Raw genomic sequence first — 54,518 nt, 5'->3', positions numbered from 1 at the left:
GCCAATCGTGCCCGTGGCGCCTACGATTTATTGAAGGCGTACCTGATGATGGCGCGCCCCGAAAAGGCCGACGCGGCCTTTTTGGCCAATGTATTAGGCAATGCCGAGCCGCTGCGGGCGGGTTTCTCGCCGGGGCTCTGGCAGGGGTTGTCGCCTAACTTATGGCAATTTTATGGGGAGCAACTGGCCGCTCATCCCGAGTGGCGCATCGAGGCCGACCCAGTCTTGGTGGCTCAGGCCCGTCAGGTGCTGCTGGGTCAGTTGGGCCAGCGCAACGCCGAGGCCAATCTGTACCAAAAAGTACTCGACGCAGCGGCTATTCACTACCCCGCAATGAGCTTGCAGCAGATGGTGGGTGACACCGAGGCGCACGCCTTGTTCACCACTGACTATGGCGTGGCGGGCGTCTTTACTCGTCAGGCCTGGGAAGGTCATGTGCGAGAGGCCATCGACGAAATTGCCGAGGCGCGCCGCGAAGAAATCGATTGGGTGCTGAGCGACAAACCCGGCGACATAGAAGCCGATTTGACCCCTGACGTGCTGCGCGAGCGCCTCACCGAGCGCTACTTTCAGGACTACAGCAACGCCTGGCTGGAGTTTCTCAACAGCCTGCGCTGGCAACAGGCTAACAGCCTGGCCGACGTGATCGATCAACTGACCATGATGAGCGATGTGCGTCAGTCCCCGCTGATTGCGCTGATGAACACCTTGGCCTATCAGGGGCAAGCGGGAACGCGTAATCAGGCGTTGGCTGACTCGTTGGTGAAGTCGGCGCAGAAGCTTATGGCTAAAGATAAAGTGCCGCAGATCGAGCAACCCTTGCCAGGGTCGAGCAGTCCGCTGGACAAGACCTTTGGGCCGTTATTGGCGTTGCTGGGCAAAGACCCCGAAGGCAAAGGCGACAATGACGGCTTGAGCCTGCAGGCTTTCCTCAATCGCGTGACACGTGTGCGCCTGAAACTGCAGCACGTGAGCAACGCACCTGACCCGCAGGAAATGACCCAAGCGCTGGCGCAAACCGTGTTTCAGGGCAAAAGCATCGACCTGACCGACACCCAGTCCTATGGCAGCTTGCTCGCCGCGAGCTTGGGCGCCGAATGGGGCGTCGTCGGCCAGACCCTCTTCGTGCAGCCGCTGGAACAGGCTTGGCAGCGGGTGCTGCAACCCTCGGCGGCGGGGCTGAACAAACAGTGGCAGCGCGCAATCGTCAGCGATTGGCAACAGGCATTTGCCAGCCGCTATCCCTTTGCGATCACCGCCAGCGACGCCTCGTTGCCGATGCTGGGGCAGATGATCCGCTCCGACTCGGGGCGCATCGAGCAGTTTTTGCAACGCCAGTTGAGCGGTGTATTGCGTAAGGAAGGCAGCCGTTGGGTGGCCGATCCTCGGTATGGTCAGGGCCTGCGCCTCAACCCGCAATTTCTCGACGCCATCAATCAGCTCAGCCATTTGGCCGATGTGCTCTACACCGATGGCGGCATGGGCCTGAGTTTTGAACTGCAAGGCAAAGCCGCCAGTAATGTGGTGCAGACCACCTTCATCCTTAATGGCGAGAGGCATCACTACTTCAACCAACGAGAAAAGTGGCAACGTTTCAATTGGCCGGGGCGCAGCAACCACCCGGGCGCCAGCTTGAGCTGGACCAGCATCCACACGGGGGAGCGTTTATTCGGGGACTTTCAGGGCACCTGGGGGCTGATCCGCCTGCTGGAAAAATCCCAAATCACCCCGCTGGACGATGCTGACAGCCGCTACCGCATGATTATCAAAGCGCCCGATGGCCTGGACCTGACCTGGTATTTGCGCACCGAACTGGGGGCAGGGCCGATGGCCTTGCTCAAACTGCGGAACTTCACGTTGCCGTCGCAGATATTTCTCTCGAAAGGCATGTAGCTCGAGTCGTCAACGGCCAGATCGAAGGATGAACATCATAATTTATAGGCGGGGCGGCATTGGTGCCTTGTAAAGGGCGCTGTGCTTACCCCGCCAAAATCAGCTGTATCGCCACCGCATACATCATCACGGCGACCAGCATATCCAGAATGCGCCATGTCGAAGGCCTTGCCAGCCAGGGCGCTAACCACGCGGCTCCAATCGCCAGCGTAAAAAACCACAGCAATGACGCACTGGCTGCCCCCACCACATAGGCGCCTGGCACACTTTGTTGTGCGCCCAGCGAGCCAATCAGCAATACCGTATCCAGGTAAACATGGGGGTTGAGCAGTGTGACTGCCAAGGCACTTAACATGACGGCCTTGAGTGAGCGCGCAGTCTGCCCGGCCGACTGTTCAAGGCTCGAACTGGAAAACGCCCGACGCAGGGCCTGCGTGCCGTACCACAGTAAAAAAACCGCTCCCCCCCAGCGCGCGACACTGAGCAAAAGTGGGTTTTGCGCCAGCACGGTGGCAAGGCCAAACACCCCGGCAGCGACCAGCAGGGCATCGCACACCACGCAAAAGGCTGCCACCGGGAGGTGATGTTCCCGACGCAGGCTTTGCGCCAGCACGAATGCATTCTGGGTGCCGATGGCCATGATCAAGCCGAACGCGACCAACAGGCCATTGAGGTAGCTTTGCCACATAACATTTACTCGTCGTACTACAGGTGGGAAGAAGTTTGCTGCTGGCTATTCTCCTGCCCTTGGCTGTATAAGAAAAACCAATACTGCTGATCGCTCATTAGGAAAACTGATGTTCGACTATAAATTGCTTTCTGCGTTGGCCGCTGTTGTAGAACAGGCCGGTTTTGAGCGTGCGGCACAGGTGCTTGGGCTGTCACAATCGGCCGTTTCCCAGCGCATTAAATTGCTTGAAGCCCGGATTGGCCAACCGGTGCTGATTCGCGCAACGCCGCCCAGCCCGACTGAAATAGGGCGACGTTTGCTGAACCATGTTCAGCAAGTGCGTTTGCTTGAGCGCGATTTGCAAAGTGCCGTACCGGCGCTGGATGACGAGGGGTTGCCCGAGCGTCTGCGCATTGCCTTGAATGCGGACAGCCTGGCCACGTGGTGGGCGCCTGCGGTCAGTGATTTTTGTGCCGACCAGCACCTGCTATTGGACTTGGTGGTAGAGGACCAGACGGTGGGGCTAAAACGCATGCGGGCAGGGGAAGTCGCCGCGTGCTTATGTGCCAGCGAACGGCCGGTGGCGGGCGCACGCAGTGTGTTGCTGGGGGCCATGCGTTACCGGGCACTGGCCAGTCCTGCGTTTGTTGCACGGCATTTTCCTGATGGAGTGCGCGCCGATTTACTGCCTAAAACCCCGGCGCTGGTGTTCGGCCCGGATGATTTTCTGCAACACCGCTATTTGGCCGCCCTGGGGGTCGATGGCAGCTTTGAGCATCATTTGTGCCCGTCTTCCGAAGGCTTTATCCGCCTGGCCGAAGCTGGTCTTGGATGGGGGCTTGTGCCGGAATTGCAGGTGCGTGAGCAGCTGGCGAATGGCGTGTTAGTCGAGTTGCTGCCAGATAAACCGATCGACGTGCCACTGTACTGGCATCATTGGCGTAATGGTGGACAATTGCTGGGCCAACTGACCGAACATCTAACGCGTTCGGCGCAGCGCTGGTTAGTGCCTTTGTTGTGAAAAATAGCGTTTAAACAGCAAGCAACAAGAATTACAGCATTGGAGTGATTCATGAAGATTCTGGTCACCGGCGCGAGCGGCTTCATAGGCGGACGCTTTGCGCGCTTTGCCCTGGAGCAGGGCTTTGACGTGCGGGTCAGCGGGCGACGGGCCGAGGGTGTTGAACACCTGGTACGCCGTGGTGCTGAATTTATCCCGGGTGATTTGACCGATGGCCTGTTGGTGCGCGACTTGTGCGTCGATATCGATGCCGTGGTGCACTGTGCGGGCCACCGGGGTGCTTGGGGGCGTTATCAGGACTTCCAGCGCGACAATGTACTGGTCACCGAAAACGTGGTCGAAGCCTGCTTGAAACAGCGCGTGCGGCGGTTGGTGCATCTGTCATCAGCGTCCATGTACTTCGATGGGCGCTCGCATACCGGCTTGACCGAGGATCAGTTGCCGAAACGATTTCGGCACTCCTATGCGGCGACCAAAAATCAGGCGGAACAAAAGGTATTTGGTGCCCAGGAATTCGGTCTCGAAGTGATTGCCTTGCGTGCGCGGTGTGTGACGGGGGCGGGGGATATGAGCTTGTTCCCGCGTTTGTTGACGATGCAGCGCAAAGGCCGCTTGGCAATTGTTGGCAACGGCCTGAACAAGGTGGATTTCACCAGTGTGCAAAACCTCAGTGAAGCGCTGCTGAGCAGCCTGCTGGCGAGCGGGTCAGCTTTGGGCAAAGCCTACAACATCAGCAATGGGGCGCCGGTACCGCTGTGGGATGTGATCAATTACGTGATGCGCCAAATGAACGTGCCGCAGGTCACGCGCTATCGCAGCTTTGGCCTTGCCTACAGCAAGGCGGCATTGAATGAGTTGGCCTGTAAGTTGTGGCCGGGCCAGCCAGAGCCATCGCTGACACGTTTAGGTGTACAGCATATGGACAAGGACTTTACCCTCGACATCAGCCGCGCCCGTCATTATCTCGACTACGACCCAAAAGTGACCTTATGGGCCGCGCTGGATGAGTTCTGCGGTTGGTGGAAAGCCCAGCAATCGCCTTATCGTTAACTGTTTCAAACTATCTTTCAGGATTTAAGGTTTTTAAATGCGCAATGATGCCCGTGATGATTTCGACTCTGTTCCGACCCTGCATGCCATTGAGGAGGATGACGGCGTGCAACCTGCCGGTGCCCGTGAACGCACCACGGTGTACTCGCGCACTGCACCTGTGATTAAGGTGAAAGCTCCGGGTACTGGGCTTTTGTGGGCATTTATCGGCGCGCTGCTGTTGGCTATTGCGGGGTTGGCGTGGTGGAGCTTTCAGCAGATTTCATTGATGGAGCAGCAGTTAGTAGCGACGCAAGAAAGCTTTGCGCGCATCAGTGAAGAAGCCGCAGGGCGATTGCAGGCGATCTCCGGCAAGGTAGTGGCCAGCGAGTCGAGCCTTAACACTGGCAGTGAAGCCTTGAAGCTTCAGATCAAACAGCTTGAAGAGCAATTGCTTGAACAGAGCAAGCGTCAGCAGGTTGCTGTTGAAGGGCAGAAAGTCGAACTGGACGCCCGGTTCGAGAAAATCAATGCGGCGCTGCTGGCGCAGGTGACGGCTGACCAGGAAGCTCAAGTCAAAATTGACGCGCAGATAAAAGGTTTAACGGCCGAGGTTGCGGCCCTTAAAGGCAGCCTTGACCAACAGGCAGTGGATGTCGCGGCCTTGAAGAAGCAAGGTAATCCTGGCGCTGCCATTGAGCGTCTGGAGCAGGATTTGATGGTGCTTAAAAGCGAACTGGAAAACCGTCCGGTACCTGCCAAAGGTGCCAATGCTGCTGAATTTGACGTGTTCCGCGCCCAAGTGACGCGCAACATCAATACCTTGCAAAGTCAGATTCAAAACCTGCAAAAGCAGATTAGTGCCAGGCCTTGACGTCTGCGGTGAGGCTGGCCCTCACCCCAACCCTCTCCCAGAGGGAGAGGGGGCTGATGGGTGGTAGCTTCTGCTTTTAATCCCCTCTCCCTCCGGGAGAGGGTTAGGGTGAGGGGCTTTTGACCTTGTCCCCCCGCCCGCGAAGCACGTGATTGGGCATGGCAATCGCCGCACTCAACCCCAGCAGTGAAACCACCGCACTGACCGTCAACAAATGGCGGAATGTCTGCAACAACTCTAACCGCAAGTCATCCAGCGCTGGACCTTGCACGGCGTTCAATCCGTCCAGCAGCACATTGCCCGAACTGCCTTCCCCCAGCAGTGGCTGACCCGCAACAGGGGCCAGCAATGAGTCATGCAACAGCGCGAGCAACAGGGCCGACATCAACGCCACACCCATAGCGCCACCCAGTGAGCGAAACAGGTTGGTGGTGCTGGTGGCCACGCCAATATCATGCTGTTGCACCGAATTCTGCGCGCCCACCAATGACGTCGGAAACTGCATCCCCGCCGCAATCCCGCTTAACAACATAAACACACCGCTCAACACCTCGGCACTCGGCGGGCTGAAGGCCATACCGGTGATGGCCAAAGGCATCAGTGCCGCACCCGTCAGAATCATCGGTTTATAACGCCCGGTCACTGATGTCATGCGCCCGGCAAAGTAAGCGCCCATCGGTAACCCCATCGCCAGTGGCAGCAGGTGCAAGGCCGCACTGTCCGCCCCGGCCCCGGTGATGCTTTGATAGCGCAAGGGCATCAGCACAATCAGCGATATCGCCTGGAAACTGGTGAAGAACACCGTGCACCAGCACAACACGGCATTGCGATTGGCAAACAGGTGCATGGGCAGCAAAGGCTCGATTGAGCGACGCTCGTGCCACACGAACAGTGCCAGTGCGATTAGCGCTGCCGCCAATAGCCCCAGCACTTGATCGCCGTGCCAGCTATACCCTTGGCCGATAAAGGTAATACCCAGCAGCAATGAGGTCAGGCCGATAATCATCAGCACAGTGCCCAGATAATCAATGATGGGTTTGCGTTGGGGGACGGGTAGCCCGATCAATGTGCGATGGGAAATCCACAACGCCGCCAATCCCAGAGGCAGGTTGATTAAAAAAACCCAGCGCCAGGACAAGAACTCGGTCATGTAGCCGCCCAGTACGGGGCCGGCAACGCTGGCCACGGCGTACATGCTGCTGAAATAGCCCTGATAGCGACCGCGTTCACGGGGCGGCATGATGTCGCCGATAATCGCCTGACTGACAGAGATCATCCCGCCAGCGCCAATGCCTTGAATAATCCTGGCCAGCACCAGCTGTTCCATATTTTGCGCAAGCCCACAAAACAGCGAGGCCAGGGTAAACACGCTCATACCAAACAGCATCAAGCGCCTGCGTCCGTATAAATCTCCCAGCTTGCCGTAAATCGGCACGGCCACTGTCATGGCCACCATGTAGCCGGAAATCACCCACGCCAATTGGCTGACGTCCTTGAATTGAGAGGAAATGGCGGGTATCGAAACGGCGACAATGGTCTGGTCGAGGGCACCCAGAAAAATCGCCAGCATCAGGGCAACCAGAATGCTGCGAATGGCGGGTTTTGGAGAGACGGGCTGGTTCAGGCTGGTCACGAAGAATCCCTGGGGCGCAAATCTGATCAGTCTACTGGATAGACGTGCGTGCGAAAGCCCGGGAGTTTGCGTGGTTCGGGGTTAACTCAAACAGACCAGACTGAGATGATCAGTCCGGCCTGTAGGTATTACCTCAATGCGCTGAACATTGAGTTACAGTGCCCGCCATTGCAACTGACGGTAAATCCGGCTGCTTGACGCGTTTGTTCGGCGCGATAGCACGCGCTGGCAAACAGTGCTGCGGCAGCAAAAACGATAAACAGAGTCATGCATCTGGTTCTTGTTTTAGTGGTCATGGCGTTATCTCTCCTGCTTCAATCGGAGTCAGACCTAGACATCACACCTTTGAGGCTAGCTCAGACCCTGGTTCCTGCCATGTCAGTTGTACGAGTGGTCACGGGCTTGTTCATCCCTCAAATGGACTATATGCAGCAGCTTGCAGGAAGTCGCTGACGAGAGGCGATGCTGCCATTAAGCTGACTCGGTTGTTTACATCGGTCTTCGCCAAGGAATGAGCCATGACACTATTTCACGCCCTCCGCCGTTTCCTCATCAGCGCTGTGATGCTGGGCTTTGCCTCCAACGTCGTCGCCGCGCCACCCCTGACGCTGGATGTTTACAACCCTGGCGCTGCGGCTTCTTTCCCCGTGTCATCGGTGTTGGTCAGCGGCGAAAAGGACGCGATTCTGATTGATGCCCAGTTCGCCAAGGCCCAAGCCAATCAGTTGGTAGAGAAAATCCGCCGCAGCGGCAAGCACCTGACGACGATCTATATCAGTCACGGCGACCCGGATTACTACTTTGGCCTTGAAACGCTGACTCAGGCCTTTCCGGACGCCAAGGTGGTTGCTTCGGGGCCGACCGTCGCGCATATCAATGAAACCAAAGACGCCAAACTGGCTTTTTGGGGGCCACAGATGGGCGCAGATGTGCCGAGTCAGTTAATCGTGCCCGAGGTCATGCAGGGCAATACCTTGAGCCTTGAGGGGCGGGAGCTCGACGTCATGGGGCTCTCCGGCAGGCAGCCGCAGCGCAGCTACGTGTGGATTCCGTCGCTCAAGGCGGTAGTCGGTGGCGTCGTGGTGGCAGATAACCTGCATGTCTGGATGGCCGATACTCAAACGCCACAGTCACATCGGCAGTGGCTGGCGACCCTTAAGCGCATCGAGAGTTTACAGCCCGACATTGTTGTACCCGGCCATTATCTGGGTGAAAACGACCGTTCATTGAAGGCGGTTCACTTCACCCGTGACTACATCAAAGCGTTTGACGAAGAAACCCCCAAAGCCAGAAATTCAGCCGAACTGATTGCAGCAATGAAAAAACGCTATCCGAATCTGGGCGAAGAATCGTCGCTGGAATTGAGCGCCAAAGTCGCCAAAGGCGAAGTGCAGTGGTGAGTCAGCTTGGCCTTTAACGCACAGGTTCCAGTGTTGAGTGAGCCTGATTCAGCAGCCACGTCATCAACGCTTGCAAGGGCGCAGACGGTTCAACACGGGGCGGGCACACCAGGTAATAGCCCGCGCCGGTAGGCACCTTGAAATTAAAGGGCATCGCCAGATGTCCAGCCTTCAGATCGTCACCGATCAATGACCAGTCGCCGATTGCCACGCCATTGCCTTGTGCCGCGACGGTCATGGCAAGGTCCAGCGTGTCGAAATACTGGCTATGTCGGATCACCGACAGATCGCCTCCCGCAGCGTTAAGCCAGTTGTTCCAGTCGCGTTGATCGCGGCTGGGATGCAACAGTGTGTGATGTTCCAGGTCGAGAAGGCTGTTGATCGCAGCGCTGCCTTGCAGCAGGTGCGGTGCGCATACAGGGGTGAGTTGTTCGTCAAACAGGTGCTGGCCTTCGCGTTTTGGGCCCGGTGCCGGGCTGTAAACCACTGCAGCATCAAATGTTTCCCGACGAAAATCGACACCGTGTTGCACGCTACTGGTCAACTCCACGGGCACATCAGGGCGCAATGTTTGCCATTGCATCAGTTTGGGCAGCAGCCAGCGCTGCATGCAGGTAGGCGCCTTGATTTGCAAGGGCGTACGACGGGTGCTGACCTGCTCAATGGCATCGCCAATCAAGTCGAACGCCTGTTCGATACGCGGGTACAACGCCTGCCCTTGCTCGGTGAGGCTCAATCCCCTTGCCTGACGGTGAAACAGCGAATACCCAAGATGCTCTTCAAGCCCGGCAATCTGACGGCTCACTGCCCCTTGAGTGATATGTAACTGCTCACCCGCGCGGGTGAAGTTGCAGCACCGGGCTGTGATCAGAAAAGTGTGCAGCGCGGGGAGCGGCGGTAAGCGTTTCATTGATCGGCAGCCATGAGTTCAGGACATGGCGAGTATGAGCAGGTTTGCGTTGTGCCCGCTACACGCGCTCGCTTCAATATCCGCTTAAATGCAAATAAAAAGGGCAGGACACATGGCGACGTGCGGCGAAGTATTGGTCAAGTTGCTTGAGGCGTATGGGGTTGAACAGGTGTTTGGTATTCCCGGTGTACACACCGTTGAGCTCTATCGCGGGCTTGCCGGCTCGTCAATCAATCACGTTACCCCGCGCCATGAGCAAGGCGCCGGGTTTATGGCCGATGGTTATGCGCGCACCAGCGGTAAACCGGGGGTGTGTTTCATCATCACCGGGCCGGGCATGACCAATATCACCACGGCCATGGGGCAAGCCTACGGCGACTCAATCCCGATGCTGGCGATTTCCAGTGTTCAGTCGCGCAGTCAGCTGGGCGGCGGGCGCGGCAATCTGCATGAGTTGCCCAATCAGAGCGCAATGATGGCGGGCGTTGCCGCGTTTTCCCATACGCTGATGTCTGCGGCAGAATTGCCGAGTGTGCTGGCGCGGGCGTTTGCCCTGTTTCAGGCGGGGCGACCGCGTCCGGTGCACATTGAAATCCCTCTGGACGTGCTGGTGGAAAACGCCGATGCGCTGCTGGCCAGTCAGCCCGTCAATATTGCTCGCCCGGGCGCTGCGCCAGATGCCATCAAGCAGATGAGCCAATGTTTGGCCTCGGCCCGGCGTCCACTGATTCTGGCTGGCGGCGGCGCCATTGAGGCCGCCCCGGCATTGACGCGGTTGGCTGAGCGCCTCGGCGCGCCGGTGGCGCTGACCATCAATGCCAAAGGCATGCTGCCTTCACATCACCCCCTGTTGATCGGCTCGACCCAGTCGTTGGTGGCGACCCGCGCGCTGGTGGCCGAAGCTGACGTGGTACTGGCCATTGGCACCGAACTGGCAGAGACCGACTACGATGTGACCTTTGCGGGTGGCTTCGAGATCCCCGGCACCTTGCTGCGTATCGACATCGACCCCGATCAAACCGTGAGAAATTACCCGCCAACCTTGGCGTTGGTGGCAGACGCCAGGTTGGCGACCGAGGCTTTGCTCGATAACCTCGAACACCTGTCCCCACGCACTGTCGGTTGGGGCGCCTCACGGGCCGAGCAATTGCGCCATGAGCTGGCCAACACCTGGGACGCGCCGACTCGCGCACAGACGTTTTTTTTGCAGACGGTGTTTGAGGTGCTGCCGGACGCGGTGTGTGTCGGCGATTCAACCCAGCCGGTGTACACCGGTAATCTGACCTACAACCCCGAGCAGCCGCGCCGTTGGTTCAACTCATCTACCGGCTACGGCACCCTCGGTTATGCCTTGCCGGCGGCCATCGGTGCCTGGCTGGGGCGCCAAGTGGATCGTCAATCGGGCGGCCCTGTGCTCTGCCTGATCGGTGACGGAGGCCTGCAATTTACTCTGGCTGAATTGGCCAGCGCCGTCGAAGCGCGCACACCGATCATCGTGCTGCTGTGGAACAACCAAGGCTACGGCGAAATCAAAAAATACATGCTTAACCGGGCCATTGAACCGGTAGGCGTTGATATCTATACCCCGGACTTCATTGGCGTCGCCAAAGCCTTGGGGTGTGCGGCGCTGTCGGTTGAAAGCCCTGCGCAGTTGCGAGCTGCGCTGGCTCATGCTGCGCACCTGTGCGGGCCAACACTGATTGAAATCGATGAGCAGCGCTGGCAGCAAGCGCTGGCGCTATAAACTCAGGCGCAGGCGCGCCAGATCCCGCACCGGCGGTGCGCCAAACTGACGGCTGTACTCGCGGCTGAACTGCGAGGGGCTTTCATAACCCACGCGGTAGCCCGCTGCCGAAGCATCAAGCCCTTCACTGAGCATCAGTCGGCGTGCTTCATTGAGGCGTAACTGTTTTTGATACTGCAATGGGCTCATGGCGGTTACGGATTTGAACCGGTGGTGCAGGGTCGACACGCTCAGGTTGGCTTCACGGGCCAGATTGTCGATGCGCAAGGGTTGTTCAAAGTTGCCGTTGAGCCAGGTAATAGCCTGAGTGATGCGGTGTGCCTGGCTGTTTTCGCTGGCGATTTCATACAGGCGATAACCCTGCGGGCTGCGCAATAGCCGGTACAGAATTTCGCGGCGGATCAAGGGGGCCAGCATGGCGATGTCTTTGGGCGTGTCGAGCAAGCGCGTCAGCCGCAACAAGGCATCCAGCATCGGCTGGTCGATGGGCTCAACATACAATCCGCGCCCGGCCGGTTTGGACGGTACGCCCATCGGGCCTGCATCGCTGATCAGTGTGGTTATTTCCATTGGGTCAATGTCCAGACGCAATGCCAGAACGGGGCGCTCAGGGGACACATCCAGCACGCGGCCGCTGATCGGCATCGACACCGAGACCACCAGATAATTAAGCGGGTCATAGGCGAAGTGCTCGTCGGCCAGTCTGACCTCTTTACGGCCTTGAGCCATGATGCACAACGCTGGCTTCGGCAAGCTGGGAGCAAAATCGCTGGTCGCGCTATAGCGCGACACGAATAAGGCTTCGATGTCCGTTGTGAACGAACCATCCTGTGCCGTGTGACGGTGGATCAGGTCGGCCAGTTCCACACGCTGTTTTTCAAGCGCAGGATCGAGCGCGGGGCGCGGCGGTTCCAGCAATGACATACAAAACTTCCTCCTTAGGGTAGGCACAGCTTATGTTTGTGCAAGGAGCAGGGGTAGACGATTTCTGCTGTTGTCTTGCCTGATCCTGTCGGGATCCGTGGTTATTGCTCCGATACAACTGCCGTGAGCACCGAGTATTGCTCGAAATAGGGGAATGCGCTGCTGCCATTGAAGCGGAGCATGTCGATCACCGGCAGCGTGCTTTTGCAGAATTGTGCAAGCCTTGGGCAGGAATTGACTAACGGCGCAGGGGGCTGGGCTTTAAGCTTTGAACCTTGCCACGGTCACTTACAGTGTGGAGGCCACCATGCCCCAGTCCCATTGCGTCAGTCATACCACTCGGGTGCATGCCCGCGCCGGGTACTCGGCTCAAGTACAGGCGTGCCTCAGGCACGTGATTGAACCCACGTTGAAGACGCCCGGCTGCCTGCACTTTGCCTTGCAACAATGCGACAGCGACCCTTTGATGTGGCAAGTCGCAGGCTTTTGGCGGGACGAATGCGCCATGCAGGCCTACTTCAACTCCTCGGTGATGGAGGTTTACAGCGTGCTGCTCAACGAGCAGATGATTGAACGCCTGGACTTCCAGACGTTTACCGAAGAGGTTGCGGTCCCCATGCAGAAACACGCAGGTTAAGCGGGTAGAATGCCGCCTTTAAATGGCCGGAATGTAAACCATGGCACGTAAAGAATTTGCACAGTTTGAAGCGGTAGCGGCGGTTGTCCCGGTTGAACCCGGTGTTTACCACGCCGCCATTGCAGTCAAAGCCCTGTACGAGGGCGGTGCACCGCGCTTTCATAAAATACTGCCTGAGCAGACCTTCAAAACCGCCACTGCTGCTGATGCCGCCGCCACGCAACAGCTTGAAGCTCTGCAAGGCGTCAATGAAGACGCCGAGCTGGTCTGGTAATTAACGCGGGCGGTGCATTTTGAACAATGCCTCGGGGCCGAGCTGGAAATAATCCGCCGGGCCGCCGCCCCGCAAAATAGGCTCGGCCGCTGCCGTGTCGTAAATCCCGTCTTTCAGTAAATGTTTGGCGATATGCACCGCCACCACCTCCCCCAGAATCAGCCAGCTGGGCACGAGCGCTTTGTCTGCCCGTTGCAGCTGAATAATCTGTGTCACCTTGCATTCAAACGACACCGGCGTCTCGGCGACGCGGGGCACACTCACAACGCGTGAGGCAACAGTGGTCAGTCCGGCCAGCTCAAACTCGTTAACCTCGGGTGCCACCATTGCGCAACTTTGGTTCATCGCTTCGGCCAGCGGCCGTGTGGCCAGGTTCCAGACGAATTCGCCGGTCTGCTCGATGTTATTGAGACTGTCTTTGCGGCCCACGCTGCAAAACCCGATGATCGGCGGAATGTAATTGAACGCGTTGAAAAAGCTATAGGGCGCCAGGTTGAGTCGGCCTTGAGCATCCTGCGACGAAATCCAGCCAATGGGGCGCGGCCCGACAATGGCATTGAACGGATCATGGGGCAGGCCGTGGCCCTGAGAAGGTTCGTAGAAATGGATATCGTCAGGCATGGGCTAAGTCCGCAAACGGCGAGATAGAAGGGTGCCTATAGTGCGTGGCAACACGCTGGGTGCCAATACTCTTTGTTGCGGTTTCGTTGCCCCAGAAACAACTAAGCCCGGCCGAGGCCGGGCTACTGAGTCAGCAATAGGGGTTAGCTGAAACGTGCGCCTTGGGTGTTGTCGTAGCCGTCTTCTGCAAAAGCAGCTGAATGGGTGTGATCGTAGCCATCTTCAGCAAACGTCGCGGAGTGAGTACGGTCATAACCGTCAGCAGCAACTGCAGCAGAACCGGTGCGGCTGTAGCCGTCTTCAGCAAAGCTTGAGGAATGGGTGCGATCGTAGCCATCGGCGGCAAAGGTATTGAAGGCCAGAACCGACAGGGCAGCTGCGAGGATCAATTGAGTTTTCATGGTGAGGCTCCTTGTTTCGTGTGGGTGGTATGCAGTGGGTATGGGTTTAAGAGTACGCCGAATAAATTGATTAAAAAGCGCAAAAGATCGCAGATATTAATCAGTTAATTCGATGTGTATGGCCGCTGCTCATCACATCCTGACTGCCTGTGAATCCCTTGGCGGGACATACCCAAATCAGTCGTGAACGGGGAGTGGGTTGAGATTGATAGTGGGCTAATAGTATTAACGGGCCATTAATTTTGAGCATGACCCAAAAGAAAAAACCCGGCCGGAGCCGGGTTATCGAGTCGATGAAACATCCAGTTGCTTAGTCTGTCTCGATGCGCGAGTGCTTGCGGGTGTCTTTCATGGTCGCGTAGACCATCAACGAACAGGCAATGCAGCCAGTGACGTACCAGTAGTAACCGGTTTCCATGCCAGCACTTTTAAACCACAAGGCGATGTATTCCGCTGTGCCGCCGAAGATCGACACCGTCAATGCGTAGGGCAGACCTACACCCAGTGCACGAATTTCGGTAGGGAACAGTTCAGCTTTCACCACCGCGTTGATCGAGGTGTAACCACTGACAATGATCAGTGCCGCCATGATCAGGAAGAACGCGCCCCACCAGGTGGTGATGGTGTGCAGCGTGGTCAGGATCGGATAAGTGAACAGGGTGCCCAAGACCCCAAAGGCAATCAAAATCGGGCGTCGACCAATCTTGTCCGAGAGCCCGCCCACCAGCGGCTGAATGCACATGAACAGGAACAGCGTGGCGGCCGAGATGGTGGTGGAGTCAGAGATGCTCATGCCCACCGTGTTCACCAGGTACTTTTGCATGTACGTGGTGTAGGTGTAGAACGCCAGCGTACCGCCCATGGTCAGGCCAACGACGGTCAACAGTTCTTTTGGATGACGCATCAGGGTGCGCATGGCGCTTTCTTTAGGTTTGGTTTTGACCTTTTTGAAGGATTCGGTCTCTTCCATGCCCCGTCGCAAGTACAAGGCCACCACAGCGCACAGCGCGCCGATCACAAACGGAATACGCCAGCCCCAGCTGTAGAGCTGCTCTTCAGTCAGGGTTTGTTGCAGCACGATCAACACACCCAGCGCGATGAGCTGGCCGGAGATGAGGGTCACGTACTGGAAGCTTGAGAAGAAGCCGCGACGTTCCTTGGTGGCCATCTCGCTGAGGTAAGTGGCCGAGGTGCCGTATTCACCGCCGACGGACAAACCTTGCAGCAAACGGGCGAATACCAGCAGCACCGGCGCCCAGACACCGATGGTTTCGTAACCGGGAGACAGTGCAATCAGCAGCGAGCCGAAGCACATCAGCAGCACCGAAGCCATCAATGCCGCTTTGCGGCCTTTGCGGTCTGCATACAGGCCCATCAACCAGCCGCCAATTGGGCGCATCAAAAAGCCGACGGCGAAGATCGCAGCGGTATTGAGCAATTGGGCGGTGGTGTCGCCTTTGGGGAAAAAGGCCTTGGCGAAGTAAAGCGAGAAAGCGGCGTAGACGTACCAGTCGTACCACTCGACCATGTTGCCAACGGAGCCACTGAAGATGGATTTAATGCGACTGGAGGTGGTTCTTTCTTTCGGGGTTGCAGCGGTAGACCCGGCAGGCAGGGTGCTGGCGTTATCCATTAAATGGATCCTTCTTTTATTTGTTTTGTTATAGCGCGTCGAAACGCGTGCTTGCTGGTCTATAGCAGGAGTTGTGCCAAGGCTCAAAGGCACGGTTTATTGGGGGAATGGTCGATAGATGAGCGGGAATCCGCTGGTTTTGAGGTGGGTGATGAGCGGAAATCCGCCGAGAATCACAACTCCCACCCCAACCCTCTCCCAGAGGGAGAGGGGGCTGATCTGCGGAGTCTGCTGTTGATTTAGTCTCCTCTCCCTCTGAGAGAGGGGGCTGATTCGCGGAGTCTGCTGTTGATTTAGTCCCCTCTCCCTCTGGGAGAGGGCTAGGGTGAGGGTTCTCGTGGCCTACTGGATACTTAAGAACGCCTCACGCACCAACCCATGGCGTTGCATTTTCTCATTCAGGGTGCGACGCGGCAGTTGCAGCTCGTTAAGCACCGCTTTGATGTCACCCTTATGCCGCGTGAGCGCGGCGCGCAGGCACTGCGCTTCAAAAGCTTCCTGCTGGGCGACCAGCGATTGCCCCACGCTGATGCCTTCCTCAATAGGCTCACCCAAGCCCAGCACATCACGCTCTGCAACATTGGCCAGCTCGCGCACGTTGCCCGGCCAATCGTGACTCAACAAACGTGATAACTGCGGCCCGCTTAAAGGCTCCAGGTTTCGGTTCAGCCGTGTGGCGGCGTTACGGGCAAAAAACGCATACAACACGGCAATATCTTCACGGCGCTCACGCAGCGGTGCCAAGCGTAACTCTGCCACTGTCAGGCGGTAGGCCAAATCCTCTCGAAAGCGCCCGGCGCGCGCCTCTTCGAGCAAATCAGGCTTGGTCGCGGCAATCACTCGCAAGTCCACCGTGATGCTCTGGTTCGAACCGAGTCGCTCCAGCTTTTGCTCCTGAAGGACCCGCAGCAATTTGGCTTGTTGAGCCAGCGGCATACTTTCAATTTCGTCCAGAAACAACGTCCCGCCGTCGGCATACTCCAGCTTGCCGATGCGCTTGCCCTGAGCGCCAGTAAACGCACCGCTTTCATGGCCAAACAACTCGGCCTCAAATAGCTGCTCGGGTATGGCGGCACAGTTCAATGCCACAAAAGGTTTGTCGGCCCGCGGACCAAAATCATGCAGGCAACGGGCGACTAGCTCTTTGCCGCTGCCGGTTTCGCCACGAATCAACACATTGACCGGCAAGGGTGCCAAATCCAGCACTTGGCGGCGTAAGGTATGCAAGCTTTGCGAAGCCCCCAACAAGCGCCCATCGATGTGTTCGCGCAACTCAGCCTGTTCTTGCAACCGGCGGTTTTGCAGCACCAAGTGGCGCTTTTCCAGTGCCCGACCCAAGCTGCTCAGCAGCGCATCCGGGCTGAAAGGTTTTTCGAGAAAGTCGTAGGCGCCCTCGCGCATGGCTTCAACCGCCATCGGAACATCGCCGTGCCCGGTCAGCACAATCACCGGTAAATCTGCATCCAGCCCCTGCAAGCGCGCCAGCAGGGCAAGGCCACCCATCCCCGGCATACGCACATCGGTCACCACCACGCCAGGGAAATGCTCCGCAAATTGTTCCAGACACGCTTCGGCACACGTGTACACCTGCACGTTAAAGCCGCTTAGGCTCAGCCATTGTTCAACGGCCGTGCGAATACTGGCTTCATCATCGACCACGATCACGGAGTTGAGCATTTTCAAATGTCCTGTGCGATGGGCAGCGTCAGGGTAAACATCGCACCCTGGGCGTAATTGCTGACGGTCAGTCGACCGCCAAGTTCATGGACGATGGCGTAAGACACCGCGAGCCCAAGCCCCAATCCCGCGCCTACCGGTTTGGTGGTGAAAAACGGGTCAAATACTTTGCCCAGATGTTCTTCACTGATTCCGCCGCCACTGTCGGCAACGGTCAAGTGCCACAATTGCTGGTCCGCCCTGATGCCGATGTCGAGGCGCTTGCAGGGTTTATCGTGCAAGGCGTCCAGCGCATTGCGCAGCACGTTGATCAAGACCTGCTCCAGACGGATCGCATCGCCGCGCACCCACGCCGGACGGGTCAGGTTCAAGTGAAGGTCGATGGGCTGCTCTTTCAAACGCGGCTCCAGCAGTTCCAGTGCATGGTCCACGACACTCGCCAGATCAAGGAGCTCGCGCAACCCGCTGGGGCTCTGTCGAGCGTAGGTTTTAAGGTGGCCGGTGAGGGCGGCCATGCGGGTGAGCATCTGTTCCAGTGGAATCAGCGCTTTATAAGCGTCGTCAACCCGGCCGTGATCCAGCAACAGGCGCAAGGTCGCCAGCTGCATGCGCTGGGCCGTCAGTGGCTGATTGATTTCATGGGCCAATGCTGCGGACATTTGCCCTAACGCGGCGAGCTTGGCGGACTGCACCAGGCCGTCCTGAGCCGTGCGCAAATCACGGGTACGGGCTTCGACCAGTTGCTCAAGTTCTTCACGATTGCGCTGGCGCAATTTTGCCAACCGCCAGCGCTGCAGTAAAAACAGGCCCAGAAACACCAGCGTTAGCCACAGGCCAATCGCCGCTAGCGCGGCATTGCGGGTGTCTTCGGCCGATATGGCGGGGCGGCGCAACAAGTGCAGGGTCCAGCCCTCGGGGTTCAACGCTTGGGTGCCCCACAAATAATCGACCGGGCCATCAGGGCCGTTGACCCGGGTCAAAAAGCTGTTGTCAGCAAAACTCTGCAGGGTGTGTGAAGTCATCAGCGTCAGGGGCTGCTTGTCGTATTGGCGTGTATCGGTAATGTCGTTGCGATCGCTGTCATTCAATTCACGCAGATGGCGATAGCGCCAGCCCGGTTGATTGGCGATAAACACAATGCCGCGCTTATCGCTGACCAGCAGGGTGTCATTGCCCTGGCTCCACTCACGTTCCAGCTCAGGAAACTCCAGCTTCACCACCATGGCCCCGAGGAACCTGCCATCGTCGGCGTGCACCGCGCTGGACATAAAGTAGCCCGGAATTCCACTGGTCACGCCCACCGCATAAAAGCTGCCGGTGCCTTGACTGCGGGTTTGCCTGAAGTAAGGACGAAACCCGTAGTTGTGGCCCACATAACTGTTGGAGGTGTTCCAGTTACTGGCCGCGACGGCCAGGCCTGTGCTGTCGAGTAACTCCAGGGTCGAGGATTGCGCGGCGCCGTTGATGCGTTCCAGTTTGCGATTGAGCTGCGCCTGCACCTGCGCGGTGATGGGCTGCGTCAGTGCGCTAATCAGTTCGGGGTCCAGGGCAAGCACTGCGGGCAATGCGCGATAGCGTTCGATCACCGTGTGCAGCGAATTGGCATACAGGCTCAGTTGCTCAGGACCTCGGCGGGCACTGTCTTCCAGCGCATGCCGGGTCGCCTGGCGCATGGCCCAGTTACCCGCGACAGCCGCACCGATCAGTATCAACACGGTATACAGCGCCAGACGCAATATTCGGGATGTTATCGGCATTGGGTGTAGCGCGCTTGAAAGGGGCGCAAACCATAACATGACATGCTTGAACGGTGGATACGAGGCGCACCTACAGTCTCTACTCGTGTATCACCTGTAATAAGTTTTAGAGACGAGTATTTATCTACGCCATCCCGAGCAGTGTTCCTGATTACCGTGGGTCAATTATCAAGCGGAATCCTGTATATGACGTCAAAATTTTCCCCCGTGCGTCAGCGCGCGCCCTTGCTCTTGTCCAGCACGCAGTGGGCAGCAAAAGAAGCTCTCTCTCACCTTCTGTCTATTGTCAACGACAACTTCTCTGTGCTGACGGATGCGCAAAGAAGACGCTACCCCCAACTTAATCGTGACGCTCAGGCGGCCATCAAGGCTGTGGATGACGAAATCAAGCGAATCAAGGACGCGTTCAAGGCCACTCATATTGCAGAACTGAAACGTGAGTTAAAAGCGATGTTGGGCCGTGAAATCGACCCTGAGCAAGCGCGAATCTATACGCACTATCGTGAACAGGTGGATTCGGATTTTATTGAATATCTGACACGCATCAGTCGTGGCGACAGCGCTCCGAGTGATGAAAGCTTCACCTTTATCCCTGCGCGCGTGTCCCGTGCAGCGGACGAGTCCAGGTTCAAGGAACACATTCGCTCAGTATCGTTGTGGGAAGCTGCCTGCGAGAATTTCAGTTATCGAACGGATTCTGTGTTGCTCAAGCCTTACAGTTACGAGCAAGCCAGTTACATCGATTACAAAACAGACTTGCCGAGGCACCCGGCAGGCCCGTTTATCAAACTTGTGCGCAAACTGGATTTTGGCACTAAGTTGAAAGCACAGCTGGATACGGTTGCCGGCACTCATGGCAGCTTGAGGCAACGTGTGGTCGCATCGGCTAATGCAACGTTTGAATTCGATTTGATGGAGGCTTTTCGAAACAGCTTCAGTACTAAAGTGCTGCGTGATGATTATGATCAACTGCTTCGTATGTTGAAGGGGGAAAGTGTTCCGCACATCTGGCCGTGCTCAATGGGGCTGTACAAGAGGACAATTCTTATCAATCCACTAGTGCCAATGGGTGATAACGGAAGGTTGCTCTTCGAATCTGATGTTGGCGTTGATTTTCATATTAACGAGGTCGGCACAAATGATTTTGCGCTGCCTCTGTTCATTATCAAGGTTGAGAACATCACGGGTGTTTACAGCTATTTTCCTCAACGCTTGGGCGGTGCGCTTTTATGGCACAAAGATGTGACGCACGCGTTTAAACAGTTTACCCAACAAATAAAACGTGATTCGTCTAGCGGGCAACTCGGTTGGTTGCTCAGGCATTTGGCGTTGAAAGACATTGGTCCCTTTACCAAGCTGCTGAACAATGAGCCCAGGCCCCAAGGTATGACATGGCTGGCGGGTGTTTTATATGACGGCTTTCGCGAGGTGTTTCCGGAACCCGATCTCGACAACTTGTACGTCAACGTTGATGTGACGGATAAACCCTCACTTTCCATTGCTCAGACCATCGCCAATCAGCAGCTTAAGCGTTATCGCGCCAATTTGAATATGTTGGCCTCCACCCATTCTGAACTTGACTGGAAGGCCTTCAAGGAAGCTTTGTCCGACCTGGCCAGTGAGGTGTTGGGCTTATTGACCACCCCTTTACCGGGGGGCGTGTTGGGGCTTAATGCCATAATGCAGGCTGCGGTATTTGGCTCTTTGACCTACAGCGCTTTGCAAGGCCTGAGGGAGGCGATTAAAGGCGAGAGCAATACCTTCGCCAGTGCGCTGGCGGATGGCATTGACATGATCATCAGTGCACGGCTGATCGGCGTTGCCGCTCAGTCTCACCGCCAGCGCATGCGCGCCCTGTGGAATACGTTGGGTCAGCCCCGTAAAGTCAACTTGCCAGACGGTACAGTTGAATTGTGGCGCCCGGATCTGAGCGCCTATTCGCACCTCGATATCAGCGTTTTGCAGCGCCTGACACCCACGGCAGAGGGGCTGTATCAGATCAAAGAGAAGGTCTACGCCAAGGTTCAAGAGGGTGATCAAACCCTCGCGGTCGAGGTCATTCTCGACAGGGAGTCTGGCCATTACCTGTTGAAATCGAAGCATGCGCAAACGGTTAATGCGCCTGTAAGGTTCGACCCGGACCGGCAAGTGTGGAGCCTGGCGCTGGATGATATTCAGACTCTGGACGATACGCAGTTGTTTCAGCGGATGTTGCCCACAGTCACGTCTGATGACGCGCATGCGGATATTGCACGGGTACTTCGCATTACCGGCACCACGCGTGAGCAACTGCAACGGGTTTGGCAAGGAGAGCCTGTTACGGGGCCGCTGGCTGATGGTGTCAGGCGGTTCCAGACGGACCAGTTGATTGACCAGATAATCAGTGATTTACCGTTACGCGGTGAAATGCCTGTTAATGCGGACAGTGCGGTGTTTGCAGTGTTAACCCAACTGCCGAATTGGCCGAGCGAAACCTTGCTGGAGGTATTCAATCAACAAGGGCAGTTAATCGAAACCTATGGTAAGGACTACCTGCCGGGTGCATCACTGAGCCGCGTCCAGCTCAAGCGCCGGGATCATGGCGTCTATGTTGCCCGTAACGATGTTTCCCATGGCAGTGCCGAAGTTGAGCAACTTTTCACCTTGATCCTTGATCAACTCCCGGCGGGATCAACACTGGGGCTTGAAGATAATTCCGGCATCAGCAAAACCGGAAGAATTGCAAAACTGCGAGACCAAATTGCCAATCAGGCACGAGAGGACAAGCCACTGCTGTTCAAGGCCCTTACAGGGCTTGAGGGGCATAAACGCAGCGATCCTGTTGCCAGTGCAGATCCGGCCAAAAAGTATTTGCCGCTGCTCTATCCCCCGATCTTGGATACCACAACACCCTTGCTGGCCAAGCTGCATGAACTCAACCCTTCGTTATCAATTGAGTGCCTTGAACAGTTGTTGATCGCTCATCCGTTCACCGCTCACCAGACAGTTCGTGCGCTGGAGCAGAATACGCAGCCGTTGCCGTTCTCCCAGGCTGCTGATCGGCTGAAGATCAAGTTGCGTGTCGATCTGGCGCTGGACGCTATTTATCATCGCAGGGCGTTCAACCCCGACAGTGATCGCTGGGTACGCGAGTTTGCCCGGGGTGTATTGCAAGACACCCTAGACCGAAAGCTGGTCGTCAAGGATGCGGGCAGCCCCGCGCCGGGCGAGGATTCCACGATTACAAAGCCTGACGAAAAGGACGTCATCCTCATACACCACGGTCAGGATACGTATCAGACCATTAGCTCGCGTAGCGGTAATAGCACCACGTTCAGTTTGACTCCCGATAGCTTCTTCATGGCCCTGAGCTGGTATCTCAATTATGAGGAGCGGTCAGCGTTGGGCATGGTAGGAGGCTCTAGCGCTAGCGATACCGCTACCGCCATACGCAAGACGTTGGGCGATGCCATGTTGAGAAACCGTGAATCCAGCGGTTTTGTGAACCTCTGGGATAGGACCACGGCTCAATATGAACGCAAGCTCGCACTCCCCAGTGATGGGCCGCAACGTGAGTTGGGGCTATACGAGATACAAGGTAAACACTACGTGTCGCTGTATGGCGCGGTCTATCAGGTTGAGTTTGATACCACACTCTTTAAATGGCGCATGGTTCATCCGGATAAGGTAGGCGTTAACACGCCCATTCTGGAGCACAACTACGATGGCGCCTGGCGCCAGAAAACCGAGAATCCGCAGCACTGGACCACACTTCAGCTGTTGCGCCGACTGCGTGCAGAGCCGACTTCCTTCAGGGATGAAGTGGGCCAACACATCATGGCGGTAAGCAATACCCGCGAAGGGGTGCTGCTGAACGTTCACATCAACAACCTCACGCCCCCGCCTTTATTAATAGACACCTGGAAGCGTTTCAAGATTCAGGACAGCATTAGCACCTTCGTCAAAAAAATGCAGGCGCACCATACCCTGACTGACGCGCGCACTGATTTTCAATTGTTGCTGATTCAAAGCTTGCCGGGCTGGCCACCCAACAAAGTTTTGAGAGTGGTCGACGCTCTAGGCAATACCTTGAAAGAGTATGGGCGTGACCTGAGCAGTGACTTGGCACGTATTCAGGTTGCTGCCGGTGAAATGGATAAAGGCCGCCTGATACGTACGATTGTGCTGAGTTTGGACGAGGCCGAAACCCGGGTTTTACTGGGCGAATACGACCCGATAGTCGAATCGCGCATGCTGAGCCTAAGCAAAAAGATTGCTGGCCATGCACTCAAGCGGGAATCCAACTTCTTCAAATCGATTTATGAAAGCCTGGAGCGCAGTGTTGAACCGCACGTTCAGTTGGTTCAAGGGTATTACCCCGACTTGCCAAAAAGTGTCATAGAACACCTGCTGGCTCATACGACCGCTCTTGAGCGTGTCAACTTTCTCGATAACAACTTGATTCCTCCACGGCTGGCTGAGCAGATTGGCTGGACGTCTCGGGAAGTGCAGCTGACCCGTGCCTATGAAGGTTTGTATTTGGGCGGTACTGCGAACCCCGACAGCGAAAAGCTTTCGCTGCATATGTTGCAATCACTGCCCGGATGGCCGGCCGCAATACGACTTGAAGTACGGCTCAATGAACCGGGTGGCGAACTGCTCGACAGCATTGGCTCTGCAGACGGTAGTGCGCGGGTCATGGTTAAGCGCGATGACCGTTATCAGGCGTATACGCCAGAGGGGCAGCCTATCAATGGGGCGTCTGTTATAGACAACAATTTGTTGTCTTCCATCTTGCACATGCTGGCACCGAACGAGCATCTGGCCATTGGGGTCAAGGATGACAAGGACACTCAGGTGCTGAGCGAGAAAATAAGAGAGCAGGCGCAAAAGCAGCGCAGCAACGTTAAAAAACTGCTGGGGCTGGAGCCGCCCCTGCCTCCGCGCATTCCCCCGATGAATGTCGATCGATCGTTTATAGCCTATCCGCTGACCGTAAGCCTTGGAGGTTCCAGTCATTCCATTGCCGTGCTCCGTCAAGTTCGGGCGCTCTACCCAGGCTTGAACTACGAAGGGGCGGTTCGATTTCTGGACGATTTGGGGGGGACAGAGGCCACGCAATTAGGTGTGCTGGCGCAAAATGTCATCCAGTTCGATGCAATGGAGGCACAACTTAATGCTTGGGAACAAATCCAGTTGTACCCCACTGGAACCAGCCATATGGGCATGGCATTGCCTGGTCACAGGCGTCGGGTACATGAGCTGATTGTTCGCGCTTGGCGCAGGGAATTGCCGCTCGAACTATCGCCTGATAACAGAGTGGTTGGGCCGACTCTCGATCTTCATGGTCTGGATGTGGGGGATTTGCCAGCCATCGTCGGCGATTTCAGACATGTCCGTGTGCTGAGAATGGATGGCATGAACTTACGTTCCGGGTCCAATGAATTTCTGAGCCAATTTCCCGACATACACATCCTTAGCATGTCGAATAACCGCATGTTCAGGGTTCCCCCCGCGCTTGCGAATATGCCGCATCTGAGATCAATTGAGCTGTCTAATAATCATATTGTGCTGTCAGCCGAAACGGCTGAGCTACTAACCAATAGGCCGCTGCTTGAAGGGCTTTCTTTGGACAATAACTCGATCAGCTTTCCTCTGGATGTCAGTCGAATGGTTGCTTTACGGAATTTGAGTCTGGAACATGCCGACCTGAGAACATTGCCGGTTGGGTTGTGGTCCTTGCCTCATCTTATATTGGCCAATCTGCGAAATAACGAAATTACCACTGTCCCGACAGCGGTTTTTGAAGTGCCAGCGCCCGCCAATGCCAATCGTGCTATCAGGCTTGCGGGTAACGCGATCGCCGATGATAGCCGTGACCGGATTATTGCTTACTGGCGAGAAACCGGAATCAATTTGGGCTATATCCCGGCAGTCGCCCATGCGATTGATCTGGCGCGGGTTTTACGTGGAGCAAAGGATATATCCCCCTGGATACTGACGAATTTGAGCGCCGTACAACAACAGGAAAAATCGCGGAAGTGGGCTTTGTTGGAAGGGTTTGGTGACCAGTCTGAAAAATTCTTCAACATGCTGGGTTTTTTTGTAGCTGATAAATCGAAAGTGACGCAAAAAGCGTGGGAGTTAATAACAGGTCGAGTGTGGGTGCTGATTGATCAAGTACTCGCAGACACCGTGTTGCGCGATTTGTTGTTGAAGTCGGTTTATTACGATCTTCGTACCTGCGGTGATGGGGCGATGATGATATTGGAGAACCTGGAAATTCAGGTGTTAATTCGTCAAGCCGAAATGAGCGTGGGTGAAGAGCAGGTTGAAGGAAGCTTGTTCAAACTGGCCAAGCAACTGTTTCGCCTCAGGCAAGTTGATGACATGGCTAACGCGTTGGTGCGAGAGCAGTTGCAAGCCGGGCACGATCGAGATGTGGCTGAGGTGCAACTGCTGTTTCGTGTAGAGCTGGTTAAGGTGCTTGATTTACCGACGCAGACCCACGAGATGATTTACAGCCCTGTTGTGTCCGATTTAAAACCGAGCACGCTCCAGGCGGGTGTCAGGGTGTTGGCCCTGGACGGTACGCCGACTTTTATGCACAGCATCATGCAAGAAAAGTTTTGGCGTGATTATCTGCAAAATCATTACGCCGAGCGCTTCGCTGCCATCGAAGCCGAGTTTCAGCGCGATTATTTGAAACTCTCTGAAGAAGAGGGTCTTTCGGACGAATTGGAACTGCAGCGCGGTCAAGAGCTCACAGTGAGCCGGGACCAGAAAATCGAAAGCCTCATTGAAACCTTGACGTTACTGGCCTACCAAGCCTCTCAAGCCACGAGTGTGTCGTAGTCTCTTTTAGGTGAGTCAGGCGACAGAGGGCGCAGGCCCTCTGATCGCCACCACACTTAGCAGCTGTTCTTCATACAGGCAAAACTGGGCGTCAAGCAAGCTGCCACAAGGCCACTCCGGGGAAAGATCAGTCAGTAGCCGCAGCTGTACTGACCCTGCCCGCGACCAGCTCAGCACTTCGGCGTGTTCAAAGTAAAAGCGCTTTTGTACCAGCGGGAAAAGCGCCTTGAACAGGCTTTCCTTGACCGAAAACGTCAGCGTTACCAGCAATCCAATGTCTTCAACCGGGCCTGCTGCCATTCGTTGTAACTCATCCGGCGTGAGGATCTCTTTGGCCAGTCGCTGGGCGCGTTCGGCGCTGAGCAAGTTCTCCAGATCCATGCCCACGCCTTGCCATTCACGCTTGAGAGCCACCAACGCGGCGGCCCGGCCATTGCTGTGGGTAATGGCTCCACTGATGTGCTCAGGCCAAACCGGTGCGCGGTCTTGCCCTATGGCAAGGGATGCGCAGGTGCCATCCAATTGCAGCAATGCCGCGCGCGCGCACAGACGTCCGGCCAGAAATTCGGCTTGGCGTTTGGCGACCGAGCGTTGAATACTGGCAGGCATGTCCAGAGCGCTGTTGGCGAAATCTTCAGCCTTCAGTTCGGTTGGGTTGAATTCGGTACTGAGCCACACGCTGCCCGGTAACGCTTGCGGCAAGGGCCAGTCAGCGCGAAATGTCGAGCAGCAGGCAGGTAAGGCAGGAAGTCGTTTCATGCCGGGCATTTTGCAGGGGATGAGCCATGCTATGCAATTGTTCAGAGTCCGTTCAGGGCTCAGCCCTTAAGGTATGACACTGGTTCGCATGGGAGAGCGCAATGAAACTGCTGGTGGTAGAGGATGAGGCGTTGTTGCGCCATCACTTGCAAACCCGTCTAAGCGAACGTGGACATGTCGTTGAGTCGGTGGCCAATGCCGAAGAGGCGTTGTATCAAAGCGAACAGTTCAATCACGATTTGGCCATGATCGACCTCGGTTTGCCCGGTATGGGCGGGCTGGACCTGATTCGCCAACTTCGTGCCCGGGGCAAGACCTTTCCGATTCTGATTCTTACAGCTCGTGGTAACTGGCAGGACAAAGTTGAAGGGCTCGCCGCCGGCGCTGACGATTACGTGGTCAAACCGTTTCAGTTTGAAGAACTCGAAGCGCGGCTCAACGCCTTGCTGCGTCGCTCCAGCGGCTTTACTCAGTCGACCATTGTGGCGGGTGAGCTGGTGCTGGACATCAACCGCAAGCAAGCGGTGCTGGAAGGCGAACCGCTGGCGCTGACGGCCTATGAGTACAGAATTCTTGAATACCTGATGCGCCATCATCAGCAAGTGGTGGCCAAGGACCGACTGATGGAACAGCTCTACCCGGATGACGAGGAACGTGATCCGAATGTGATCGAGGTGCTGGTCGGGCGCCTGCGACGCAAGCTTGAGGGGGCAAACGGCTTTAAGCCAATCGACACCGTGCGGGGTTTGGGCTACCTGTTCACTGAGCGCTGCCGGTGATTCGTTCGCTTCGCGTTCGATTGATGCTGGCAGCCACCTTGTTGGCGGTGCTGTTTATGCTGGCCTTATTACCGGCCATGCAAGGGGCGTTCAGTCTGGCGCTCAAGGATGCCATCGAGCAGCGACTGGCATCGGACGTGACCACGCTGATTTCAGCGGCGCGGGTCGAGAAAAACAAATTGAAGATGCCGGCGCTGCTGCCGGATGAACAATTTAACCTGCCGGACAGCCGCCTGCTCGGCTATATCTATGACCGCGAAGGTCATCTGGTGTGGCGCTCACGGGCCACTCAGGAAGAAACCATCAACTACACGCCGCGCTACGACGGGCGCGGCAATGAGTTTGCGAGCATCCGCGAAGGCAACGGGCAGGAATTTTTCGTCTATGACGTGGAGGTCAAGCTGCTGGGCGGCAAAAGCGCGGCCTTCAGCTTTGTCGCGTTGCAACCGATGCGCGAATACAACATGACCCTGGCCGGGCTGCGTGAAAACCTCTACCTGGGGTTTGGCGCCGCTTTGGTTGTTTTGCTGGCACTGTTGTGGATTGGTTTGACCTGGGGGTTACGTGCCTTGCGACGTTTGAGTCAGGAGCTGGACCAGATTGAAAGCGGCGAGCGCGAAAGCCTCAGCGAACAGCATCCGCGCGAGTTATTGCGCCTTACCGGCTCCTTGAACCGTCTGCTGCAAAGCGAGCGTGAGCAGCGCACCCGTTATCGGGACTCACTGGATGATCTGGCCCACAGCTTGAAAACCCCACTGGCAGTGTTGCAAGGGGTCAGCGAAAGCATGGCCCAGCGCCCGCAAGATCGTGAACAAGCATGGGTGCTGCAAACCCAGATTGAACGCATGAACCAGCAAATAAGCTATCAACTGCAACGGGCCAGTTTGCGCAAAAGCGGTTTGGTGCGCCATCAGGTTGAGCTACTGCCGGTGGTTAAAAGCCTGTGCGACACGCTGGGTAAGGTGTACCGCGACAAGCAGGTGAAGGTCAGTTACGACATACCGGAGTTGAGCCACGTCCCGATTGAACAGAATGCGTTGCTGGAGTTGCTCGGCAATTTGCTCGAAAACGCGTATCGCTTGTGCCTTGGCCAAGTGCGCATCAGCTTGCATCGAAATGCCCATGGTATAGAAGTCTGCGTTGAAGACGACGGGCCGGGCGTACCTGCAGATCAGCGGGCGCGTATTCTGCAGCGTGGCGAACGTCTTGATCGCCAGCACGCAGGGCAGGGGATTGGTCTGGCGGTGGTTAAAGACATTATTGAAAGCTACGACGCACAATTGACTCTGGATGACTCCTCATTGGGCGGGGCTGCGTTCCGGATTCATTTTCCTGCTGCGAACTGATACTACAAATCCCCAACCCGTAGTCGCTGCCTAGGTACGAAGGCTGCGATCGTGTGCGCAGCGCTCGCAAATCAAAGCCCCCTCGAGCTATCAGCATGAGTGTGTGATCAGATTTTACAGTCGCTTCGTCCCTCCCTATCGCAGCCTTCGTTCCTCGTCAGCGACTACAAATACCCAGCCGTCAAGGCGGAAACCCGCCATATCATTCTCGCTTCACCCCTCAAAGGGCGGAAACCCGCCAACTTAGGCTTGGGGTATTGTGGTTTTTTTCCTACAAGCCTAGCCGTATCAGCCTTTTGCCCATCTTGGCCCGTCGCTTGCAATAAGCGTGAGAGGTCTGCCGTTAGAGCAGCTCGACACAACAAATCCCTCCAAGTACAGGAGGGTTCGCGCTTTAGGTATCGCCCGTCTCAGATGGAATGATGATGGAGTGATGCACTTGAGGAACTTTGCAATGACGACTCGTCAGCCACTGTACAAATCCCTGTATGTGCAAGTGATCGTAGCTATCGCTATCGGCATTTTGCTCGGCCATTACTACCCGGAAACCGGTGTAGCGCTCAAACCCTTGGGTGATGGCTTTATCAAATTGATCAAAATGGTCATCGCGCCGATCATTTTCTGTACGGTGGTGAGCGGTATCGCCGGTATGCAGAGCATGAAGTCGGTCGGCAAGACCGGTGGTTATGCCTTGCTCTACTTCGAAGTGGTATCGACCATAGCGCTGCTGATCGGCCTGGTGGTCGTCAACGTGGTTCAGCCTGGCGCTGGCATGCACATTGATGTGTCTACCCTGGACGCGAGCAAGATTGCCGGCTACGTGACCGCTGGTGCTGATCAAAGCATTGTCGGCTTTATCCTCAACGTCATTCCGTCGACCATCGTGGGCGCCTTCGCCAATGGCGACATTCTGCAAGTGCTGATGTTCTCGGTGATGTTCGGTTTCGCCCTGCACCGCCTGGGTGCCTACGGCAAGCCGGTACTCGATTTTATCGATCGCTTCGCCCATGTCATGTTCAACATCATCAACATGATCATGAAGCTGGCGCCACTCGGCGCGCTGGGTGCCATGGCCTTTACCATCGGTGCCTACGGTGTGGGTTCGCTGGTGCAGTTGGGCCAGTTGATGATCTGCTTCTACATCACCTGCGTGCTGTTCGTGCTGATCGTGCTGGGCGGTATTGCCCGCGCTCACGGTTTCAGCGTGATCAAGCTGATTCGCTACATCCGTGAAGAACTGCTGATCGTACTGGGCACCTCCTCGTCCGAATCGGCACTGCCGCGCATGCTGGTGAAGATGGAGCGTCTGGGCGCGCAGAAGTCGGTGGTGGGGCTGGTGATTCCAACCGGCTACTCGTTCAACCTCGACGGCACCTCGATCTACCTGACCATGGCGGCTGTGTTTATCGCTCAGGCGACTGACACGCACATGGACATCACCCATCAGATCACCTTGCTGCTGGTGCTGTTGTTGTCGTCCAAAGGCGCTGCAGGCGTGACTGGCAGCGGCTTTATCGTACTGGCTGCAACCCTGTCGGCTGTAGGCCACCTGCCGGTTGCCGGTCTGGCGCTGATTCTGGGTATCGACCGCTTTATGTCTGAAGCCCGCGCCCTGACCAACCTGATCGGTAACGCGGTGGCCACATTGGTGGTTGCCAAGTGGGTCAACGAGCTGGACGAAGATAAGCTGCAAGTCGAGCTGGCCTCCGGTGGCAGCCCGCTGAATGACATGCGTCCGGTGGACGATCTGCAAGTGGCTGAAGGCCCGGCACCGTCGTTGCTCAAGTAAGTCTGGCGCGATAAAAAAACCCATCTTCGGATGGGTTTTTTTTTGCTTGTTTATTCGACCCGGGTTTCGCCGCTGAACACCAGCGTGCTGCGGCAGCGCCGGCACAAATAGCCGCGCCCCTGCCTGACCAGACCGTGACGCTGGGCAGAGAAGGCGAAGTCGCTGTCCGGGCAAGGGCAGCGATAGATATAGCGCGTTGCCGTGCGTCGCTTGATGGCGTAGGTGTGGCAACGATTGGGCGGCAGCTCGTACACCCCGCGCATAATCAACTGCCATTCCTCGCCGTGGGCGCTGATGCGCTCCCCAAAGAGTTGGTGGGCGATCAAGTGGGCGACTTCATGGGCCACCGTCTGCTTGAGGAAATCTTCGCTGTTTTCGCGGTACAGCTGCGGGTTGAAACGCAGCAGGTTTTCGTGCAAGTGGGCGACGCCCGCTTTTTGCCCACGCAGCTTGAAGCTGACCACGGGGCGTTTGAAAGGCCGTTTGAAAAACACTTCAGCCTGTTGAAAGCACTCTTCGACGCGGGTATTTAGCAACTCGGGCATGCGGTTCGGTTCTCCAGAGGCGACGATTATGCCGCAAGCCGCCGGGGTTCCGAACCTGCAAAGTGCCGAGCGGTCAGTTGGTGTACACCGGGCCTACGCCCAATCCCCAGACAATCACGGTTGACGCCATGATCGCGACCAACACCACCAAGCCCACGGCCAGTACAGAGCTGGAGAATAAAAAGCCTTCATCCGGGTCAATGCTCATAAATGTGGGCAGGCCCACGTAGAGTAAATACACGGTATAGCAAATGGCTGCGGTGCCTACGACCATGCCCAGCCATAGATGCGGGTAAAGGGCCGCCACCCCGCCTATGAACAGTGGCGTCGCCGTGTAGGTGGCGAACGCCACGCAGCGTGCCATGCTCGGCTGTGCGTCGTAGGTGCGGGCCATCCAGTGAATAAATGCGGCCATGATGGCGACGCCCGCGAGCATGCAGAGATAGGACATCAGCGTCATCCACAGCGCACTGTCGACGGTGAGCATCACCGGGGCGCGATTGGCAATCACCCAGCCCACCTGAGTAGTTCCGATAAAGGCCGAAACAGGCGGTATGGCGGCAAGAATCAAGGTGTGAGTGAGGTACATATGGCCAATGCTTTCTTCCGCATCGCTGCGTATGTCGCGCCATTCTTGATCTGGATGGGTAAAAAGGCCCACAACATGATGGATCATGGCTATCACTCCTGCAGGGGGCGCATCGTCCCCCGTGGGACGTGCCGGTCGCTTGGCCTGTGATGTGATCAAGGAAGGACATGCGGCCTTGCATTGCAGTATAGAAAAGGTCGTGGCCCGTAAAATCGGTCCTTTAGAGCCAATTGCGCTTTCAGCGCCGGACTTAATTGCGTTGGGCTCTTTAGTCAGTTGCAAGGGGTTCGTGCGTCGCGCAATTTTGGGTAAAATCCCCGGCTTTTGGTCTTAACTCGCGGAATTGAAGCGCTATGGGCAGTCTTTCGGTCTCTCAAATCAAACTCCAGAAACGCCTGCGTCGATTGACCGGTGAGGCGGTGGCTGACTTCAACATGATTGAAGACGGCGATAAGGTGATGGTCTGCCTGTCGGGCGGCAAGATATAAGCGACAAATTTTTTGTAAAGTAAAAAAAGTTAGAAGCCGTCTCTTTAATGCCCGCTGTGTAACATTCATATATTCTTTTCGTTTGACAAAGCTCGTTTCCAGACTAGCCTTTTCTGAACTAGTTATTGGACTAACTATTTTGTCAATCATGAAACTCAGGCGATATCAATTCAATTCGTTACCATTCGTGACCCTAGTGGATGACGCGGATTGCCCTATTGATCCATATGTTTCGTGCTACCTCAATGGTCCGTTGTCCTCTAAGTCGGCTAATACGAGATTTAGATACGCAAATGAACTGTTGTTCGTGCTGCAGTACTTTTCAGAAAAGAGTATCGATTTGCCAGCACAGGTTGCATCGGGAAAGTTTATTTCGCTGAAAGAGTATATGCAGTTTTACGATAGTTGTTGTTTGCACAAAGGCGCATTTGATGCGGCTTCTAATGTGAAGCACTTTATAGTTAATGATAAACATCTAAGAAATATCATAGTCGCCAATCAGAAAGGTATGGCAAAGGTATCTAGCGAGACATTGCAAGGTCGCGTCAGGCGTCTTAGGTGTTTTCTTGATTGGCTATTTGAACAGTTTCACGAAGTGCACGAGGTTGACAAGGTAATAAGTGAGCGATTTGCTAAGCTGATTGCTAAAATTAAACTGGATGAAGAAGGACTTCAAAGAAATGGAAGTCAACAAGTAAGTGGCGCTGAGGAGTCGGTCCTTCCGGATGAGATTTTCCTGAAGTTACTCGAATTGATAATGCCTTCTTCTCCTAATAATCCATTCAAAGCATCAAGGGTCAGAAATTATCTGATCGTCAATTTGCTAGCACAAAGCGGCATCAGAAGAGGTGCGCTGGGAAAGCTAAAAATTTCAGATTTCAATTTCTATGGTACTTACGATCAGATATCTATCTATAGGTCTGGAAACGATTCAACAGATCCACGTGCTGAAAAACCCAATCAAAAAACAAAACCGCACTTGGCTACGGTTGATAAAAATTTAATGCATGAAGTTGAGTTTTATATTGATCACCTTCGCAAGGTATTTCCTCGCGCTAAATATCATGACTTTTTGTTTGTCAGCGAAAATGATTCAAAAGGTACCGCGGGTCAACCGCTTTCTCTGAAATCAATCAATTCAATCTTTCAGAAAATTTCTACAGCATTGGGGATTCATGTGCATCCTCATATGCTGCGTCACAAATGGAATGAAATATTCGATGAAAAGGGGGAGCGGTGTGGTATTGATCCTACTCTTCTTGAGGATATTAGGAAGTATGCTATGGGTTGGTCGCAAAATACAACCATGAATAATGTTTATAATGACAGGCGACTTGCATTGAAAGCGAGGGAGTTATCAATAGCGCACCAGCATAAAGTAGATCAAAAAAAATGATTCGATACAAGAAACAGGAAGGAGTAAAAGCTAGCAAACAAAAAGCTTCTTTGGTTACGGCTAAATCTAGCCTAGTGATAAATACTGCAGATGACGTATGGGTAGTGCTCCCACACAATGGAAAAGGACATAGCCTTTACGTAGGATGGGTACACTCATCGGCTATGCCGGATGATGAAAAGAATTTAATTTTGGATGTTTTTGTATATTACGTCCGAACCAAGGCTGCCAGCACAGCGTCCAGTATAAATACTAATGTTAAGCCATTTATGTCAGGGGGGATTCCTTCGTTAGACAGAATAAAAGCACTTTGGAGTGGGCTTAAAACAAACCAAAAGAAAGGGCTTAATCAATTTTTTGGAACGCTCTCCAAGCAAGGCCATGAAAGGTTTAAGGAGTATCATTCGTTTACTTTCATGCACTTGGATAAACTGCGTGTAAATGCACTCGACTCATCCAGTGGGGCGCTAAGTGATAGTGAGTTTGATTCGTTGGCTAAGGAAGTAAATGTTAAACTTCAAGAGTTTAAATGGGACGATGATCGAAAGCTTCTCTTTTATCAGTCGCCAGGGCTCTATGGTCGCCTTAGAAATTTAGTGACTAACAAGTTATTGCTTTCTATTGTGCGGAGGCCGATTCAAATTGCTTTTTTGAAATGGTCCGATTTGATTCCTGTAGGTGCAAGTTTTAATGATGCAGGAATTCGTGATGCGGATGAAATTGGTGCTATGGGCGGACAAGCACTGCAGTTAAGAGTCTTCATTGCAAAGTCTACAGGAATGAGCTTCTCGAGGGAGTGTCCCGAGCGCTATCCTATTTATATTTCCGATGATCTTTCAAAAGTGCTTATAGAGTATAAGAGAGTTATGTTGGAAGGACTCGCAATGTTAATGCAGTCGTTGGAAGTCAAAGTTGATAAGTCCGAACTGTTGAATTTAATGACTGATATGCCTATGTTTCCTCATACTAGCCTTTTTAAAGTGCGTTTTAAGTCTATCGTTTTTTTGAAAAGTCTTTTCACTTCACGCTCTACGGCCTACCACGTTTCGGAGGGGGCTGTGACGAACGCAATAAGATGGGTTCCGGTAACCTCTGATCGAACTGCAGATTGCATGGCCACTTCCAATAGGATTCGTCATACCGTATTAACTCGTGGCGCTCAGGATGGTTTGTCCGCTGCTCAGTTGGCAAAAATAACCGGTGTTACTGTGCCAGCTGCAAGGCACTATATAGACTTAGACTACAAATCTAGGCGGGAAATTGACTCCAAATATATCGGCAATGAGTTTCTGAGGAAGGCATTCAGCATTAATGTAACAGTAGGTTCGGCAGATGATGAAACTATATTTGACAATCAATTCAATCCTATTGGCAACCCTAGAGACAAGCGTTCATGCACTACCTGCTCAACAATAATGGGGAGACCATTGGGGTGTTATGGGTGCCCAAATTTTCGCCCAATACTTGAGGCCGATCACAGGTCGGTGTTAGAGCTCGCAGAGAATAAGCTTGCGGTAAATCGCAGTTCCTTAATCAACCCTCTTCACACCCGAAGCATTGAAAAATTGGAGCGACAAATTGCTTGGGTAAAACTGACAATAGCCGTTTGCGATGAAAACCTTCCAAGGCAGAGCGCAATTGAAGATTAACAAGTACTTTGATCGGTTAGAGTCGTTAATCGACTCATATCGTGACGCCGAACTAAAACAATTTGAAGGGGCTGGTGGTAATGCGATATTTGATGATCTGATTTGGTACCACATTGACCCTAATACCGGTCGCCGAACTAGGTATCTTTGCGGAGTACATGGGCGTAAGGGAAAGGGTAGCGCCGGTAACCTACCTACAGATGCGCTTCCTTATCCCTATAGTCATCTGATAAAAGTGTGGATAATCGAGGTGGTAAATACGCATTTATCCGCCAGCGAAAAAAAAGTGCTGACGTCCGCAGCTAGAAAACTATTATCATTTATGGAAGGGGATCTATACACCCAATCAGAATCTGCGATTCGAGAACTTAATTTAGGATTAAGAACTGTCGACCGGCTACGCCCATTTTTTGATTTTTGCACTAAGAAGGGAGTAATGCGAAAGATTGACCTAAAGGGAAGTGATAATAGAGACAGAACTGGGCATGCTTCTTTAGATCACGCGTTGGAGAAATTACCGGATATCACGACAGTTCTTGCTCTGGGCAATATATTCTCATGTGTGTTTGAACATGTTGATGAATTTGGAACGCTTCTTCCTGGTGAGAGCATTAAAATGCATGATGCCTTGGTTGTTACGTTTGCCATCTTGTCTCTGGCCTCACCTAATCGCACTTCTGCGGAAATACCGCTCCTTCCTAAACAACAGCTTAACTGCTATTCCGAAGGAGATGGGGTACCAGTCTATTATCTCGATTGGATTGGAAGCAAAGGATATAGGAACAATAAAAATCATGTTCTTTCGGCGCTAGCTGAACCAATCACGAAAGCTACGAATTACTTTTTTAAGGCATGTGAACCGGCAAGAGTATTGTGTAGGTATTACGAAAAGCCTAACCAAAGCTTGAGCCGACTGCTCGGAGAGTTCGAAATTGCGCCAGAACTAAAGCGCAATTCGTCTTTGACTCAGCAACCCAATCTTTTTACGTTAGGTTATGCGTTAGGGTTTTATGGAGTTAATCAATGCGTTCCGGTACTGAAGGAAGGTGTTGATCTAACTTTCATTAACCGGACTAAAAGAAGTCAATGCTTTGAAATGAAACAAATTTGGTCTTTGCAGCCTGAAGATCGGCTATCTGTCTCATATATCGATTCTGCCTCTTTATCAGCGCTACCGCTATTATTCGGATACTCTAATATGCCTAGGGTGTTTTTCGATAAAATCACTATCACAGTCGGAGAGGTTCAAAGTTGGTGGATTTCCTTTTACAAGGAAAATATTCTTCCAGAGTTTCCATTTTCATTTTCTAGCGGCGAGTCAAGTATCAGTATAAAAAATGCAATGTTTTGCTGCTTGGGAAGCTGGCTTTATGGGACATCCTCGAAAGGAGGCACCGGTGGGAAAATATTTCAAAAGTCGAAGTATTCAGTAGTACCTCTTGCATCTCTAGGGAGATCGGTTTCATCTAGAATTGGCCTTAGTCGAAACATAAAGTCAATTTTTCAAAGTTACGGATTTTCCTCGGAATTAACACTGTCCCCGCATAGTTTGCGACATTTATCCAATACCCTCGCGGATTTAAGTCGCATCCCGGTAGAAATAATAACTGCTTGGTCTGGTAGAAAAAATTCTGAGCAAACTCATACTTATATCCATACGTGTGACGAAGAGAAGGCAGGCAGGGTGAGTGCCATAATGAATCCACCTGATATCGACAATCGTTATATTAGGGTGGTCTCTCAAGAGCAGCTTACTAGAGCTACAAATCTACCGGCGTCGCTTACTTCTACGGGGCTTTGTACTCAAAATCTAAATGTGACTCCATGTAATTATTTGAATGATTTCGTCTCCCAGTGCTTTCTATGTCCAGAGACTTGCCACATTGCCGGCGATGTGAGTTCTATAGAGTTGTTTGAGAAAGATTTATCGTTTCAAGTTGTGAGGTTAGAGTCCGTGGCAGAGGATCTTCGTCTACCCTCATCTCAGGCAATGAAAAAATGGTATGTTATTCACTCTCGAAATACTCATGTTCTTTCAATGTTAATTGATTTGATGAAAAGTTGTTCCGCAGGTACGACAATTCGTTACTCGAGCAAAAAATCTGAATTCAATTTGATCGATTTAGATACGATGGCCATAAAAAGTGTTGCCTGTGCCCTCCCAAATTTTGAGACACGCCTGAAAAATTTGATTGAAAATGACGGTATGAACGCTACGGCAAACACCAATCCTCAGCTACGCTCTCTTTTTTCGTCTTTCGGACTGTCCGATAAGGAGGTGTGACGTGGTGGAACCAAAAATTTCTGCCCAAGCGCAACGTAAGATAGAGATTATGCTGATTAAGTGGGCAGGTAAGCTTACTTGGGATGCGCTAGTGGCAAAGGTTGAACTTGAACTCGCAATAAAAACCACAAGACAAACTCTATACACTTATATGGGTATAAGTACATCGTTCAAAAACAAAAAAGCGCAACTTCGAGGTTTGTCACCTTCGTTCTATACAAGGATCACAGCTTCTGATGTGAAGTTGGATAAGCAGATAGAGCACTTAAAGGCTGAGGTTGAGGTGCTAAAAAAAAATAATGCGGAGCAATTACGAATGATTGAAAGAATGCATTTTGAATGCGAATGATATTCCAAATCTGGATCTCTATGCTTTAGTTAAGAAGAGGCCTGAGGAAATACAAGTGTCTAAGAAGTCCTAGACAACTGGGGTGATCAAGTTTTATGCAGCGGTTAAGTGTTGTCTAGTCTAAAATTTATCTTTTAAATATTTTCTACGGTAATAGGTCTGCTGGGCCACATTCCAGGCTTTCGGCAATTTGGTATAGCTTTTCGACCGTAATATTGACTTCACCTCGCTCAATTCGGCCCATGTAGCTTCGGTCAACTTGGCAAATCAGAGCGAAGACGTCTTGCGATAAACCTTTTGCTTTTCTCGCTTGCCTGATCTTTTTCCCTAATTCTTTCGCCAGATTCCCCATAGCCGCCTCGACACACATGAGGAAAGACTATCGAGCGTTTGCGGACGATTCGGCCACGGACTATAATCCGTATTTTTGTTAAAGATCACTGAGGCGCCTGCATGAAACAAGATTTATTCGAATTCGACAGGCAGCTCCATTCTCTGCTTTGTATGCATTTTCCTGAGGAATTCACGACCCGCCAGTTGAGAGACGCATATGCAGCTCTCCTTCCTCCCTCAAGCTTTCGGCTCGCGGATGTGCGCGTCTATGTTTATGAACAGCTCCGTAGGCTAATTCGCGTTGGCTGGGCGGAGACGGCAGAGCAGCGCCAGAAGCGGGGGCAAGTGTTTCGTTTGTTGGATATGCCGCAACGGCTGCAGCTCGTACTGGTAGATGGGAACTTCTCCAAGAGCGTCAATTCGCTGGATGTTCACGCAGACGAGGGAAGAGAAAGACCATGCCTTACGTCTAACCCAAGGGAAGAGCAAGACGACCAAGCCCGCCTTCAAGTGATGCTGAAGGAGACCCGGCTTGATCTGCTCTCATCCTTGGGCGAGACCGAGCGCTACAAGCAGTTGTTTGAGGAGATCCCACATCTGAAGGGGCGTCTTGAAGGGGTATATCTAGAAGTCCGTGACAGAAGTTCAAAGCTCCTTGGTCACGTTCGTGCAATCGAGAATACGCTTAAGGCGATTTCTGCCACATGAATTCCACTCTCAGGGTATGGCAGCACGACTGCATTACGTTGGCTATGCAGCACTTCATCCAGCAACCTCATTTTTTTTGCCAAGCAACTCCTGGCGCTGGCAAGACGAAAATGGCAGCGGAGTTGGCTAGGCAATTGCTCCAGCAAGATAAGATAGATCTGATTCTCTGCTTTGCTCCGTCACGGCAAACAATGGATGGATTTCAGAAAGCATTCTCCGCCGCTCTAGGGAAGCGCCTGGATGGATTGATAGGTGCCGTAGGTGCTGTTTGCACGTATCAGGGGATGGAATATCGAGACGCAGCGTTCTGGAAGCTGTTCGACGACTATAGGGTGTTCGCAGTTTTCGATGAAATCCATCACTGCGCCGGCCATGACTTGCTGTTAAGTAATGCATGGGGTCAGCAGATTGTGCAAAGGATTCAAGATCGCGCCACCTTCACTCTTGCGCTCTCGGGGACACCCTGGAGGTCTGACCAGAAGGCAATAGCGCTTGCTCGATATTCTCAATCAGACGGGGTGCTGATCTGTGATTACCGATATGGCCTGCAGGAGGCAATCGCTGACGGCGTATGTCGGTCACCGCGTATCGTCCTATTGGATAACAATATGGTGAGGTTAACTGAACCGCTATCAACAGAAGGCACCGTCACTACGTATCCGAGTATTGCCAGGCTACTTTCTGAGTCACCCGTATCTTATGAAGATCTGCTTTTTCATGACGATATCCTGCGGCAGATTCTGTTTTTAGGGTGTACAAAGCTTCGCGAAATACGTGAACGACATCCGGAAGCCGGGGGCCTGGTGGTTGCGACAAACATTGAGCACGCTCACCGCATAGCTGACCTTATGCGTGCTCAGGGGGAGGTTTGTCAGGTCGTGACCAATAAGACGCCAAACGCGCAGCAGGTCATCAATGATTTTCGACATGGTGGCTGCACGTGGATTATTGCGGTTGGCATGATCAGCGAGGGGACGGACATACCCAGGCTGCAGGTTTGCTGTCATCTAAGTCGTATACGTACCGAACTGCACTATCGCCAAGTCTTGGGCAGAATCCTCAGGCGCTCAAGTGATGCGGATGGAAAAGCTTGGTTATATGTTCTCGCGGAACCATCGCTGCAGCAGTACTCGGAGCGTTTGGCCGATGACTTGCCCGATGATCATGCCGTTTTGAGTGTCGTACGAGCTTCGCAGTTTGGGTGCGACGAGCAGATTAACGACCATTCAGACGATCCTAGCGGCATTGAGATCGCCATCTTAGGAGGCTCAATGGGCGGACCCTTTTCCCGAATTGGTAGCGATCACGCAATTTCGATTCTCGGCTCGTCTGAACCCGCATTGTATGAACTCAATTTTTCTCAGCACTACCGAACCCAGCTTCTGAGCGTGTATTGAGAGCATGAGCTCATTAGCGTGGTTGTGATTGGAAAAGTTCAGCTTCTGCTTCACAGTTCACCGACCTAGCGGACACAAAATGCCAGCCCCCCAAAGTTAATTTTGCTAGTGGCAGCGCTGCGTTGGTGCCAATGCGAGAAACCCCTTGTGCGAAAACAGAAAAACAGGCGTAAGAAAGCGCGGTTCATCAAGGCGTTGATGGCCACTACAATTTGACTCAGCTCTGACCGAAAATGAGCGAGCAGCAAAAAGGATTTGGAGGCACTTGGGGGGACATCCCGAAAGCGGTTAGATTGTTGCGACGTCCGCGCCCCACGATTTTGACCGCAGAGGAACAAGCAAAAGCTTTCCTTCAGTATATCGATGTCGTTGCACCACCTCCCAAACCAAGGAGACCCCAAGTAAAAGCTTATGGGGGGCAGCTGAAAAGACCAGTTTGGTGCTTAGATGTGTTGGCGCAGGTACGATGTTGACCTATGTTACCGATCATGATTACCCATATGCTGGTTTGATCTCTCGTGTAAAACCACCACCTACCAAGAGTTTAGGTGGGATTCTTGGACATTGGCAAAATGGGTCAAAATCGCATCAGCGCTCACAGACCACGAAACCCAAGGTAATTTAGTCAGACAGCGCTACATTCAATGAGTCTCTGAGAAGACGGACCACACGCTCGCTGACCTCCTCAATGTTTAGAGTAGCTGACCCTCCATTGCTCAGCACTATCGTTCCTTTCAAGGGAGGGTATAGGCGGACTCGTATTTTTTCTAGGATGTGCTTCCGGTTACCAATTAATTGAGCGCAGGCGTCTTTGACGTCTTTTTCCCCAGAAATCAAGACTTTTGCGAATGCTTTATTTCCCAGCTCCAGTTTGGAAATTTGCATCGAGTCCAAACCTGCAGCGCCCCCGATCGCCTTGAGCAGCTCCTCTGCCCATAACAATACATCGACTTTTAGTTCCTCAATGCTCAACGTAAAGTCAGTTATTTCAGAGAACCTGCTGAGAACCGCCTGCAGGCTTCGGGGAGAGTTAATAAACTCCAAACTGGGAGGAGCTTTGGTCAGCCTGAAGGCGGACTCCCGATACTCGGTGCGATCAAAGCTACTCTCATTTCCAAACGGATCGGTGATGGTGTCGGTATAGTTGATCTTCTCAATATACCTAGCCTCTAGCGTGTCATCACGGACCTTATCAATAACGAAGCCATGCTGTAGGGTGCTGTTGAACTCCATGGATTTCATGCGTGCAGCCAACTGCGCGATAGATAACGGCCATTCGACGTTCAGCCACTTGTAACGCATCCAATTAGCCCTCGGTTTCGGCGAGCAATTCGTTCTTCAAATTCAGTGCTGTCTGCTCAATCAGGGAGAAATACCTTGCACGTTCCTTGTCTTCTACGGGTGTGATGCCTTTGCGGTGAGAACCTTTGTGGTACTTGAACTCGCCCTGCACCCCATACCTAAATCCTAAGCAGTTTTGTTTGTCTTCAAAGCCCGCTTCGAACTGGACGAGGTTAGGTGGGTTCTCGATTTGCTCGGATTTCCAAGAAATGTGCGTGATATAGAATCCGCGCTGGCTGAGTTCTTTATATTCCTTGGATTGGACTAAGTTCTGACCGCTTAATGCCATGCTGTGTACGACTGCGAACATCTCCATCCGAGCTTCGCTTTCAGCAGTGTCAAGATCAATGTCCAGGTCTTCATCGCTTTCTTCTGATCTGCGTAGGGATGAAACCTTCAAATTCATGACATTTCTCAGCTTAAAACCGGGGAGCGTCGAGATTAGGGACGTGAAAAACTTCGATCGTAGCTCTGGTGTAGGGAGCTTTGCCAGTTCGACCTTTTCTTGGGTCAAAGGAGCCTTTCTGCGTTGTTCCACACATTCCTTGATGGCCTGAACTACGCGTTTGGCCTTGTCCGTAGCGGGTAGTCGAACGACAGTTTTTCCATTTTCCACCAGAAAATCTATTTTCGCCTCATTACGTTCGCGTTGAAGGAGCTTGGTGCGATTATGGTTGAACTCGTCGTATTCAACTTTTACGACATATCCACCGTCTCTGCTAATACGATGCTTCACTTCTTCGTTCGGGCCAATGGTAGTCATGTAGCCTTCAACGGCTTCTCTGATGTCGTCTAAGGTGATTTCAGAGTCGAACTGGATATTCGTGGTCTTGTCCCTACGGGCCGGTGGTTCACGTTTGTCGACAATTGTTTCAATGTCGTGAAAACCGTGTGGAATCATGGAGATGTAGTCACAGATATCTTCTCGTTCGTCCTTAGCGGAACAGAGTATTCCTCGATCGCGCAGCAATTCCCGCAGTACGGATACAGTCAATCGTTGCTTCCCGGAAATCAGCAGGTCGTAGATGTCGTTGTCATTAGCGCTAAGGTGATCCAGGTATTCATTCATGTCCAAGTGCCTAGGTCGATGGAGGAGTATGTCGATTTGATTTCGGTGATCGGCTCGTATCGTATCGAGAGCACGTACCCACCCAAGTCTGTGCTGCTTCCAGCTAGCCCCTCAATGTACTGTTGTTGCGACTTTTGGAACGTGGGCGATGAGTTAGGATCGGGGTTCAGTGTTTTGATGGTCACCAGTGTTCGTTCGTCCAACAGTTCGTACTTGCGAAGGATATCGATCAGGTAGGTGAACTCTTGGGTCGTTTCTCCCTTCCTTGAGTAGAACACTACAATTTTTCGCTCCGCCTTTCCTTTGGGATCTCGGGCTTCGAGGATGATCATGGGAGAGGTCAAGGTTTCAAGTGTTGCGCCTTTTGCTTTTTTCACCTGAAGGTTGGCTTTGCGTACTAATTGCGGATGATAGAACGAGCAATGCTCTGGCCCAGGCAGCTCCGGATTCCGCTTGCCTCTCATTCTCTGAATTTCTTTGCTAACGTTGTCGAGCCAGAATATTTCTTTGGGCCCAAGGACGAAGAGCTTTTTCCCCTTAGGCAGATGCAAGCTCTCATTGGCAACAAAGGTCAACGTAGTATTGAAGTCTGCATCGTATTCACCGTCATGGTTATAAACGAAAAGTAGTCCGCAGATTGTATAGGTCACATCGTCATGCGCGTGCTTGTCTTGCCATATAGGGCTCTTATCCGCACACGCGGTTTGTTTCCCCAAGCTGATTAATGCGGACTTTATAGCTGGTGACTTAATCGACCCCTTTGCGTAGCTCTTTAGGTCGCAATGCACATAGGTACGCTTCGCTGAATAAGGCTCATCGTAGTAATAGACAACATCACAGGGGTGGGTAGATACACCGTGCTCCTCTGTTGCCTCGCAAGGCCAATCATGGTTCGTCGGGCCGATCCTATCCCAGAAAAACTCCGCAAAAAGTTCGGATGCTAGGATTTCAGCTTGCCTGGCGATATTGTCATTTTCAGCCACGTACTTAGTGTCCTTTTATAGTTTTCTCAGTGTGTTGTTACGAGCGCCTCGGGTTCAGCATGATCCTATGGTTAGTAGGAGCCTCAGACACCTCCGGTGCTCCCTCACAGCCTAGTGTCGACTCGAAATGATTTTTTGATATTAGCACCGGGTCAGATCACTCGACTCGAGTTAAAGGAGAGTTATACCAAAGCTTTTTACAGTGCTACCTAAAACTTGAATCGCCCAGAACTCTCTAGACACACTGCAAGCTCCCGTGGTCGCTGACTGGGTACCTGAGTACAGTCCGGAGTTCGCCGAAATGATTGTGGCCGAAGATTGTGGCAACTGGACCGAATTGGACCCGGATGAGCTCATAGTGCAGTTGGATGAAATGCTCAAAAATGGCAAACGTCCGGCGTACGGGAAAAGCGTAGCGGCCTGCTACCTCGTGGATTTACAAAGCGCCGTTGTTGTATTCACCCTACCAATGCGCCGAGCAATGGAGCTAGAGCACTCCAGTCATTATTTAGAAAACATAAAAATGGAGTTACAGCGCTCCAATTGAGTATTTCACTACGCCCGAAATATAACTAAAGTGCCATCATCTAATAGCGAGATGATGGCAATGAATATTTTCACGCCTCAGCCCATTCAGGTTTCGCTCGGCCAATGGTTTAGCCGCAACCTGTCCTCCGTTCTAGCTGTCGCAGGTGCGCTGCGGGAAACACAACACGATGCCGACGGCCCCGGGCCTTTGTCCGCGGTACAGATCCAGCAGCAAACCGGCATCGCCCGTAGCACGCTGCGGGCCCTGAAATCACCAGCGCAAGGTAGCGATGCCAACCCGGACCTGAGCACTATCGAGCGACTTGCCGAGGCTCTGGGTGTGCCACCTGCTTTCCTGTTGATGCGGCCCCAGGACTGGGCACTGCTGGCAAGCGCGATCGGCAACAGTGGCGACTACCTAGCTGCAGCTCACAAGCTGGAGGCCGAAGAGCGGCTTCAGGCGATCAATCCGGTGGAAAAGGTCCTGCGCGAATGCAAGGTCCATCCAGATCAGCGCCCCAGTATCGTGGGCGCCTCGCCGGAAGTTGCCCGGGCCAATGCCCGCGATGAGTGGCGCAGGCGTGCCTGTCTCAAGCTCGATGCTCTGATGCTGCGAGAGATTTCAAAATCCGGCCCACGCAAGTGGTTGGCCGCGATAGCGGGTGCTTGGGTCAGCCAGACCACGCCACACGATCCTTCTTATAGCGAACAATAAGGACTGCCGGGATGCCGATCATTCACGACCCCGATCTTGCCGATGTATTGATGAGTGCCAGTGCCGATGATATGGGACTGCTGATAGATGTGATCACAGATAGCGGCAAGGGCCGCATCTCCCTTTCCTCTTCAGTCTGTCGTCAGTTGATGGCCGCTAAGGACAAGGGTGCCGACGAGTCGGCCGGGGCCATTTTTGCCGAGGAGCTGACCCGCTTTGGCGGCAACTCACTGGTCAACCTCTTCCGCGGTGGCAGTGGTGTGCCGTACCGCGAGCTGCTGGCGGATGTGGCCGGGCACGTTGGCGCGAAGAACAAGGCGAGCGCCAGCTGCGCCGAGATGGAAATGGCGATCATCACCAAGGTATTCGCCCAGTCCCTGACGCGGATGAGCGAGGAAGACCGCCGCACACTGTTCGAGTCCCTAGGCGGACTGTCGTACCGGCCCGGCATGGGGCCGGGGGCATTGGCGGCCTTGCTGGCTTCACTCGGCAGTTCCGGGCTGGCGTCCTATAACGTGGCGGCGGTGGTCGCCAGCGCGACCATGAGCAGCCTGGTAGGGCGTGGCGTGGTGCTGGCGGGTTCCAGCACCCTTGGTCGTGGCCTTGCAGTACTGGCCGGCCCGGTGGGCTGGGCCATCACCGGTATCTGGACGGCGTTCGACCTAGCCAGCCCGGCGTATCGGGTCACTTTGCCCTGCGTAATCCAGATCGGCCATATGCGCCAGAAGATGTTGCTCAAATCTACCTGTCCCGGTTGCCATGCGGTAGTCGCGGCCGGTGCCAACTTCTGTGGCAAATGCGGGATACGCCTGGGCGCCTGATGCCTACTTTAGATGACCAAGGAGTGAGTCCATGAACCCTGTGATTTCCCCTCTCGAATTTCTCCTGACCAACGTCATCTGCTTCGCCGCCGGCGCGGCCACGGTGGTCGCGCTGAACCTCGCTGCGAAAGCCGTGCATGCCTCAGGCAAACGCGCGGCACAGAGCTCCACCTGAACCAACGGATTGAGTAGGAGCGAGAACCGTGTACAGCAACCATAACGCCAAGCGACTGGTATCCCTCAAGGGGGAAATCATAGTGATCAATGCAAACATCCAGAGCTTGCGTGCCGACCTCGACTGGTTCGAGCGATTCGACCACGAGAATAACCATGCCAAGCTCGCTCAGGTGCAACGGGAAACTATCGCCGCGCGGGAGCAGCTTGCCAGGGTCGAACAGAGCATCAAGGCCAGCCGCGCTGAGCTGAATAGCGCCAAGGGCGTTGCCGAGGCGGGCTGGTCGCCGTTGCACTGGTTTTCCAGTGAGCGGCGCGTGGCCGAGCGCCAAGTCAGCACCCAACAGGAGCGGCTGTTGCAGTTCAAGAACCGGCAGGTGGGCTTGGTATCCGGGCTCGGCGAAAGCCAACGGGAGGAGCTGCGCCTGAGCGCCAATTCGCAGCGATACCGTGGCTACGATTCACTTCAGGCCAGGGCAACCATCACGCAACTGGACAACGAGATGCAACGCCTGCAGGGCGTCGCCGAGGAAGTCAGAAAGGCCAGCGCTCACTGGGAGGCGGTGGCTGGAGAGGTGTATCGCAATTGGAAAACTACTCATGACCAGTTGCGGGCGACGGAGCGGGACATCATCGATGCCGAATGCTTCATCATCCAGTTGGACAACGCGCAAAGCTCATTTACTAAAAGGATGGTCCATGAAGATTGTGAAATCCGCTTTGGTGCCGGGCAACGCAGTCCGGATAGGGTATTGAAGGACCGGCAATTCCATCAGCGCAAACTGGAACGGGAAGAGGATAAACGCAAGCGTCGGTTGCGCGACACCTTACGCCTGCTGGAAAACGAAATCCGCAACCTGGTGGTAGACGGCAACAATCTTTGCTACCTGAACGAAGCGGGCGGAAAACGACGCTTCATCGGTCTGGTGGTGCTTAAGGCACTGGTCCCTCACCTGGCCGCGACTTATGGCGTGACCTTGGTCTTCGATCCGGGCATCCGCTGCCAACTCGATATGAGCGACAACGCACTCCAAGCGATGTTTCCGCAGGTACGGGTACTGGTTATGCCGCCCACTCTCACCGCCGACCATCCGGTGTTAGCAGCCGCGGAGTTCGATGTCGGGACCTATGTGATCAGCAACGATCACTACAGCGATTACCCGGACATGGCCGCGGTCCGAGAGGATCGAGTACTGCATGCAGTTATCCATCGCGACTCCGTGCAGATCCCGCAACTGCAGGTACTGCTGCCTCACTGAGGCCCTACGCGACCGGTGACCTCCGGTCATGTGCAACCCACGCCTGCGCGCTCGTGCAGGCTAGCAACGAGTCAAGAAAGATGGATCTGAAAGGCCACCTGCTGTACATCGACATCACCCAAATTTGCGGCATCGGTTGCGCGTTCTGTATGTACGCCGACAAGCACAAGACGGGTATGAGCATGGAGTTATCGAGCCTTGCTCGGGAGAACCTGGCGGCGCTGATCAACGCCCCTGACGTCAAACGCATCTCCATCAGCGGAGAGGGCGAACCCCTCAACAACGCCAGAGTCTTCCATGAGATTCTTGAGCTTTCCCAAGGCGGTAAGCGTTTTGAGTTCATTACAAGCGGTTTCTTTCCCCACGAGAAGATGGCGGAGTTCTATGACACCACCAATCGCATCGTGCTCAGCCGTGGCGACACCTGCAATATCCGTCTGAGCTCGGACAGCCACCATATCGACAAGGTAAAATGGCGAGCACATGGCTTCAGCTTGGATTACCTGCGACGAAACAGTCCGGCCGGGCTAAGCTTTTCGTTTCGTTCGATCGACACTGATCGGGAGTTCACCCGCGACTACCTACGAGAGGAACTGGCGCGCTGGGGCCTAGACGCCGGGATTGTCGCGGGCAATACCCTGGAAGATACGCTGGTGGTCGGCGAGGAACACTTCGGCATCGACTACAAGAACCTCGTCCACCCGGCGGCCGACACGCCACCTGGTTACTTGGACCTGCATGGCTACATCGACGCGATCGAAGCCCGGGTCAACAAGCGCTTCACCCTCGGCAGCCTCAACCCGCCTCCCTACGCCAACGGCATGGACCTGACGGTGAAACCTAATGGTGACGTCTACCTGTACGGCATCGAACACCAGCGTTTGGGCAATATCCATTTCGACCGAATCGGCTGGGAGCGACTGGCCAACCATGTGCGCGACACCCCTCTGGTTCGCGCCCTTTACAGCCAACCGCTTAGGGACCTGCTGGCGCGTATCGACGACCTTGAACTGGTGCACAAGATCCTGCGCAAGGTGAATAACCCCTACTGGCTGGTCAAGGAACTGGCCAATCACGATGGCCTGTTAGAACGGATGGTATCGGCATGATCGACTCCCACAGCCATACCTTTTATTCCAAGCATGCCGTCGGTACGGTGGATGAGTTGGTGCGGGCGTCAATCGCCGCCGGAGTGAAGATCCTCACCATCACCGACCACGCGCCTTTCCCGGTGGACAGCGACAATCGCCTGTTGGAGGCGGAACTGGAGTGCTATTTTGCCGATATTGAGCGGGCACGACAGGAGCACCAAGGGAAGATCAAGATCCTGCGCGGACTGGAGTTCGACTACATGCCGGGCGCGGATGCCTACAACCGCGAGATGTTGGCCCGGTACGAGCTGGATTTCGCCATCGGCTCGATCCACTACGTTGAGTTGCCGGGCGAGCCCATGGCTAAGGTTTGGGAGTTGGCCCGGCTGTCCGCCCCGGCCTTTCTCGACCGATATTTCGCCCATCTGCAAGCCTTGTTGGAGTGCGGGCTGTTCGACGCCGTCGGGCACGCCGACACGCTATTGCGCGGGGTGGCGGAAGATGTAGTGCTGCGCCGGATGGAACCGCTGCTGCCGCTGTTCGCCCGCAATGATGTGGCCTACGAACTGAATGCCTCGGGCATTCGCAAGTCGAGCCTGTTGCCCGGTTCGGCTCGTGAGGTTCAGGGCGTCTGGAGCTACCCATCACGCACCCTGCTGCCCCAACTGATCGCCCACGGCGCGGCCTTCACCATAGGTTCAGACGCCCACGATCCGCTGGACGCGGGTGCAGGCATCCGCACTTTGGTCGATGAGCTGCAACCGCTGGGCCTGGACCGGATCAGCTACTTCGAAGGGCGTCGACGCATCGGCATGCCCCTAGACTTCTTCAGCCTGTCGTCTGGCACCGATGCAAGGATTGTCCCGTGAACTCCCGATCAAATGACTGGAAACTACTCGCCAAGGCGCCTGTCGACGAACAGCTGTCGCGCTTTCGCGATGCCGTGGCCCGGCCGCAGGCGGAGGACGTGAATGGAGGTCTGCGCGCGTTCGCTGGCGGCTTGCTTGCGCAAGACTTGATCGATATGGACAGCTATGTCGCGGTGCTCGGTGGTCATGCCCTGAACTGTCTAACGTCCGACGGCACCAACGGATTCCGCGACATGCGCAGTGGCGCAAGCGCCTCCGCGCTGACAGCCATCTACAGCCGTGCCAAGTACGGCAGCCAGAAGGACATACGTTTTCTCGCCGGCCAGGTGATCAACTATCTGGAGCAGCAGCTGGATGACCCGGCATCGCACTGGGCACGGTTGTTCACCAGCGCGCGGAAGCTCAACGACAATGTGGTGCTCATGACCACTGGCTGGCGCAACGTGCCTTCGACGGCCAACGTGCTCTACGACATCGTGGTGGAGGAGCTAAACGTCAAGCTCGCCCATATGGGCCTGCCCACCCTGATCAACGTCAAGCTGCCGCGCATCGCCCCTCCTTGCGAGAACTACGCGAGCCTGAGTACTGAAGAGCGCGAGCGGGTCAATCTTGTCCAGGACCATGTGATACCCGCGGAGAACTTCTATCGCTGGAGCGGCGTGCACGTCATCTTCGGCGACGATGTGCTGGTGACGGGGTCGACTGCCGACAAGGTGTTGCGTGAGTCCCTGCTAGCCGGTGCCCGCTCGTTCCAGGCGATCTACCCGGTTGCCATCGATCCGCGGATCGCCCTGGCGGATGCCACCGTCGAGGAGCGCCTGAACATGGTGGAAATCAGCTATCAGCTGGACGACACATTGGCCAAACTGCTCGGGGCTGTGGATTACCAACCCATCCTGCGCACGTTGCGTCTACTGTTTTCGACGGACAACTACCAAGCCTTGCCGGCATTCCTAGCGCGGGTGCCTGCGGCCAATTGGTTGCGGCTGTACAAGGCAGCTCTCGGAAATGAGTTCCTGCGCCAGGCCGAATGCATACCCTCGCTGACGCTGCTGCGGCATTACCTGGAGGACAATGGGCTGCTTGGTAGTAGCGGCGTGAAGGCAGAGAGGGCTCCGTTGTGCGTGTGAACTACGTGAGCTACTGGGAAACGGCGGCGGGGCAGAGCATGCCGCCGTGGATCGCCTTGTCCCTGGTCTCCATGCAGCGGGCGCTGGGGGACCATTTCACCCTGCTAACCCCGGACAGCCTAGAGCATTGCATAGATGCTTCTATCCTCAGCAAGGTTTGGAGCTTCGAGCCGCTGACCTTCAACATGGACAAGGGGATCGAGGCGATCGTCGCTAGGAGCGACTTCATCCGCATGGCCTACGTGCATCGCCATGGCGGCGCATGGATCGACGCGGACAGCATCCTACTGCGCGACCCGACCTCGCTGCTGTTCCCGACGGGACTCGACGAGCGGCTGCACTGGCACAGCGAATGCCTATTCGCCTCACAGCCGGGAAATGACCATCTCGCCGAGGCACTGGCGACCGGGCTGGCCGTCGAGGCACATGCCTGGGGCAACCCGGGAGGGATCAAGGAGATAGTCGCCAGGTTGCCGCACCAGCAGGCGCTAATTTCGCCCTCGGTATGCGACCCGGGTTATCGACCGCTGTACAACTTCGACAGTTGCGCGGTGATGAGGCGGACGGACATTGGCGTGAGCGATTTCTTGCTGCGCGACGTGAGCCTACTCAAGCTGTACAACACCTGGTTCAAGCGGACAGCGACACGCGATGAGTCGGTGGCCGAGTTCCTCGACGAGGAAACTCTGCTGTCTCGCATCTTCCTGCATATCGAACCCGACCGTGGCTATTGGCTGGGGGAGTGTGAGCGCTTGATCGAACGCTGCGGCTGAGGGTTCAGGCCAGATCAACCGCATGCGCCGGCAGGTGCACGCGGCAACGTTTGGCCCCGTTTAGCTCCAGGGGAGTCGCGATCACCTCGTGCACTGTCGGGGTCTGCCGGTGTGGCGAGCCATGAGCTACATATAGCCAGGCCGGCACGCGGTGGGCAAAGTGGTCGAATTCCAACTCGATGCGCAATAGGTCGAACACCTCTTTGGTACGTCCGCTCGGAGTCCAAGCCAGCGGCGCGCTGCGGTGATGAGGATGGATCAAACGCAACGGTCGTGAAAGTTGCAGGTTCAGCGTGCCCGGATAGCACTCGGCGACTTCAGGAAAAGACCGGCTGATCAAGGGCAGCTGGCGGGCCAGGGTGCCAGTGGCCACGCCCAGGCCGGAAACGATATGCGCATCCACTACGAGAGTGGCAGCGATTGACTCTTGCAGCAGTTCGGCGACGTGTTGAATCACGTCGACATCAGTGAATTCGTTCATGTTTTTCCTGTCGGTGTGCGGGTACTGACGTGGTCCCTGGCGACTAAACACAACCCGGGTATGAGGGGAAAGCGGCGGCAGCCAGGGATTGGAGGAGTTGCTGGCCGGATAGATCGCGACCAATGCCGCCTTCAGTCCGACGGCCATGTGCACGATGGCAGTATCGACACTGACAACCACTCCGGCCCGCTGGATGGCACCCGCGACCTCGCGGGGCGTATCCAGTTCGACAAGTGTCCGGACGTTGCTGCGGGCGATGGCGTGCTCGAGCTGCAGTGCCTCGGCACGGCTGGCGGGACTGCACAGAATGCCAATATGGTGCTGCTGCCAGGCATTAGCCAGGGCACGGACCAGCGAGAGCGCTTTGGCGAACCCAAGGCTTTTATCAGGTCGGCTGGCATAGGGGTTTACCAAGATGTGCGCAACGTTGTTGCCGTCCTGTCGTTCGGGAAGCGGGACGATATAGTCGCGGTTGATCCGGGTCGCACCGAGGTCGAGCAGGACCCGGGTGTAGCGCTCGACCACGTTGAGCTGCGCAGTTGCTTCACCAAGCTTGCCGTTGACGCAGTGCAAGGCATCATCCAGCGAGTAGACCCGGGCGGGCTTAAGTAAGCGGATGAACAGCATCTCAATGGGTTGGATACGGCCAACTAGGTGGACAAACACATCGACCGATCCCAATTCCCGTACCAGTGGGCCCAGCCCGGTCAGCGTGGGTGCGCAAGCGACAGGGATGACTCGGTCGACGCCGAAATCGAGCAGATGTAGGTCGACCAGCTCCGGTACGGTGAGCACAGTGATCCGGGCTCCGAGCTTGTGCGCTTCGCGAAAGAAGAATGAAGAAACGATCGCATCGCCCAGTTTGGCGTCCCAGCGGGGAAGCACGATATGCAGGGGTTGGGCAAGGTCGCGAGGTGCCAGCTGACAGTCGACCAGGCAGCGCATCAACATACGAGCGATAGCCTTTCGATGGTTTTGCAAAATCGACATCAGCTCGTACTTTCGGGAATAGCTGCCGATGATATCTATGGCATTGGGCCGTTACCAGTACTGGCCTAAGAAGGGGTAGTCCGTACGAGCTTGGAAAGTGTCTACAAAACCAGGGACGATTCAACATGAATTGAAGGCGATCTACAGCAGATGCCGTCTGACTTCTCGGCGTCAAGAGACTGAGCGAGGGAAATACCAACGAGGCGGCACGGATGGTTCAGGTCAGCAGCGGCGTGACTGAAATGACTACTAAGCTCAACCATCTGGTAGCGAGATTTAGGCTATGAAAGAAAATTCAATCGGCATCAAGTGGCGAAGATATCGATTTGTTGATGTTTTTCTTCAAGATCTACCGGGCATGGGAAGAGCTTTTCAAGGAGGATCCATCCCGAGACGCTCTATCGTTTCATGTAGGCTCCGTTTTTGAGTAATGAGTAGGTCGCACGATTACACCGCCGTCCGGTGTCTAATAGATTCGGTTTGCCGGATTCTTACTGGGTCACCGAAAGATGCTCCGTCCTCGGCTCTTCTGGCTTCATTTCCCAGGGTTTTAACGGGTGTTTGTGGCGTGTCTGGAAACGCAGCGGCCATTTCAGGAAATTCAGGAGCAGGCGGCCAAACCACGACTTTCCGCTGGTCCACTTATCGACATCTTTGAGTTCCGCGCGGTTTTCCACTCCTTGCTCTCGCTCGGTCCGGAGGTCGTGTTCGAAAGTTTGCCACGGCTGGAGCCGGTTTTTGTAGCGCTCAGGGACGCTAAGGGCTCCAACGTTCGCCGCGCCGAAGTGTCCGTCTACGACGTCAACCCCGGTTGCCGAACTGAAGGGGGCCCAGAGGGAAAGCCCAAACGCCATATAGAATTTGTTGCGCTGATGGCGTTCACTTTCGGTTTTGGCATCAACGTGCGACAGGTCACCAGGTTCGATTGTGTAAGCCGGAATTGCCGCGTTTTCCAGCCAGGTGATAACAGCGGCCATCAAACTGGGCCCTAGGCCAATGCCTCGCCGCCCCATGATCAATTGCCCACTGGGACCAAATTTCACTGACTTGGTGATGTGGCAGACGGTTACCGAGACCTGGTTGTGGCAGATGTGAAAGTCAGCTTTCAGAGCCGACGCATGCGTTGCCCGGGCGCGGAAGAACTCGTACTGCTCGGCCGGACCCTTGTCGAGGTCAGTTCGGACATGCTCGGTAAGCACTGGAATCACGACGCGACCAACACCGTTGTGGTGTTCAAACACCATCAGGTGTTTCGCCTGGCAGAGGTTTTCCAGTCGTCCTGAGGCTTCTTTGAGTGTAAGTGTCACGTAGTGCTTCCTTAGCCTCTGAAAGGCGGGCGAGATATGGTGCTGCTGTTTTGGTGAGTCTACATACCCTCGGTTGGTGTACGAACCAACCAATGGCCTTACGCGACGGAAAATGACTTTGGCTGGCAATGTTCGGCTTCCATCTCGGCCTTGAATATTATGGCTTTGGCCTCGGTTGGAAAGTGGTACAGAACCGCGTCTTCACTAGGGTTGGCGTGAGTGTCTCAACTATCCAAGGCTTTTTGGTGCTTTCACCATTGCGCAGGGTGAAGCGTTCTGGTTGCGCCATGACCTTGTCACCGGCGCCGAGTACGTCACCAATGCCGTAGATTGAAGTGAAGTTGCCTGTGTCCGGCAGCAACACCACCCAGGTGCTCGCGTTACATCCGTTCCAGCTGCGGCCGATAAGAAACGCGCCACCGGCGTTTCGGGTGGATGTTGAGACCAGGCAGGTGTCTTCGCACACCATGCAGAGGTGTGTTTTGAAGAGCAGCGCCTAGGCTGGCGCAGCGAGTAGGTCAGAGTTTTCACCAGACTCGATGGATCCGCCCAGCGTGCTGATGGTCGGTATGCGATCCATAAACCCCACCTGCCCAACAGTGGGTTAACGGCTTACCGTGGCATTTCTGGCGAGCAGTTCCACG

General features: G+C 54.6%; 45 protein-coding genes and 1 pseudogene. 28 read left to right on the top strand and 18 right to left on the bottom strand.

Annotated features, from left to right (window positions below):
• The coding region (locus GHN86_RS17735; RefSeq protein ID WP_323369585.1) for an ImcF-related family protein at positions 1–1,893 on the top strand (1,893 nt) is incomplete at its 5' end.
• A gap of 85 nt (positions 1,894–1,978) precedes the next feature.
• Here GHN86_RS17735 and GHN86_RS17730 read toward each other — a convergent pair.
• A complete protein-coding gene (locus GHN86_RS17730; protein ID WP_153382833.1) occupies positions 1,979–2,581 on the bottom strand; it encodes a LysE/ArgO family amino acid transporter in 603 nt (200 codons plus the stop codon).
• 109 nt (positions 2,582–2,690) lie between these two features.
• On the opposite strand from GHN86_RS17730, the gene GHN86_RS17725 reads away from it, so the two are divergent.
• From GHN86_RS17725 to GHN86_RS17715, 3 genes are read left to right on the top strand one after another with little or no spacing between them, the layout of a single operon-like run.
• The gene (locus tag GHN86_RS17725; RefSeq protein ID WP_153382831.1) at positions 2,691–3,584 is read left to right on the top strand and encodes a LysR family transcriptional regulator ArgP; all 894 of its coding nucleotides are present in this window, start codon (positions 2,691–2,693) and stop codon (positions 3,582–3,584) included.
• A gap of 51 nt (positions 3,585–3,635) precedes the next feature.
• Positions 3,636–4,634: an NAD-dependent epimerase/dehydratase family protein gene (locus GHN86_RS17720; protein WP_153382829.1), complete on the top strand. Its 999-nt coding sequence runs from the start codon at positions 3,636–3,638 to the stop codon at positions 4,632–4,634.
• A gap of 37 nt (positions 4,635–4,671) precedes the next feature.
• Positions 4,672–5,487, top strand: a complete 816-nt coding sequence (locus GHN86_RS17715; protein ID WP_153382827.1) for an ATPase — start codon at positions 4,672–4,674, stop codon at positions 5,485–5,487.
• 103 nt (positions 5,488–5,590) lie between these two features.
• Here the strand turns inward: GHN86_RS17715 and GHN86_RS17710 are convergent, their stop codons facing one another.
• Positions 5,591–7,120, bottom strand: a complete 1,530-nt coding sequence (locus tag GHN86_RS17710) for an MDR family MFS transporter (RefSeq protein ID WP_323369988.1) — start codon at positions 7,118–7,120, stop codon at positions 5,591–5,593.
• A gap of 518 nt (positions 7,121–7,638) precedes the next feature.
• Here GHN86_RS17710 and GHN86_RS17705 point away from each other — a divergent pair.
• Positions 7,639–8,520: an MBL fold metallo-hydrolase gene (locus GHN86_RS17705; protein WP_153382823.1), complete on the top strand. Its 882-nt coding sequence runs from the start codon at positions 7,639–7,641 to the stop codon at positions 8,518–8,520.
• Positions 8,521–8,533: 13 nt separating this feature from the next.
• Here GHN86_RS17705 and GHN86_RS17700 read toward each other — a convergent pair whose 3' ends face one another.
• Positions 8,534–9,430, bottom strand: a complete 897-nt coding sequence (locus GHN86_RS17700; RefSeq protein ID WP_153382821.1) for a LysR substrate-binding domain-containing protein — start codon at positions 9,428–9,430, stop codon at positions 8,534–8,536.
• A 112-nt stretch (positions 9,431–9,542) separates the two neighbouring features.
• Here GHN86_RS17700 and GHN86_RS17695 point away from each other — a divergent pair, with 112 nt between their 5' ends.
• Positions 9,543–11,174 (top strand): 5-guanidino-2-oxopentanoate decarboxylase, encoded by a 1,632-nt coding sequence (locus tag GHN86_RS17695; protein ID WP_153387052.1) that lies wholly within the window; start codon positions 9,543–9,545, stop codon positions 11,172–11,174.
• Here GHN86_RS17695 and GHN86_RS17690 read toward each other — a convergent pair.
• The gene (locus GHN86_RS17690; RefSeq protein WP_153382817.1) at positions 11,169–12,098 is read right to left on the bottom strand and encodes an AraC family transcriptional regulator; all 930 of its coding nucleotides are present in this window, start codon (positions 12,096–12,098) and stop codon (positions 11,169–11,171) included. The two genes, GHN86_RS17695 and GHN86_RS17690, sit on opposite strands and share 6 nt — an antisense overlap.
• 307 nt (positions 12,099–12,405) lie before the next feature.
• Here GHN86_RS17690 and GHN86_RS17685 point away from each other — a divergent pair, with 307 nt between their 5' ends.
• Positions 12,406–12,735: a putative quinol monooxygenase gene (locus GHN86_RS17685; RefSeq protein ID WP_153382815.1), complete on the top strand. Its 330-nt coding sequence runs from the start codon at positions 12,406–12,408 to the stop codon at positions 12,733–12,735.
• Between the two features lie 40 nt (positions 12,736–12,775).
• Positions 12,776–13,009 (top strand): hypothetical protein, encoded by a 234-nt coding sequence (locus GHN86_RS17680; RefSeq protein ID WP_153382813.1) that lies wholly within the window; start codon positions 12,776–12,778, stop codon positions 13,007–13,009.
• Here the strand turns inward: GHN86_RS17680 and GHN86_RS17675 are convergent, their stop codons facing one another.
• The 5 genes from GHN86_RS17675 to GHN86_RS17655 all read right to left on the bottom strand — a co-directional run bounded on the left by GHN86_RS17675 (position 13,010) and on the right by GHN86_RS17655 (position 19,098).
• Entirely contained in the window at positions 13,010–13,630 is a 621-nt protein-coding gene (locus GHN86_RS17675; protein ID WP_153382811.1) for a flavin reductase family protein, read from the bottom strand.
• A 143-nt stretch (positions 13,631–13,773) separates the two neighbouring features.
• On the bottom strand, positions 13,774–14,031 hold the full coding sequence (locus GHN86_RS17670; protein WP_153382809.1) for a hypothetical protein: 258 nt from the start codon (positions 14,029–14,031) through the stop codon (positions 13,774–13,776).
• A 310-nt stretch (positions 14,032–14,341) separates the two neighbouring features.
• Entirely contained in the window at positions 14,342–15,664 is a 1,323-nt protein-coding gene (locus tag GHN86_RS17665; RefSeq protein WP_153382807.1) for an MFS transporter, read from the bottom strand.
• Between the two features lie 342 nt (positions 15,665–16,006).
• On the bottom strand, positions 16,007–17,341 hold the full coding sequence (locus GHN86_RS17660) for a sigma-54-dependent transcriptional regulator (protein ID WP_153376897.1): 1,335 nt from the start codon (positions 17,339–17,341) through the stop codon (positions 16,007–16,009).
• 2 nt (positions 17,342–17,343) lie between these two features.
• Positions 17,344–19,098: an ATP-binding protein gene (locus tag GHN86_RS17655; protein ID WP_153376898.1), complete on the bottom strand. Its 1,755-nt coding sequence runs from the start codon at positions 19,096–19,098 to the stop codon at positions 17,344–17,346.
• Positions 19,099–19,284: 186 nt separating this feature from the next.
• Between GHN86_RS17655 and GHN86_RS17650 the strand changes: the two genes are divergently transcribed.
• Positions 19,285–25,932 carry an NEL-type E3 ubiquitin ligase domain-containing protein gene (locus tag GHN86_RS17650; protein WP_194286153.1) on the top strand — a complete coding sequence of 2,216 codons (6,648 nt, stop codon included), beginning with the start codon at positions 19,285–19,287 and terminating at the stop codon, positions 25,930–25,932.
• Positions 25,933–25,947: 15 nt separating this feature from the next.
• Here GHN86_RS17650 and GHN86_RS17645 read toward each other — a convergent pair whose 3' ends face one another.
• On the bottom strand, positions 25,948–26,691 hold the full coding sequence (locus tag GHN86_RS17645) for a 4'-phosphopantetheinyl transferase family protein (RefSeq protein WP_153376900.1): 744 nt from the start codon (positions 26,689–26,691) through the stop codon (positions 25,948–25,950).
• A 101-nt stretch (positions 26,692–26,792) separates the two neighbouring features.
• On the opposite strand from GHN86_RS17645, the gene GHN86_RS17640 reads away from it, so the two are divergent.
• The 3 genes from GHN86_RS17640 (at position 26,793) to GHN86_RS17630 (ending at position 30,605) form a co-directional block, all read left to right on the top strand.
• Entirely contained in the window at positions 26,793–27,470 is a 678-nt protein-coding gene (locus GHN86_RS17640) for a response regulator (protein ID WP_122784656.1), read from the top strand.
• Positions 27,467–28,816 (top strand): ATP-binding protein, encoded by a 1,350-nt coding sequence (locus GHN86_RS17635; protein ID WP_323369079.1) that lies wholly within the window; start codon positions 27,467–27,469, stop codon positions 28,814–28,816. Before GHN86_RS17640 ends, GHN86_RS17635 begins: the two co-directional genes overlap by 4 nt.
• 454 nt (positions 28,817–29,270) lie before the next feature.
• Positions 29,271–30,605 (top strand): dicarboxylate/amino acid:cation symporter, encoded by a 1,335-nt coding sequence (locus GHN86_RS17630; RefSeq protein ID WP_153376901.1) that lies wholly within the window; start codon positions 29,271–29,273, stop codon positions 30,603–30,605.
• Positions 30,606–30,655: 50 nt separating this feature from the next.
• Here the strand turns inward: GHN86_RS17630 and GHN86_RS17625 are convergent, their stop codons facing one another.
• Entirely contained in the window at positions 30,656–31,150 is a 495-nt protein-coding gene (locus tag GHN86_RS17625; RefSeq protein ID WP_153376902.1) for a SprT family zinc-dependent metalloprotease, read from the bottom strand.
• A 73-nt stretch (positions 31,151–31,223) separates the two neighbouring features.
• Positions 31,224–31,826, bottom strand: a complete 603-nt coding sequence (locus tag GHN86_RS17620) for a Yip1 family protein (protein ID WP_153376903.1) — start codon at positions 31,824–31,826, stop codon at positions 31,224–31,226.
• A 266-nt stretch (positions 31,827–32,092) separates the two neighbouring features.
• Here GHN86_RS17620 and GHN86_RS23445 point away from each other — a divergent pair.
• The 5 genes and pseudogenes from GHN86_RS23445 to GHN86_RS17600 all read left to right on the top strand — a co-directional run.
• Positions 32,093–32,221: pseudogene (locus GHN86_RS23445) on the top strand (tRNA 2-thiocytidine(32) synthetase TtcA); the annotation flags it as partial.
• Between the two features lie 313 nt (positions 32,222–32,534).
• Positions 32,535–33,623, top strand: a complete 1,089-nt coding sequence (locus GHN86_RS17615; RefSeq protein WP_323369987.1) for a site-specific integrase — start codon at positions 32,535–32,537, stop codon at positions 33,621–33,623.
• The gene (locus tag GHN86_RS17610; RefSeq protein WP_153387050.1) at positions 33,620–35,272 is read left to right on the top strand and encodes a hypothetical protein; all 1,653 of its coding nucleotides are present in this window, start codon (positions 33,620–33,622) and stop codon (positions 35,270–35,272) included. Before GHN86_RS17615 ends, GHN86_RS17610 begins: the two co-directional genes overlap by 4 nt.
• Positions 35,235–37,556 carry a hypothetical protein gene (locus tag GHN86_RS17605; protein WP_153387048.1) on the top strand — a complete coding sequence of 774 codons (2,322 nt, stop codon included), beginning with the start codon at positions 35,235–35,237 and terminating at the stop codon, positions 37,554–37,556. The genes GHN86_RS17610 and GHN86_RS17605 overlap by 38 nt, the downstream gene beginning before the upstream one ends.
• Before the next feature lies 1 nt (position 37,557).
• Positions 37,558–37,905, top strand: coding sequence for a hypothetical protein (locus tag GHN86_RS17600; RefSeq protein ID WP_153387046.1), 348 nt, complete (start codon positions 37,558–37,560; stop codon positions 37,903–37,905).
• A 145-nt stretch (positions 37,906–38,050) separates the two neighbouring features.
• Here the strand turns inward: GHN86_RS17600 and GHN86_RS17595 are convergent, their stop codons facing one another.
• Positions 38,051–38,257: a helix-turn-helix domain-containing protein gene (locus GHN86_RS17595; RefSeq protein ID WP_127929401.1), complete on the bottom strand. Its 207-nt coding sequence runs from the start codon at positions 38,255–38,257 to the stop codon at positions 38,051–38,053.
• 101 nt (positions 38,258–38,358) lie between these two features.
• Here GHN86_RS17595 and GHN86_RS17590 point away from each other — a divergent pair, with 101 nt between their 5' ends.
• Positions 38,359–38,946: a hypothetical protein gene (locus GHN86_RS17590; protein ID WP_153387044.1), complete on the top strand. Its 588-nt coding sequence runs from the start codon at positions 38,359–38,361 to the stop codon at positions 38,944–38,946.
• A complete protein-coding gene (locus tag GHN86_RS17585) occupies positions 38,943–40,343 on the top strand; it encodes a DEAD/DEAH box helicase (protein WP_153387042.1) in 1,401 nt (466 codons plus the stop codon). Before GHN86_RS17590 ends, GHN86_RS17585 begins: the two co-directional genes overlap by 4 nt.
• A gap of 621 nt (positions 40,344–40,964) precedes the next feature.
• Here GHN86_RS17585 and GHN86_RS17580 read toward each other — a convergent pair.
• Genes GHN86_RS17580 through GHN86_RS17570 form a run of 3 tightly spaced genes read right to left on the bottom strand, consistent with a single transcriptional unit; the run spans position 40,965 to position 43,736 of the window.
• Complete coding sequence (locus tag GHN86_RS17580; protein ID WP_153387040.1) at positions 40,965–41,645, bottom strand: hypothetical protein; 681 nt, start codon at positions 41,643–41,645, stop codon at positions 40,965–40,967.
• A 4-nt stretch (positions 41,646–41,649) separates the two neighbouring features.
• Positions 41,650–42,753: a hypothetical protein gene (locus GHN86_RS17575; RefSeq protein ID WP_153387038.1), complete on the bottom strand. Its 1,104-nt coding sequence runs from the start codon at positions 42,751–42,753 to the stop codon at positions 41,650–41,652.
• A complete protein-coding gene (locus GHN86_RS17570; RefSeq protein ID WP_194286557.1) occupies positions 42,750–43,736 on the bottom strand; it encodes a hypothetical protein in 987 nt (328 codons plus the stop codon). The genes GHN86_RS17575 and GHN86_RS17570 overlap by 4 nt, the downstream gene beginning before the upstream one ends.
• Positions 43,737–44,037: 301 nt before the next feature.
• Between GHN86_RS17570 and GHN86_RS17565 the strand changes: the two genes are divergently transcribed.
• The 9 genes from GHN86_RS17565 (at position 44,038) to GHN86_RS17530 (ending at position 51,096) form a co-directional block, all read left to right on the top strand.
• Positions 44,038–44,283 (top strand): hypothetical protein, encoded by a 246-nt coding sequence (locus tag GHN86_RS17565; RefSeq protein WP_153387036.1) that lies wholly within the window; start codon positions 44,038–44,040, stop codon positions 44,281–44,283.
• A gap of 60 nt (positions 44,284–44,343) precedes the next feature.
• Positions 44,344–44,979 (top strand): helix-turn-helix domain-containing protein, encoded by a 636-nt coding sequence (locus GHN86_RS17560; RefSeq protein WP_153387034.1) that lies wholly within the window; start codon positions 44,344–44,346, stop codon positions 44,977–44,979.
• Between the two features lie 11 nt (positions 44,980–44,990).
• Positions 44,991–45,800, top strand: a complete 810-nt coding sequence (locus GHN86_RS17555) for a ubiquinol-cytochrome C chaperone family protein (RefSeq protein WP_153387032.1) — start codon at positions 44,991–44,993, stop codon at positions 45,798–45,800.
• 31 nt (positions 45,801–45,831) lie between these two features.
• Positions 45,832–45,975 carry a hypothetical protein gene (locus GHN86_RS23440; RefSeq protein ID WP_194286556.1) on the top strand — a complete coding sequence of 48 codons (144 nt, stop codon included), beginning with the start codon at positions 45,832–45,834 and terminating at the stop codon, positions 45,973–45,975.
• A gap of 28 nt (positions 45,976–46,003) precedes the next feature.
• On the top strand, positions 46,004–47,233 hold the full coding sequence (locus tag GHN86_RS17550; protein WP_194286555.1) for a hypothetical protein: 1,230 nt from the start codon (positions 46,004–46,006) through the stop codon (positions 47,231–47,233).
• A gap of 80 nt (positions 47,234–47,313) precedes the next feature.
• Entirely contained in the window at positions 47,314–48,342 is a 1,029-nt protein-coding gene (locus tag GHN86_RS17545; RefSeq protein ID WP_153387030.1) for a radical SAM protein, read from the top strand.
• Positions 48,339–49,193, top strand: coding sequence for a histidinol-phosphatase (locus tag GHN86_RS17540; protein ID WP_153387028.1), 855 nt, complete (start codon positions 48,339–48,341; stop codon positions 49,191–49,193). Before GHN86_RS17545 ends, GHN86_RS17540 begins: the two co-directional genes overlap by 4 nt.
• Entirely contained in the window at positions 49,190–50,323 is a 1,134-nt protein-coding gene (locus GHN86_RS17535) for a hypothetical protein (protein ID WP_323369986.1), read from the top strand. The genes GHN86_RS17540 and GHN86_RS17535 overlap by 4 nt, the downstream gene beginning before the upstream one ends.
• Before the next feature lie 38 nt (positions 50,324–50,361).
• A complete protein-coding gene (locus GHN86_RS17530; RefSeq protein WP_153387058.1) occupies positions 50,362–51,096 on the top strand; it encodes a glycosyltransferase in 735 nt (244 codons plus the stop codon).
• 4 nt (positions 51,097–51,100) lie between these two features.
• Here the strand turns inward: GHN86_RS17530 and GHN86_RS17525 are convergent, their stop codons facing one another.
• Positions 51,101–52,567, bottom strand: a complete 1,467-nt coding sequence (locus GHN86_RS17525; protein ID WP_153387026.1) for a glycosyltransferase family 9 protein — start codon at positions 52,565–52,567, stop codon at positions 51,101–51,103.
• A 491-nt stretch (positions 52,568–53,058) separates the two neighbouring features.
• Positions 53,059–53,874 carry a hypothetical protein gene (locus GHN86_RS17520; RefSeq protein ID WP_153387024.1) on the bottom strand — a complete coding sequence of 272 codons (816 nt, stop codon included), beginning with the start codon at positions 53,872–53,874 and terminating at the stop codon, positions 53,059–53,061.
• Positions 53,875–54,518: the final 644 nt, after the last annotated feature.

The sequence above is a fragment of the Pseudomonas helleri genome (assembly GCF_009600315.1).
GTDB lineage: Bacteria > Pseudomonadota > Gammaproteobacteria > Pseudomonadales > Pseudomonadaceae > Aquipseudomonas > Aquipseudomonas helleri_A.
Note: the sequence above shows the minus strand (reverse complement) of the source record. Positions and strands in the feature narration are given on the sequence as shown.

Bases quoted from the DNA above. Each gene is read 5' to 3' on its own strand.
- GHN86_RS17730 (WP_153382833.1), bottom strand. From the start codon at position 2,581: ATGTGGCAAAGCTACCTCAATGGCCTGTTGGTCGCGTTCGGCTTGATC.
- GHN86_RS17725 (WP_153382831.1), top strand. From the start codon at position 2,691: ATGTTCGACTATAAATTGCTTTCTGCGTTGGCCGCTGTTGTAGAACAG.
- GHN86_RS17720 (WP_153382829.1), top strand. From the start codon at position 3,636: ATGAAGATTCTGGTCACCGGCGCGAGCGGCTTCATAGGCGGACGCTTT.
- GHN86_RS17715 (WP_153382827.1), top strand. From the start codon at position 4,672: ATGCGCAATGATGCCCGTGATGATTTCGACTCTGTTCCGACCCTGCAT.
- GHN86_RS17705 (WP_153382823.1), top strand. From the start codon at position 7,639: ATGACACTATTTCACGCCCTCCGCCGTTTCCTCATCAGCGCTGTGATG.
- GHN86_RS17700 (WP_153382821.1), bottom strand. From the start codon at position 9,430: ATGAAACGCTTACCGCCGCTCCCCGCGCTGCACACTTTTCTGATCACA.
- GHN86_RS17695 (WP_153387052.1), top strand. From the start codon at position 9,543: ATGGCGACGTGCGGCGAAGTATTGGTCAAGTTGCTTGAGGCGTATGGG.
- GHN86_RS17690 (WP_153382817.1), bottom strand. From the start codon at position 12,098: ATGTCATTGCTGGAACCGCCGCGCCCCGCGCTCGATCCTGCGCTTGAA.
- GHN86_RS17685 (WP_153382815.1), top strand. From the start codon at position 12,406: ATGCCCCAGTCCCATTGCGTCAGTCATACCACTCGGGTGCATGCCCGC.
- GHN86_RS17680 (WP_153382813.1), top strand. From the start codon at position 12,776: ATGGCACGTAAAGAATTTGCACAGTTTGAAGCGGTAGCGGCGGTTGTC.
- GHN86_RS17675 (WP_153382811.1), bottom strand. From the start codon at position 13,630: ATGCCTGACGATATCCATTTCTACGAACCTTCTCAGGGCCACGGCCTG.
- GHN86_RS17670 (WP_153382809.1), bottom strand. From the start codon at position 14,031: ATGAAAACTCAATTGATCCTCGCAGCTGCCCTGTCGGTTCTGGCCTTC.
- GHN86_RS17665 (WP_153382807.1), bottom strand. From the start codon at position 15,664: ATGGATAACGCCAGCACCCTGCCTGCCGGGTCTACCGCTGCAACCCCG.
- GHN86_RS17660 (WP_153376897.1), bottom strand. From the start codon at position 17,341: ATGCTCAACTCCGTGATCGTGGTCGATGATGAAGCCAGTATTCGCACG.
- GHN86_RS17655 (WP_153376898.1), bottom strand. From the start codon at position 19,098: ATGCCGATAACATCCCGAATATTGCGTCTGGCGCTGTATACCGTGTTG.
- GHN86_RS17650 (WP_194286153.1), top strand. From the start codon at position 19,285: ATGACGTCAAAATTTTCCCCCGTGCGTCAGCGCGCGCCCTTGCTCTTG.
- GHN86_RS17645 (WP_153376900.1), bottom strand. From the start codon at position 26,691: ATGAAACGACTTCCTGCCTTACCTGCCTGCTGCTCGACATTTCGCGCT.
- GHN86_RS17640 (WP_122784656.1), top strand. From the start codon at position 26,793: ATGAAACTGCTGGTGGTAGAGGATGAGGCGTTGTTGCGCCATCACTTG.
- GHN86_RS17630 (WP_153376901.1), top strand. From the start codon at position 29,271: ATGACGACTCGTCAGCCACTGTACAAATCCCTGTATGTGCAAGTGATC.
- GHN86_RS17625 (WP_153376902.1), bottom strand. From the start codon at position 31,150: ATGCCCGAGTTGCTAAATACCCGCGTCGAAGAGTGCTTTCAACAGGCT.
- GHN86_RS17620 (WP_153376903.1), bottom strand. From the start codon at position 31,826: ATGATCCATCATGTTGTGGGCCTTTTTACCCATCCAGATCAAGAATGG.
- GHN86_RS17610 (WP_153387050.1), top strand. From the start codon at position 33,620: ATGATTCGATACAAGAAACAGGAAGGAGTAAAAGCTAGCAAACAAAAA.
- GHN86_RS17605 (WP_153387048.1), top strand. From the start codon at position 35,235: ATGAAAACCTTCCAAGGCAGAGCGCAATTGAAGATTAACAAGTACTTT.
- GHN86_RS17595 (WP_127929401.1), bottom strand. From the start codon at position 38,257: ATGGGGAATCTGGCGAAAGAATTAGGGAAAAAGATCAGGCAAGCGAGA.
- GHN86_RS17590 (WP_153387044.1), top strand. From the start codon at position 38,359: ATGAAACAAGATTTATTCGAATTCGACAGGCAGCTCCATTCTCTGCTT.
- GHN86_RS17585 (WP_153387042.1), top strand. From the start codon at position 38,943: ATGAATTCCACTCTCAGGGTATGGCAGCACGACTGCATTACGTTGGCT.
- GHN86_RS17580 (WP_153387040.1), bottom strand. From the start codon at position 41,645: ATGCGTTACAAGTGGCTGAACGTCGAATGGCCGTTATCTATCGCGCAG.
- GHN86_RS17575 (WP_153387038.1), bottom strand. From the start codon at position 42,753: ATGAATGAATACCTGGATCACCTTAGCGCTAATGACAACGACATCTAC.
- GHN86_RS17565 (WP_153387036.1), top strand. From the start codon at position 44,038: ATGATTGTGGCCGAAGATTGTGGCAACTGGACCGAATTGGACCCGGAT.
- GHN86_RS17560 (WP_153387034.1), top strand. From the start codon at position 44,344: ATGAATATTTTCACGCCTCAGCCCATTCAGGTTTCGCTCGGCCAATGG.
- GHN86_RS17555 (WP_153387032.1), top strand. From the start codon at position 44,991: ATGCCGATCATTCACGACCCCGATCTTGCCGATGTATTGATGAGTGCC.
- GHN86_RS23440 (WP_194286556.1), top strand. From the start codon at position 45,832: ATGAACCCTGTGATTTCCCCTCTCGAATTTCTCCTGACCAACGTCATC.
- GHN86_RS17545 (WP_153387030.1), top strand. From the start codon at position 47,314: ATGGATCTGAAAGGCCACCTGCTGTACATCGACATCACCCAAATTTGC.
- GHN86_RS17540 (WP_153387028.1), top strand. From the start codon at position 48,339: ATGATCGACTCCCACAGCCATACCTTTTATTCCAAGCATGCCGTCGGT.
- GHN86_RS17530 (WP_153387058.1), top strand. From the start codon at position 50,362: ATGCCGCCGTGGATCGCCTTGTCCCTGGTCTCCATGCAGCGGGCGCTG.
- GHN86_RS17525 (WP_153387026.1), bottom strand. From the start codon at position 52,567: ATGTCGATTTTGCAAAACCATCGAAAGGCTATCGCTCGTATGTTGATG.